Below are 55915 nucleotides of genomic sequence, written 5' to 3'. Positions count from 1 at the left end.
ACGCACGTGTGCGGGCCCCGCCGTCATCGAGGAGCAGCACCCACCCGGTCGGCACCCGGCGCACTGTGCCGAAGAGGCTCCGACGCAGTGTGTCGGGCTGGGCGTGGGCGAGGTGCGCGGCCAGGGCCACCGGGTCGGGACCGGTCCGGTCCAGTGCGGCGAGCGGAGTGGCGGCGGTGGACCACCAGACGCCGTCCGCAAGGGTCCGCCAGTACACCGGGTGCTGTCCGGAGAGGTCGCCGACTACGGCGGTGAGCGAACCGCGGGCGGCGACGGTCAGGTACGAGCCGGGCCACCGGGTCAGCGCGTGCCACCGGTGTTCCCGTACATGCCTCAGCGCGTCCTTCAGCTCACCGACGGCGGCGCCGCACTCGCCGATGACGGTGAGGGTCAGTCCCTCGTCGGAGACCGACCGGATCCGGTCGGAGGGCCAGCCGACCGTCCACACACCGACCGTGCCCGGCACGGCCCGGCCCCCTCTGGGCCGCTGGACAACAGCGCCCGACGTACTCCGCCACCCGGCACTCCACCGCATCCGTTCCTCTTCTCTGGGCTGTCGGACGAAGACGGGCTCCGGTTCGTCGGCACGGGCCGACGAACCGGAGCCCGGGACCGTGGCCGGGCCCGTGCTCACCCGACCCGGAGCTGGATCACTTGTCCTTGTACTGGGAGTTGTCCACGCGGTCGAACGTGTTCTTGCCCAGCGTCACGCCGACGACGGTGCCGGCGTCCAGCACGGCCGGCGGCTGGTAGCCCGGCGGCGGAGTGACAGGGGCGGACGTGGTGTCCTCGGGTTCGTGCTTGCCTTCCATACCGGCCTCCTGGTGGAAAAGGAGCCGCGCCGCGAGCGGTACGACCCTGGTGGTGCACCCCCGACCGGGGTGCCCCTTCAACATCCCCTTGCCGGCATGGCGAGGCGAAGCCCCCGCAAGGGCGTCGCCGGTCGTTGTCAAGCCCTCGGTTCTCCTCTTCCGAGGCACGCCGGGCTTCCGGCCTTACGCTCTTTCCAGGCCCGTGGCAGGGCTTCTACACTCCGCGGCATTCCGTACTCCGCAGCAGTCCGTTTGTCCCGGCCCAGGAGGTCTCGGTGTCCCGTCGCGCGGACAACGACCACCCACTCGTCCATGCCCGAGCGCTGTTCGGCCTGTCCCAGCAGGCCCTCGCGGAGCGGATCCGGGGAGCCGGCCGGAGAGTGCGGATCAATGTGGCGACGACGAAGAAGACCGTCTCCTGCTGGGAGCACGGCCGGACCCCGGACGAGGCCACGCAGCGCCTGATCGCGATCGCCTTCGACGTGGACGAGCGGACCAGGCGGGCGATGCCGTGGCCCCACTGGCTCCCCGGCCCCGACCTTCCGGAGCTGTATCAGCCCTGGACGGCCGCCGGTACCGTGGCTGTACTCGACGACGTGCTGAGGAGCGGCCGAATGGACCGTCGCAAGTTCATCCTCGTCTCCGGTGTCACCCTGACCACTCTTCTGCACGACTGGCTCACCGCCCACCCCGACATCGCTCACGCCATGGCCCAGGAGGGGCGCCGTGTCAGCACCTCGATGATCGACCGCCTGGCGGACCGCATCACCGACCTTCAGCGCGACGACGACACCTACGGCGGCGGGGACCTGATCACCGAGGCGGAAGCCCACCTCTCCCTCGCCCACCGGCTTCTCGCGTACGGCTCCTACACCGGTGATCAGGGCTGCCGCCTCCATGCGCAGGCCGCCGACCTGGCCCGGATGTGCGGCTGGATGACCTTCGACACGGGTCGCCACGCCACCGCTCAGAGATACTTCAACGCCGCGATGCGGGCCGCCCGCACGAGCGGGGATGTCCTGCTCGGCGCCAACGTCGCCGGGTTCGCCGCCATCCAGCACTACTCGGTCGGCAACCCCCGCGATGCCGACGCCATGATCCGTACCGCCCAGGCGGCCGTCCGCGGGCACAGCACTCCCGTGGTGGACGCCATGCTGTCCGCCCGCCAGGCCCGAGCCCTGGCCAAGGCGGGCGACGCCCGCGCGTGCTACCGCGCGCTGAACGATGCCCTGGACCACCTCGGCGCCGGGCGCCGTGACAACGACCCCGCCTGGGCCTACTGGGTGGAGAAGTCCGAGATCGACATGCTCACCGGGTCGTGCCTGCTCGATCTCGGCCGTCCCGCCGAAGCACAGACCAAGTTCACCGAGGCCGACGCCGCCTACGGCCCCGGCTACGTTCGCACGCACGCCCTCTATCTCTCTCGCATGGCCTCCGCCCAGTACCAGCAGGGAGCCGTCGACGCGGCCTGCGACACCGGTATGCAGGCCCTCAGCCTTCTCGAAATGCTCAACTCGGCCCGCAGCACCGACCATGTCCGCGACCTCGCGGCATCCATGACCGGACACCTCCGCGTTCCAGCCGTACGGGACTTCCGGGAACGCGTCGCCGTGGTGATGGCCGCCTGACTTCCTCGCCCCGCCGGTCTCCTGCGGTGTGGGCAGCGGATCGCCGTCGCCCGCGTCCACCGCGACGCTCCTGTCTCACGGGCGGCGAGCGCGCGGCGAGGTTGTCTCCAGCCGCCCAGCGGTGGCGGGGATCAGCCTCGCTGGGCTGCGGCCCCATGCGTTGCCCGAGCGGGGCGACCACCGCCCCGGGCACTCCCTCGGCCCAGCCTCACAGGCGGTCGAAGTCACCTACGACGGGGGCGAGTCGGTACGACATCTGGGCAGATTGGGCGATCGTTAGGATCCCTCATCATGGACGTGATGACGGGGAACGAGATGATCGCCATCCTGCCGGGTCAGGTGACGCTGTCGGACCGGCGGACCCAGCGCAGTTGGTCGGTCGAACTCGCGCCCTACCGGCTCGCGGCATCCCCGGTCACCCAGGCGCTGTACACACAGATCACCGGCCGGCGGCCCAGTGCCACCCCTGGGGACCGGTTGCCCGTCGAGTGCGTCTCCTGGTGGGACGCGGCGCGGTTCTGCAACGACCTGTCCCGGTCCGCCGGCCTCACCCCCGCGTACCACTTCCGTGTCGACGCCGAGGACATCGAGTGGGACACCTCCGCCGACGGGTACCGGCTGCCGACCGAAGCCGAGTGGGAGCACGCCTGCCGCGCCGGGACGACCGGGCCGCGGTACGGGGAACTGGACGAGATCGGCTGGTACCGCGGCAACTCCCACGAGCGCCTCCGCGAGGTGGGCGGCAAACGCCCCAACCCGTGGGGGCTCCACGACATGCTCGGCAACGTCTGGGACTGGTGTTGGGACGTGTACGACGCCGAGGTCTACGGCGCCTACCGGGTGCTCCGTGGCGGCGGCTGGTTCGATGAGCACTGGAGCTGCCGGGCCTCCGCGCGGCGCCGCAGCCATCCGACCTTCCAGGTCGACGATGTGGGGTTCCGCGTGGCGCGTTCGGTCGTGCGCTGATCCATGTCGTGGGCGACGCCCGTCCGCTCGGGTAGCTCGTTCGGACGGTTCGCGTCCGGTTCGGGGACTTCCGCGGGCCCATGGGCGTAGGACGTGGTGACATGGCACTCGGAGACCGGCATCAGAAGAAGGACGTCGAGGCGGCGTTGAGGCGTGCGGAGGCGGCGGGCCTCAAGGTGACCCACGCGAAGAACCGGCACAACTGGGGCTTCGTCATCTGTTGTCCGTGCACCAGGCGCTACACCGTTCATTGCACTCCCCAGAGCCCAGGAGACGAGGCGAACAAGATCGATGCATTCACCCGGCAGCACCGCACCTGTGCGTAAGTGGTACTTCACCCTGCATCTGAAGGACGCGCTCACCGAGGAGCAGTCCGACACCCTGGCGGGTCTCGACCGGTTCAACGATGGACGGATCGGTCTGGTCGAGGGGCCGGACACGGCGGAGTTCTGGTGCTCCTTCGAGGCCGGGACGCTGACGGAGGCCATCGCGGAAGCGCTGGGCTTCTTCGAGGAGTTCCCGGGTGTCCTGATCCGCGGTGTCGAGCTGGATGCCCTCGCACTGGACGAGAACGGTATGTCCACCCCGGCGGTGGTCCCCGCGCCGCCGCCCCTGTCTGTCTGAAGCGGCGGACGGCCCCGCTCCCTCTCGGGGGCGGGGCCGTTTTTGTGCTTTACAGCTGGGCGCCGGTACGGGCGAGGGCGACCAGGCCGGCGAAGGCGGTCGCGGTGACCATCAGGACGGGGCCGTCGGGGCGCTTGCTGTCCCGGACCGGAACGATGCCATGCGAGAGGGCAAGATCGGCGGTGATCTCGACGCACTGTCCGCCCTGACCGCTGTAACTCGACTTGAACCAGTGGAGAGAAGGGGATTCGCTCGTCACGGAGTGCCCTTTCGTAGCTTTTGGATCATGGCGACAGAAGCGTCGTGCGACAGTGCTCCCACCTGCAACTGATGGTAAGCGGCGAGCATCGGAAGCACCGCATCACCATCGCGCTCAAGGTGCCCACGCTGCGATGACTGCGAGTAGGCCATGAGCGAGCGGTCCGGAAGCGTCAGGATGGTGATGGGCAGGCTGTACGGTCTGCGCTCCGCCATCGTGAAAGGGGCCACCTGCATCGAGGTGTTCGGTAGTTCGGCGAACTCAAGCAACCGAGTGAGCTGGGGCCTCATGACCGTGAGGCCGCCGACAGGGCGACGGAGACAGCTCTCATCCAGAACCACCAGGATCAGCGGTGGTGGCGTCCGCATCAGCGTGGCTTGCCGTTTCTCAATGAGAGCGACCCGTTCGTCGGCCTGCTCGGGCGTGGCCGCCCCGCGCCTGACCTCTTGGTCTTCAATGGCTGCCGCGTATGCCGATGTCTGAAGCAGCCCAGGTATCACGCCGACCTCATAGAGCCTGATCTCTGCGGCCCGCGCTTCCTGTCTCAGATACTCCGGGAGCCCTTCCAACAGGGCTGTGTACCGCGCGGCCTGACTCTGGCGTTCGAGCCGCCCATCTGTCCCGAACACTCTGTCGGCACGCTTAGCAAATTGGTGAGTTGCCGGGCGTCGACCATTTTCAACGGCGGAGATGTGCGCCCCGGTGCACCCGAGCCGATCTCCCAACTGCTCCTGTGTCCAGCCGTGCTCATCCCTCAAGCTGCGTAAGACTTGTCCGAAGGCAGCCTCAGGTGATTTCTCGGGGTCGAGTTCCTTTCGATTCACCATCCACAAACCTGCCTTATCAAGCAGCGTCGACAAGTTGATAGCAAGCAGACTCTAGAGCACGCTGAACTCACTTGGTAGCGGAACGGCTACGGAGAGGAGTTCTCGTGGTGAGTCAGCCGCCCCCGCGCCCGATTGAGCCCGTCGGGGACAGTCCTCTGCTTCTGGCCCTCCGCCTGCGAATACGCCGTGATCACGAACTCCGTGCGCGGTTCGGTCCGTTCCACGACACGGTCAGAAAGGCACATGCGTGCGAGAGCGACGAGGCAGGTCGATAGCCGGGACCGTGGCGATGCTCGCGGCGTGGTCGTTCTCGGTCGGTCTGCACACCTTGGGCTTGGCCGACAGGCTCTAAAGCCCCGTCCTCCGTGGCCCGCTGGTTCAGCGGTGATCCTCTCCGGGCCACGGAGGGCGGCTTCAAGCGGGTCCGCCCTCACCCCTGCTCTGGGCGGGCCCTCCGGGCCCCGGCCGTTCACCCCCGCACGGACGGCCGGGGCCCACTCGTAGAACCCACCCCCACCTCACCCTCAGGGAGACACCCATGTCCCTCAACGCGACACCAGCACCCGACGGACCGTACGGCCTCCGCATGATCCGGCTGCGGGACTGCGACAGCCCCCAGCCCGCGCTGATCGTGTCCCGGGTCGCCCTCACCGTCTTCATCACCGACGCCCGAGCCGGAAAGCTGGACCACCTCCTGGCCACCGACGCCGAGATGGCCGAGGCGCGGAAGACCGCCCGCTGGTCCCACGAGCACGAGACGCCCGAGCCGGACCTTCTCTGACCCCTCCCGTCGCGGTCTGCCCGCGCCCCAGGCGCCCTTGGCCTCGTGCAACGAGGTCGGGGGGTGCAGGGTCGCCCCCGCAGGGGACCGGCGGACGACCCCCGAGCTAGACCTTCTCCTCAGTCTGCCGGCCCCGAGGAGGTGAGCCCGGAGGCCACCGCCCCCGCGCTTGCGAGTCACCTCGCCCCAAGCCCCCTAGGTAAGGGCTGCCCGCACAAACTCAGCCGGATGGGGGTCCCCCCGGACGAAGTCTGGGGGAGTTTGAGGACGGACCTTGGCCCCGAGCAGCCTCGGGTGGACGGTCGGGCAAATTCAGCCCGTCCGGCGATTGAGGACGGACCCGAGGCCCGAGTCGGCTCGGGCACACGTCGGGGCCAGCCCCGAACCCCGCTCCTCAAACGCCGGAGGGGCTGATTCTTGAGGCCCCCGCGCCTCAAACTCCCCCAGACTCCGTCCGGGGGGACCCCCACGAGGCTGGATTTTGAGGCCCTCGTCCGGGGGCCCCAGAGGCTGGCTCTGACCACGGGCCTACCGTGCCACTCGCGCCACAAACCCCCGCACCTCACGCGGGCTCCGCAGGACATACCACCCCTCCCGCGCCGGCCAAGCGTTCCGCCTCCGGTACGCCCACACCCACTCCCAGAAGTCCGCCCGCTCCGGCGCCCTCCCCAGCGCCCGCCAGGCGCACCGCCAGAAGGGGAAGTCCAGCAGGACGACGGTGTCCGCCGCCGCCAGCCGGATGCCGGGCCGGTCGTACGGGCCGAGATCCCCGTCCAGGATCCAGCGGGGCTCCCCGACGAGGTCCCGCTGGGCGGCGGCCCACTCCCCGGGCGGCAGCCCCGAAGCGCCCCGCGCCCAGAAGATCCGGTCCAGCTCGACCACCGGCAGCCCGGTCACCTCCCCCAGCCGCCGCGCGAGCGTCGACTTGCCCGCACCGCCCCGGCCGAGGATCACGATCCGCTCCATCTAAGCCGCTCCCGTCTCACCAGTGCGGAGTGAAGAACTGCCCGGTGGGCGGCTCGTTCCGGCGCCAGTAGGCGGGCCTCCACGTTGCACACCGCGCAGATCTCGTACTCCCCGAGCCCGCCGAACATCTGGTGCCCGCAGCAGGGGCAGGGGAACCAGCCCTCGGGCGGCGGCGGCAGGGTGTTCACCGGGAGAGGCACGTACTCCCCGCGCGCGCACGCCGCGCCCAGCGCATCGAGTTCGGCAAGTTCGGCCAGTTCGGTAAGTTCGGCCAGGATCTGCTGGTCGATCTCATCCACGCCCCCGAGACTATGTCCGCATGTCGGAGTGATCGAACCGATTTCCCGCAGGGCCTCCTGAATCCATGGGGGCGATCATGGAACGGGAATGACCCGGAACCCCTCCTTCCTCCTGGCGGGCCCATGACATGGGCCCGCTGAAGCGGGTTCCGACAGCGGGCCCGGGTCCACGGGAGGCCCACCAGGCTCCCCAGGCAGGAGAGGCATCATGCAGCGACGTACCTTCCTCACCGGCACCCTGCTCGGCGCGGCCTTCGCCGCCGCGCCGGTCACCGCCCTCACCACGACCGGCGCCCACGCCGCCACCGTGACCGTCAGCTCCATCGCCGACCTCCAGCGGGAGATCGACCGTGCCGCGCCCGGCGACCGGATCGTGCTGGCCAACGGCACGTACACCGTACCCACCAACGGCATCCGGATCTCGGGCAAGAACGCCACCGGCAACCACATCACCATCGTCTCCCAGAACCGGGGCGGCGCCGTGCTCCAGGGCGAGCGGGGCTTTGTCCTCAGCAACTCCCACGGCATCACCATCAGCGGGTTCGCCTTCCGCCAGAACCAGACCCTGGTGATCCCGGCGGACTGCTCCGACATCCGGCTCACCCGCAACGACATCCAGCACGCCGATGTCGCCGGCCGCGACTGGGTCGTGGTGAAGGCGGACAACGTCAAGATCGACCGCAGCTTCTTCCACGACCGCACCACCGAGGGGTGTTTCCTCGTCGCCGACGGCCCCGACGCCCCGGTCGACCCCGACAGGAAGACGATGGTCAAGGGCCTCCACATCTTCCGCAACCACTTCGCCCGCCACAGCTACGGCGGCACCAGCGGCGGCGAGGCCATCCGCCTGGGCGCCAGCCACCGGGCGCTCGACAACGCCGGGGCCATCGTGGAGTACAACCTCTTCGAGGAGTGCAATGGCGACAACGAGGCCGTCTCGGTGAAGTCGTGCGGCAACTTCATCCGCTACAACACCCTCCGCACCTGCAAGGGCGGCATCGTGCTGCGCCACGGCAACGGCTCGCTCGTGCACGGCAACCACCTCATCGGCGGCGTCGAGGGCATCCGCCTCTACGGCAACGACCACAAGGTCTTCAACAACCATCTGACCGGACTGACCAAGCGTGCCCTGGTGATCGGCAGCGGTTCGGCCCGTGACCACCTCCCGGGCGACTCGGAGCAGGAGCAGCAGGCCAACGACGCCGTCGACCGGGCTCTGATCACCCACAACACCCTGGTCAACAACTGGCGTTGTGTCGCGGGCGAGAACCACCCCGAGCGCCCCCATGAGCCCCGGAACGTGGTCCTCAGCAACAACATCCTGGTCGGCGGCTCGGGCGGCCTGGTCGAGATGGGACACAACACCGGCTTCACCTGGCAGGGCAACCTGCTCTGGGGCAGCGCGACCAACGGCAACATCCCCGCGGGCGGCTTCGTCCGTACCGACCCCCGTCTTCAGCAGGGGACCGACGGGGTGTTCCGTCTCGCGTCGAACAGCCCGGCCATCGGCGCGGCCGTGGCCACGTCCCACGCGGTGACCGACGACCTCGACGGCCATCTGCGGGGCAGCAGCCGTGACATCGGCTCGGACCAGTACTCGACGGCGGTACCGGTCCGCTCCCCGCTGACCGCCACCGACGTCGGCCCGAACGCGGCGTGACGACGGAATGAGCGCCGCTCCGGTACGGGTGGCCACGCGGCGACCCGTACCGGAGCGGTGTCAGTTGCTCAGGTACTCGTAACTTCAGATGCTCGGAACTTCAGGCGCTCAGAAGTTCAGGTGCTCAGAACTTCACATCGGAGCAGGCGTAGAACGCGTTCTGCGTGTCCGCGACCGTCCAGACACCGAGGATCAGATGCCGCCCCGTCTTGCGCGGCAGCGTTCCGGTGTGCGTGACCTTGGTCGCCGGGCGCGCCCCGCCGAACGGGACGGTGAGGAAGGGCTGCGGCTCCAGGTCGGCCCTGGTCAGCGGCTTGGTGGGGTCGTACCCGTCCTTGGTGATGTAGTACCGGAAGTCGCTGGTGGCATGCCGGACCTTGATCCACCAGCTGAAGGTGTGGCTCTGGCCGGAGCCCAGCTGGGTGGTGGGCCAGGCGCCGTTGCGCGGCGCGTCCAGCTCGGAGAAGCGGCCATTGCCTCCGGCACAGATCTTGCCGTCGGCGGGGCCGGCGCTGGGGAAGCCCTTGTACCCCTCGACGCTCTCCGGCTCCCATTGGATCTGCCCGCAGTTCTGCACCACTCCGGTGGCGCAGAGCTGCTGCCGGCTGACGACGTTATCGGCGTAACCGTGTCCCTGCGCGCTGCCGGAACCGGCGACCAGGGTGCCGCCGAGGACACCGAGGCCGATCAGAACGGATGTGATCCTGTTGCGCATGCTCGCTCCTGGGGAGGTGTGGGGGTCGCCAGGGTGGGGGGATGGCGACAAGCAGTGCGGTCTAGACCAAGGCCGAGCGTAGCCGCCGGTCGACGTCAGGTCTAGACCAAGTCCCCTGCGGCGGGCCGTGGTTGGACCAGGGGCCGCCGTGCATGCGTGGTGTTCCGGCCGTCCGGGGGCCGGGAAAGGGGGATCAGGCTCAGTAGACGGAGAGCCCGAACCCATTGACGATGGCGAGAATCGGCCAATAGGTGCTGGTCCCGGTGGGGCAGGTGCCGTTGTTCGTGGCGATCAGCCCGATCGCGGTGGTCCCGGAGAAGGCCGGCCCACCCGCGTCCCCCGGCGCCGAGCAGGCGGTCGGGGCGGGTCCCAGGGTGCCGCAGCGCGTTCCGGAGACCTGGCCGACATGGCAGTACGGCTGACCCGCCGTCCCGCTCGCCGCCGCCGTGATGTCCACGATCGTCCCGTTGAGCAGATTCACCTCACCCGGGTGGGACACGGCGGGGTTGGTGTACTGGATGATCCCGGCCTGGGTCGTCACGGCGACCCGGTGGCCGAGCGGAATGGTCCGGGCCGCATCCGCGTACCAGATCACGCCGATGTTCGCGCAGTGCGGCGCGACGAGGGCGTAGTACACATTGTTCCGGCGGACGTTGAAGCCCACCGTGCAGGCCACGCCCGAGGAGTAGATGGTGTCGCCGCCGCGCACCACCGCGGCTCTCGGCGTCTGTTCGGCGGATGGAGCGGATGGAGCGGCCGACGCGGGTACGGAGACGGCGGCGCACACGGCGGTGGCGGCGGCGCATAAAACGGTACGGAAAGTACGGCGCATCGATGGGATCCCCTCGTGAACGGCATGGCCCCCCGAGGGGCGAGACCGCCCCGGCCAGGGCTCATTGTGGGAGCCGCCCTGCCCCCGGCACAGATGACTACCGGCCACACGGCCGAGGGAGGGGCAGGAGGGGGGCGGAGGGGACCGACGGGGTCAGTACGGCCCGAAGACGTTGTCGATCGAGCCGTAGCGGTCGGCGGCGTAGTTGGCCGCGGCGACGATATTGGCCACCGGGTCGAACGGGTCGTTCGCGGTCCCGGTCACCCAATAGGCGTTGAAGGTCGGGTCGATGACCTGGAGCAGGCCCTTCGACGGGGTGCCGTTGACGGCGTTGATGTCCCAGTTGTTGATGGCCAGCGGGTTGCCGCTGGACTCCCGCAGGATGTTGCGGTGGATCCCCTCGTACGTACCGGGGATGCCGTTGAGCCGCATGACATCGAGCGCCTCCAGGATCCACCCGTCCAGATTGTCGGGGTACGTAACGGCGGTCGCGGAGGCGGGGACGGAGACGGGGACGGAGACGGCGGAGGCGGCCGAGACAGGAGTGGCGGCCGAGGCGGTGCCCGGCACCAGGGCGAGAACACCGGCCAGGGCGGCGGAGGCCACCAGACCACGGGTGAGAACTCGGCGGGCCGAGGCCGGGCGGTGCGTACGTATGCGGAGAACGGACATACCGGAAACCCTTCGGGTGGGGAGAGCCGCGCACGGGAGGAAGCCCACAAAGGGGCGGGGGAGTGCAGGAGGCAGCAGCGGTGAGCAGGGGGAAATCGAGGTGCTGTCCCATGGCGACGGGGTGCGCAGATTCTTAGCCGTGCCGGGAATCGCTGACAATGCCCGGAATGCTATGCGGGGTAGTGGACGGACCTCGCCGGCCCCCGCCGGCCCCCGTCGGTCCCGGGTGCTCGTCCCCGCAGGTCCCGGGCACCCCCAGGTGCCCGGGACCTCGCGACGGCCACTAGGGTCCGTCGTATGTGATCTGCGCCCCACAAAAAATAAATCGGGCGTAAAGGGAATAATCCGACAGTGCTCCGCGCGGGTTCGCACGAGGTCCGCACGAGGTTCCGCGCGTGGTCCGCCCGGAAAGGCCCCCCTCGGGACACCGTCACTGAGCGAACGCGCCGCCCAGATCGCTCCTCGGCGCCGCGACCGCCCCCATCGCACCGTTCCCGAAGGTCACCGAACCGTTCGCGGTGATCCCCGACTTCGTCGCCCGGAACACCCACACCGCGCCCGCGCGCCCGTTCTCCCCGCCCGCCGCGACGGCCAGCTCCGCCCGGCGGTCACCGTTCAGATCGGCCAGCTTGGTGTTCGAGCCGAAGAAGTCCCAGGGCTCGGAGACGCCCGGCACCCCCGCCGTGCTCTGGGTGAAGCTCCTGGCACCGGTGCTCCGCAGGCCCTTGGCGGAGCCGTGCAGGGTCACCACCGCCCCCGCGTCCCGTACCCCGCCCACCTCCTTGGCCCGGACCCCGGCGGCGACATCCTCGTACCCGTCGCCGTCGATGTCGGCGACCGAGACCCCGGAACCGAAGTGGTCATCGGGGGTCGCCGTGCCCGGGACACCGGGGCTGTCCTGGTTGATGTGGACCGCCCGCTCGCCGATCGCGCCCCGCTTCGAGCCGGGCACAAAGGTGACCACACCGCCCTTCGCCCTCGGCACCGTGGGATCGTTGTCATAGCCGTCGGAGCGGCCCATGACGATGTCCTCGTACCCGTCCCGATCGATGTCCCCGACATCGAGCTGGTCACCGCCCGCCAGGGTCCACCCGGCGGTACCGGGGACGACCTGCGGCCGGCCGGCGGGCCCCTGCCGGGTGCCCCGCCAGACCGCCAGATGCCGGGAGTCGCCCTCCTCGAAGAAGTGGCGTACGGCGGCGAGGTCCGTCCGCCCGTCGCCGTCTATGTCCCCGGCGGCCAGGTCCAGGATGAAATGGTCGGTCTCGGTACGCACCGAGACCCCGGCCGCCGAGCCGTCGCGGCCGAAGGGCCCCGAGAGCACCCGCAGCGAGCCGGTGCCTTCCACGGTGGCCACATCCTGGTCGCCGTCGCCGTCGAGATCGGCGGCGACGACATGCTTGCCGAGACTGGTCTCCGCGTCTGCGCCGTCCGGCAGGTGAGCGGCGCCGGAGAGCCCCTTCGGTCCGCCCCACAGGACGGTGAGCGGACTCGCCGGCCGGCCCGGGCCATTCCGCTCGATGGGGGCACCCACCACCAGATCGGTGAAGCCGTCCCTGTCGAGATCGCCCGTGGCGAGCCCGGCGCCGAAGGCGTTACCGGACTCGGCCGTCCCCGGGATCCCTGGCTGGTCCTGGTGGATCAGCTGTCGCCGTCCGGGCAGCGTCGGCGACGCGGAGCCGTAGAGCACCGAGACATGGCCGACCCTCTCCTTGCCGTTCACGGTCCCGCCGGGCGCGCCGACGGCGAGGTCGCGGTAGCCGTCCCCGTCGAAGTCCTCCGGCCCGGCCTTCCCGGGTGCCTTCGGCTGCGCCTTGGGCGCGAGGTCGATGGGGTCGACGGGGGTGGCGAGCGCCGGCGGCACCGTCAGCGAGAGAGCCGTCGTCACGGCGGCGGCGAGCAGCGGAGCGCGGTGAGCACGGAGGGCACGGTGGATACGGTTCGGGCGGCGAGAGGTCATGGACGGTCGGACCCTCCGGGAGCCGGAACGGTTCCGTCAGCACGCCGTGATCGGTACGCGCGCTGCCGGCAGGCGGCCGAGCAGTACCTACGGCGCCGCCCACGGGAGGACGGCACCACCGGCCCCCGGCAGCCGGAACAGCGCACCGGCCCCCTGCCATCCGGCGTTTCGTCACCCGGCGGAGACGCGACCGGATTCCCGGCCGGGATTTCGTCACGGACCGCCACCCCCTCCCGCCGCGCTCCGCCACCCCGGGCGGCACGGGCCGCGGTGACGAGATCGGCACCGGGCACCCGCCCGCGCGGGGTGTGCGCGGACAGCTCGGACTCCAGGACGGGGCAGTCCCGCACGATGTCGTCGTCCTCGCAGAGCCGCAGATGACGGAGGTACTCCAAGGCGGCCTCCAGCTGCCCGATCCGCCCCTCCAGCAGCTCCATCTGCTCGTCGATGGTGTGCTGCCAGGTACTGAGCGCGGCCCTTCCCGAGGTGACGACGGCGGCCTGGTCCAGCGACATCCGCCCCACCACACAGCACAGATAGGCGAGGCCGAGACGGCGCAGGTCGTCCTCGCCGTAGAGCCGCTTGCCACCGCCCCGGGCGGGTGGGTCGAGCACGCCCTGCCGCTCCCACCACCGCACCGTGGACGGCGCGATGCCGTAGAGCGCCGCTGCTTCGCCGATGGAGACACCCTGTTGCTTCACGCGCCCAGTTGACATCAAGTCAACTTCACATCGCAAGATCCGAACGCATATCCATTTCGGCAGCAAGGGGCGATCGTGTCAGAGGTCGAATACTCGGAGACCGTCATCATCGGCGCCGGCCAGCAGGGGTGCGGGGTGGCCGCTTCCCTCCAGGAGGTGGGCCGTGCGTCCGTCGTTCTGGAACGGGGCGAGATCGGCCAGGCCTGGGGGCGCGAGCGCTGGGACAGCCTGCTCGTGGGGAGCGGAAACCGCTCGGTCCGGTTCCCCGGCTGGGAGTACGACGGCGACGATCCCGACGGTTTCATGCCGGGCCGTGAACTCGCCCGCCATTTGCGCCGCTACGCGGAGGGGCGCAATCTTCGGGTACGGCAGCACACGGCCGTCCGGGAGGTCGAGTGCCCGCCGGGCGCCTCCGACCGCGACGCGGTGCGGTTCAGGACCCATCTGTCCGACGGCGGTTCCATCGAGTCCCGCAACCTCGTCGTGGCGGTGGGCGGTTACGCCGCCCCCCGCGTCCCCGCCCTCGCGGCCGATATCGACCCGGCCGTCACACAGCTGCATTCCCACCACTACCGCAATCCCGAGTCCCTGCCGGACGGCGCCGTGCTGGTGGTGGGCGCGGGAATCAGCGGACAGCAGATCGCCGACGAACTGATCGACGCCGGGCGCGAGGTATTCCTGTCCGTCGGTCGGCACGGTGCGTGGCCACGCCATTATCGGGGCCGCAGCCTCCATGAATGGATGTTCGTGTTCTCCCTGGACGAGGAGTACGTCCGGGCGGGCATCGACGACGGCGATCGTGCGGATGTACTGCCCGGTCTGCCGGTGGCGGCCGTGAAGGACGGCACCGGCGATCTCAATCTCGGCACCCTGGCCGGGAAGGGAGTCGTTCTCGTCGGTTCCACGCGTGCGGCGGAAGGCCCGACCCTGCTCCTGGAGGACAATGTCGTCGCCATCGCCGAGGCGTCCGCCCGTTCGTTCCGGCAGGTGATCGACACCATCGACACCGGTATACGGGAACGGGGCTACCCGGTCCCGGAACAGCACCCGGCGCCTTGCGTGGACATGGATCGCATTTCTTCCTACGGGGACCGCCTCGACCTGGCCGGCCGGGGCATCACCTCGATCATCTGGTGCACCGGATTCGGGCCGGACTACCGGATTCTTCCGACGCGACTGCTCGATGACCATGGCGCGCCCCTTCAGCGAAAGGGCATCCTCGGGGTGATCCCCGGCCTGTACTACGCCGGACTCCCGGACGGGAACTCCCTCGCCCCGGTGGGCATCGGCGCCAATGTCGAGAACGGGCGCTTCATCGCACGCCGTATCCACGTCGACCACATCATGCGATCCGGATCCCCGGCCTCGGTGATCACACCGTAGGACCCTCGGGCCGACCGGCCCGGCGCACCGCATAGGCTCTGTGCGCCGGTACGAGGTGCGCGAGGAGTCAGGTTGTCGTCGAGTCGGAACATTCCGGGAACGATCGAGGAAGGGAAGGTGAAAGAGGAAGGGAAGGTGAAAGAGGAAGGGAAGGTGAAAGAGGAAGGGAAGGTGAAAGAGGAAGGGAAGGTGAAAGAGGAAGGGAAGGTGAAAGAGGGAGGAAAGGGGGCCGAGGCCCCCCGGGGACGCTTCATCAAAAGGGCCGAAACGGTCGCCCCGGCGCTCCTTCTGTACGCCGCGATAAAAATCATCGGCATAGCCGTGCTGGCGGTCTGGTCGACGGCCAACGGAAAGGATTTCCATGAACTGCTGAGCGGTCGGTGGGATTCCCTCTGGTACGCACGGATAGCCGAGTACGGATATGGCTTCACCCTGGACGCGCCGGACGGCCGGTCCCTCTCCAGCATGGCCTTCTTCCCCCTCCTCCCCTGGCTGGAGGAGCTGGGCGGGCTCGTGGGCCTCGCCCCCGGCGACGCCGGTCTCCTCGTCAGCGCGGTCTCCTCGATCGTCGCGGCGGCGGGCCTCTTCCACCTGGGCGGACTGGCCCACAGCCCCCGGGCCGGCACCCTGCTGGTCTGCCTCTGGGCCGCCCTGCCCGTCGCCATAGTCCAGTCCATGGCCTACAGCGAGTCCCTCTTCGTCGCGCTGGCCTCCTGGTCCCTGTACGCGCTGCTGAAGGACCGGTGGACGGTCGCGGGCATCCTCTCCTGCCTCGCCGGACTGACCCGGCCGGTGGGCATGGCCGTCGCCGCCGCGATCCTCGTCGCCGCGCTGCCGGTCCTGCTCACGGCCTGGCGGGAACGGCGGCAGCGCGGGCCGCGCCGGGCGACCGGGCCCCGGCAGAAGGCCGGGCTGCGGCAGGAGGCCGGGCCCCGGCAGGAGGGCCGGCTGCGCCGGACGGCCGGGCCGCGACGGGAGTACGGGCCAGGCGGCGCACCGGGACCATGGGCCGGAGGCGCCCGGCTCGCCGATGTCCTCACCGGCACCCTCCTGGCCCCGCTCGGCGCCACCGCGTACATCCTCTGGGTCGGCTCCCGGCAGGGGGAATTCCTGGGATATCTCGATGTCCAGAAGGAATGGGGCAATGGATTCGACGGCGGGAAAGCCTTCGCCGAATTCATCACGGCCCCGGTGGGCGCCCCCGTCGTCCTCACCGCACTGGTCGTCCTGGGCCTGCTCGCCCTCTCCCTCTGGACCAACTGGATCTCCTGGCGGCAGAACCGACTGCTCCCGCTCGCCGTCTACTCCCTCATCGTGACCCTGCTCGCCGTCGGCGCCTCCGGATACTTCGGCTCCAAGCCGAGGCTGCTCCTCCCCGCCTTCCCGCTCCTGATCCCGCTCGCCGTCGCCCTCGCCACCCGCGCGGGACGTACCACCCGGTATCTCACGGTCTCCGCCCTCGTCGTGATCAGCGCGGTGTACGGCGCGTTCTGGCTCAACGGCTCCGGCCCCCCGTAGGCCCCCGCCTCCCCCCGTAAGCCCCCGCCTCCCCCCGTGGCCCCGCCCCCCGGCCGGGCGCCCCCGGCCGGGCCGCCCGGTGCGATGACGGATCACGCCAGGCACGGCGGCGTCGGCGCGGCCCCCGCACGGACCCGGCCCGCGCCGCCCGCGCCCCCTGTACCGCCCGTGCCGCCCCCGCCGACCTCCCGGCCCCGGCGCGCCCCGGCCGCCCCCGCCGCCGTACCCCCGGGTCCGGGCCAAGCCGCCCCCGACCCGTACGCCCGCCCCCGCCGCAACAGAAAACCGTCCAGCACCAGGGCGAGCTGCCACACCACCGCGTCCCACCCCCGCCGCTCCGCCACCCGCCGGGCCGCCGGCAGACAGGCCCGCTCGGCACGGAACCACGCCCCCGCCGCCCGCCGGTCCGCCGGCCGCTGCGGAGTCACCCCCGGCAGCGGCGGCCCCAGCCACACCGGCGGATACCGGTACGGATCCAACAGCCGATCGGCCGCCCACGCCGTGTGCAGATAGTGGTCGAGGACCCGCCGCAGCGCCCGCTCGAACGGCTCCGCCTCCCGCAGCTCGGCCGAGTACAGCCGGACCAGCCCGTTCACCCGATACCGGCCCGGCCAGTGCTGCTCCACCAGATGGACCGCCTCCAGCTCCCGCAGCAGCGCCCGCGCCGACCCCGGGGAACACCCCAGCAGACTCCCCGCCGCGCCCAGCCCGATGTCCGGCCCCGGCACCGCCGACAGCAGCCGGAACGCCCCGGCGGCGGGACCGCTCAGCGCCCGGTACGACAGGCGCAGCGCCGTCCGTACATCCGCCGACGGATCACCCGTGCCCAGCGCGGTCAGCCGCCCCGCGCCGTCCCGCAGCTCCTCGGCGAGGGCCGCCAGCGGAAAGCCGGGCCGGGCCGCCGCCCGCGCCGCGACCACCCCGAGCGCCAGCGGCAGACCCGCGCAGTGCTCCAGGACGGTCGCCGTCGCCTCCGGCTCGGCCACCAGCCGCGCCGCACCCAGCCGGTGCCCCAGCAGCTCCCGGGAGTCCGCCCCGGACAGCGTGGACAGCGGCACCGTGGACGCCCCCTGGGTGACGGCGAGCCCGGTCAGCCGGCGGCGGCTGGTGACCAGCACGGCGGCCCCCGCCCCGGCGCTCCCCGGCAGCAGCGCCGCCACCTGCTCGGCGTCGGCGGCGTCGTCCAGCACGATCAGCACCCGCCGGTCCGCGACCAGGCTCCGGTACAGCCCGGCGAGCCCCTCCCGACCGTCCGGGACCACCCTCGGGTCGACGCCGAGACCGCACAGCAGCAGCCGGAGCGCCGAGGCGGGCTCCAGTGGACCGCCCGAGCGGGCGAAGCCGCGCAGATCCACGTACAGCTGCCCGTCGGGGAAACGGCCGGCGTTCCGGTACGCCCAGTGCAGCGCCAGCGAGGTCTTTCCGACCCCCGCGCCGCCGCTGATGACACACACGGCCCCCGCGCCGGGAGCACCGCCCGCCGCCCCGTCCCGCAGGTGGTCATCCCGCGCCCGGTCCCGTGCACAGTCTTCCTGTACGGGGCCCAGCGCTTGGTCCAGCAGGGCGAGTTCGGCCGTACGCCCGGTGAAGCACCGTGTCGCCGAGGGCAGCTGGTGCGGCACCGCACCGGCCCGCAGCCCGTCCGGGGCCGTGAAGGAGCCCGCGGCCCCGGCGAAGGAGCCGGGCACCAGGAGGGAACCGGCCCCGGCGAAGGAGCCCCCCGAGCCCGAGCCCGCACCGGCCCCCACCGCGCCCGGCCGCCCCGCCGGCCCGAGCGCCGGATCACCCGCCAGCACCCGCTGATGCAGCCGCCGCAGCTCCGGCCCCGGATCGCTCCCCAGCTCCTCCGCCAGCGCGCACCGCACCCGCTCGAAGCAGCGCAGCGCGTCCGCCGTCCGCCCGTTCCGGCACAGCGCGATCATGAACTGTGCGGCCAGCCGCTCGTCCCAGGGATGCTCGTCATGACAGGCACCCAGCTCCGGCAGGAGCGCGCTGTGACACCCCAGCCGCAGCGCCAGGTCGTTGCGGTCCAGCCGGCAGGCGTGCCGCTGCTCCGTCAGCGAGGCCCGCACCGCGTTGAACCACGGGGTGTCCACCCCCGCGAACGGCTCGCCCCGCCACAGCGCGAGCGCCCGGTCGTACAACCCCAGCGCCCCCTCGCCGTCGGCGGCGGCCCGCGCCCGCGCGACCAGATCGTGGAAGAGATGCACATCCACGGTGCCCGGCCCGGCCAGCACGGTGTACCCGCCGGGCCGCCGTACGATGGCGGGCAGACACGCCCCGGCACCTCCCGGCCCGCCCGGAACCCCGGCACCTCCCGACTCACCCGGCCCGCCCGCAACCCCGGCGGCATCCTGCGGGGGCCGCTCCAGCACCCGCCGCAGCCGTGAGAGATAGGTGTGCACCGCGGCGGCGACCCGGCGCGGCGGCCGCGCACCCCACACCCGCTCCGCCAGCCCCTCCACCGGCACCACACGGTCGACATCCATCAGCAGCGCCGCCAGTACGGTCCGCTGCCGGGCCGGACCCAGGTCCACACGGCATCCGTCCCGCCGTGCCTCGATCTCCCCGAGTACTCCGTACCCGATCGTCAACGTGCCCCGCCCGTCTGCCGGAGGTCGCCCACCGGCGCCGCCGATTTTAGATTCGATCAAGATTCGTGCAAGAGCACCTCCGGAAGCTGGCGACGCCCGAAGCCGCTCCCGCCGGAACCCCGGGGAGTGGCTGAGCCCCATGGGCGCATCACCCCCCGGACGAGGAGATGTTTCATGCGCAAGAGGTTCCAGAAACTGTCCGATTCGCTGGTGGAACGGCTGGTTCCGAAGGCCGACGCGTCGGCCGCCGTCCAGTGCTGGATCGAGGAGACCTGCCGCCAGGGCCCGCTCCAGATCTGCGGCTCCACCAGCCGCTGGGGCTACTGGACGTACGAGGTCTGCGCCGACGGCACCCGTACCTGGAAGGGCGTCCGCTGCGCCTACTGCAACGGCTGACCTGCCCTCAGCACCACGCCACACCCACCGAGACGAAGGGTTGTTCCATGCGTAAGTGGTTCCAGAGCCTGTCCGATTCGATGGTCGACCGCTTGGTTCCGAAGGCGGATGCGTCTGCCGCCGTCCAGTGCTGGACCGAGGAGATCTGTCAGCAGGTGGCGGGAATCGCGCTCTGCACCTCCACGGACAAGTGGCTGACGGCGACCTATCTGGTCTGCTCCGACGGCACCCGCACGTACCAGGGCTGGCGCTGCGGCCGCTGCTGACCACACCGCGAGCCCCTCGCACCCCCCGTACAACCGCAAAAGAAGGACGCTCCATGCGTAAGTGGTTCCAGAACCTGTCCGACGCGATGGTCGACCGGCTCGTCCCGAAGGCCGAGGCGGCGGCCGCCGTCCAGTGCTGGACCGAGCAGGTCTGCTCCCGGACGATGATCCCGATGTGCCACCAGACCGGCTTCCGGTCGCTCGCGACCCGGCGGGTCTGTTCCGACGGGACCAGCACCTGGCTCGGCTCGCAGTGCGCCAACTGCACCCTCTGACCGCTCCCTCCGGCCTCTCGGCCCCCTCCGGTGTGGACACCGCTCGTCGCACCGCAGCACCCCCGTACCCCGTACGACCGCGAAGAAGGATGTCCCATGCGTAAGTGGTTCCAGAACCTGTCCGACACGATGGTCGACCGCCTCGTCCCGAAGACCGAGGCGGCCGCCGCCGTCCAGTGCTGGACCGAGGAGACCTGCGAGAGGCTCCCCGGCACCGTTCCCCTCTGCCGCCCCGACGGCTGGATGACCACGATCTGGTCCGTCTGTTCCGACGGCACCCGCACCCGGACCGGCTGGCGCTGCGGCCGCTGCTGACCGTAACGGTCGCCCGTCAGGGGTGACCTTGGTGCCGCTCCCGTGCCACCGACCCGGGAGCGGTGCCGCACCACAGACCCCATGCTCCGTACGACCGCGAGGAAAGGATGCTCCATGCGTAAGTGGTTCCAGAACCTGTCCGACACGATGGTCGACCGCCTGGTCCCGAAGGCGGAGGCGTCGGCCGCCGTCACGTGCCGGATCGAGGAGGAGTGCATCTACCACCCGGTCTGCAGCCGCGGCCAAATGGCATGGCGCCGGGTGATGCAGTTCTGCTCCGACGGCACCCACCAGATGCTCAGCGCGGGCTGCGGAAACTGTTCCTACTGACCGGCCCCCTACCGGCCCCCGGCGCCGCGCCCCTCCCGTGCGCCCGCCGGGGGCCACCCCGTGAAGGCCCTTGAAGGCCCTTGAAGCCCTTGAAGGAAGGACACCGTCGTGGAACTCGCCCTCTGGGCGGCCCGGGGCTGTCTGCTGCTGGTGTTCACGCACTCGGTCATCGGCAAGGCACGGAGCCGCCGCGCCTTCGCCGAGTTCACGGACTCCGTGAGCGCGCTCGTCCCCGCCCGGCGGCTCCCCGCCCGCCCGCTCGCGGTACTCGTGGTGACCGCCGAGGCCGCCCTCGTCCCCGCCCTCGCCCTCCCGGGCCTCGCCGCCCCGACCGGTGTGCTCGTCGCCGGTCTCGCCCTCGCCGCCGTGCTGCTCGCCGCCTTCACCGCACTCGCCGTCTCCGCCGCCCGTGGCGGGAACCAGGCGCCCTGCCGCTGCTTCGGCCGGACGACGACCCCGCTCGGCGCCGTCCACGCCGTACGCAACGCGCTGCTGCTCGCGGTGGCGGTCACCGGCCTCCTGGCCACACTCTCCCCCGAAGGGCCGGCCGACCCCGTGGCGGTGGCCACCGCACTCCTCGCGGGCGCCGTCCTCGGTCTGCTCACCACCGCTCTCGACGACCTCGCCGCGCTCTTCCGTCCCCTGCCCCGAAAGGAAACCGCCCCGTGAACCCGCTCGCCGTCGCCGTCCTCGCCGTCGGAGCCCTGGCCATGGTCAATCTCGTTCTCACCGTCGGTGTCGTCCGACGGCTGCGGGAACACACCGAACTGCTGGAGCGCACCCCCGCCCAGGCCGCGGGGGCACCCGGCGGCATGGCCGGGATCGCGTCCGTCGGCACCGCGATACCCGCCTTCACCGCCGGTCCGCCCGACAGCCCGATCACCGACCGGGACCTCCTGGACGGGACCCTGGTCGCCTTCTTCTCGCCCACCTGCGCGCCCTGTCGCGACAAGCTGCCCGGCTTTGTCGCCCGGTACGAGGGACAGCCCGAGGAGGCCCGGAAGGTGCTGGCCGTCGTCGTCGGCGACCCGGTTCCCTCCGGCTCGGGCGACGCCCACGAAGGGCACGACGCACACGAAGACCACGAAGGGCACGACCACGGTGCGTCCGGCGCGGACGGCGGTGCGATGGCCGCCGCCCTCGCCGCCGTGGTGCCCACCGTCCAGGAGGGCTACGACGGACCGGTGACCAAGGCGTTCGACGCCAAGGCGTTCCCCAGTTGTGTACGGGTGGGACACGGCCCCGAAGGCGGCCTCATGGTCACCGAGGTCGGCGTGTGGCCCCGTACCCCCGTCGCCGCCGCCCGGTGACCGGGCCCGCACCCGCCGCCCCGTCCGGCAGCGAGACCCGCCCCGAGCGCGCCCCCGGTCAGGGCGCGGCCCGCCCCGGCGACGAGCACGACAACTCCCCCCTCCCCACCGTCCTCGCCGCCGCGATCCGCCTCGCCCGCCGCGCCGCCCCCGGCACCCTGGCCGGCTGGCTGCTGCTCACGGTGGCCGCCTCCGCCGCCCCGGTCGCCGCCGCCTGGATCCTCAAGACGGTGATCGACCGCCTGGTCGCCGGCTCCGCCTCCGGCTCGGTCACCGGCCCGGTCCTGCTGCTCGTCGGCTGCGGTGTCGCGGTGGCCGTCGTACCGCAGTTCCTCCAGTATCTGCGGGCCCAGCTCGGCCGGGCGGTGGGACTGCGCTCCCAGATCGAACTGCACGCCGCCGTGGACCGGTTCACCGGGATCGGCCCGTACGAGAACCCGCGCTTCCTCGACCGGCTGCGGATGGCCCGCCAGTACGGCGGCTCCGCCCCGGTCGACGCGGTCGGCAGCGTCATCGGCACCCTCGGCGCGGTGGTGACCCTCACCGGCTTCCTCGGCGCGCTGCTCCTGCTCGGCCCCTGGATGGCGGCGGCCGTCCTGGCCTCCGGCGCCCTCGTCCTCGGCGCCGAGATCGCGCTCAGCCGACGGCGGGCCGCCCTGGTCTGGAACGTCGGCCCGGTGGAACGCCGGGAGCTGTTCTACAGCGCCCTGCTCACCGATCTGCGGGCCGCGAAGGAGATCCGGCTCTTCGGACTGGGCCGCTTCCTCGGCGACCGGATGGTCGCGGAACGCCTGGTCTCGGACGCCGCCAAGCGGCGGATGGACCGTCAGGAGCTGGCCGTCCAGGCCGGGCTCGCCCTGCTCTCGGCCGTGGTCGCCGGGGCCGGCCTGCTCTGGGCGGTCTCGGCCGCCCGCTCCGGTGAGATCACCGTCGGCTCGGTCACCGTCCTGGTCACCGCCCTGCCCGCGGTCCAGGGCGCCCTCGCCGGAATCGCCGTCGAACTCGCCTCGGGCCACCACGCCCTGCTGATGTTCCGCCACTTCCTCGCCGTCACCGGCGCCGCGCCCGACCTCCCCGTACCCGCCCGCCCCCGCTCCGTGGCGCCGCTGCGCCACTCGGTGGAGTTCCGCGATGTGTGGTTCCGCTACGGCGACGACCAGCCGTGGGTGCTCCAGGGCGTCGACCTGGTCCTGCCCGCCGGGCAGGCCATGGGGCTCGTCGGCCTCAACGGCGCCGGGAAGTCGACCCTGGTGAAGCTGGTGTGCCGGTTCTACGATCCCACCCGGGGGCAGATCCTCTGGGACGGTGTCGATCTGCGCGAACTGTGCCCGCGTGAGCTGCGCCGCCGGATGGGGGCGACGTTCCAGGACTTCATGGAGTACGACCTGACGGCCCGCGAGAACATCGCCCTCGGTGACCTCACCGCGCTCCAGGACGACCAGAGCCACCAGGACCGCCAGGACCACCCGGACGACCAGGGTCACCAGGACCGCCAGGGCCCCGGCCGTGTGGAGCAGGCGGCCCGTATCGCCGGGATCCACGACCGGCTGACCGGCCTGGCCCATGGCTATGACACCCTGCTGAGCCGGATCTTCTTCAGCGAGCGGGACAAGGACGACGCCACGACCGGTATCGTCCTCTCCGGCGGCCAGTGGCAGCGGCTCGCCCTCGCCCGCTCCCTGATCCGTGACGACGCCGATCTGCTCGTCCTGGACGAGCCCGGTTCCGGCCTCGACCCCGAGGCGGAGTACGAGATCCACCGCCGGCTGCGGCGCCATCGCGCGGGCCGGACGGGGCTGCTCATCTCGCACCGCCTCAACACCCTGCGGGACGCGGACACGATCGTGGTCCTGGAGGGCGGCCGGATCGTCGAGCGGGGACCGCACGCCGAACTCATGCGCCGCGACGGGGTGTACGCCCGGCTGTTCACCCTCCAGGCCAGCGGGTACGCGCCCGACGGCGACGGCGACGGCGACAGCGACGCTCACGGTGACGCCGTCGGTGAGGTCGCCGGTGCGGGCGTCGGCGCGGCCGCCGGTGCGGTCGCCGGTGGTGCTTCGTGATCGCCCGCCTGGCCCGCCGTCTGCTGCGGACCCGTCTGCTGGCCGTCACCGTCAACGGCCCCAGCATGGAGCCGGCCCTCCGCGACGGCGACCGCGTCCTGGTCCGCCGCCGCCCCCGCCGGGTGACCCGGGGCGATGTCGTCGTCCTCGAACCACCCCCCGGCGCCCGCGAGGAGGGCCTGATGCACGAGGGCCTGATCATCAAACGGGTCGCCGCCGCCCCCGGCGACCCGGTCCCCGCCCTCTTCGCCGAACGCCTGGGCGTCCCCGTCGGCACGCCCGTGCCACGGGACCACTTCCTGGTCCTGGGCGACAACGGCCCCGTGAGCATCGACTCCCGCCGCTTGGGCTATGTCACCCGCACCCTCCTGACCGGCGTGGTGATCCGCCCCCTTCCCCGCCTCGCTCCCGGCACCCCGCCGGAGCCGGATTCGGCGGCGGGTACGGATGACCCCGCCCCGGCAGCCGCCCCCGTCGCCCCGGTGGAAGCTTCCGCCCGGTGGAGTGCCCGGCGGCCCCTGGTCCCCCTGCGCCGGAGCTGGTGACGGGCGGGCGCCCCCGGCCGGGAAGCCCTGCGCCGCATTTTTAGGTCACCTGACCTATAGTGGGGTCCATGAACGATGACCGGCTCGTCCACGACCCCCACGCCCCCGTCCTCCTGGTCGGCGGCTACGGCACGGTCGGCGCCGAACTCGCCCGGAGCGCCGCCGGCCGGTGGCCCCTGCTGCTCGCCGGACGTACCCCCGCCCGCGCCGCCGCGCTCTGCGAGGAGACCGGCGCCGAGGCCCTGCGATGGGACCTCTCCGGCCCCGAGCCCTTCCACGCCTCCGTACGCGCCGTGGTCAGCCTCGTGAACGACCCCGGCGACCGGGTGCTCCGCGCCGCCCTGCGCGGCGGGGTCCCGTACACCGATGTCACCCGCTGGACCGCCCGGATGCAGCGCGCCGTCGCCCTCGCCTCCCTGGAGCGGCCCGCCGCCCCCGTACTGCTGTCCTCCGGGTGGATGGGCGGAGTGGTGCCCCTGGTCGCCGCCGCCCTCGCCGACCGGCTCGGCGGCGCCGACAGCGTGGACACCGCGATCCGCTACGACCTCGCCGACCGCTCCGGCGCCGACTCGGTGGAGTTCATGGACCGGCTCGGCGTCGACTTCGAGGTACTGGAGGACGGCCGGGACACCGTGGTGAGCCCGCTCACCGCCACCCGTACCCTCACCATCGGCACCGACCGCACCAAGGTCGCCCGGATCGACACCCCCGAGCAGTTCACCCTGCCCCTGACCCTCGGGGCCCGAACCGTCACCACCCGCATCGGCTTCAGCAGCACCTCCTCCACCGCCGCGCTGATCGCGCTCGGCCGGGCCGGGTTCTTCCGCCACGCGCGCGGCGAACGGTGGCGCCCGCTGCGCCACCGCCTTCTCCACTCACCCGGCGAGGGCGGCACCGCGGCCCTGCGGATCGAGGTACGCGGACCCGGCGACGACTCCCTCACCGCGACCATCACCGACCCGCGCGGCCAGGCCCATCTCACCGCCGTCGGAGCCCTGCTGGGCCTGCGGCGGATCCTCGGCGACGACGGCGCGCCCGCACCCCGCCCCGGACTCCTCTTCCCCGAGTCGCACCCCCTGCCGGAGACGGTCCTCGCGGCGCTGTCCGCCGAGGGCGTCCGGACCGACGTGAGCCGCCCGTCCTCCCGGCTCTCCCCATCCTCCTTGTCCGTGCGCCCGGAGCGTGCCGCGTGACCACGGCGAAGGGCGCCGCCCGCCGGACCGCACTCCTGGACGCCGCCGAGTCGGTGCTGCTCACCGGCGGCCACACCGCCCTCTCGCTGCGCGCCGTCGCGGACTCGGCGGGCGTCCGCCTGGGCCATCTCCAGTACTACTTCCCCTCCCGGGACAGCCTGGTCGCCGAGGTCCTCGCCCGGATCCTGCAACGCTCCCTCGACCGCTTCACCGAGGCCGCCCCCGCCGGCGGGCCCGGCGATCTGGTGACGCTGGTGCTGGACCAGCACACCGATGCCGAGCTGGTCCGGGTCTTCACCGAGCTGTGGGCGCTGGCCGCGCGTGACGAGTCGGTGGCCACGGCCGTACGGGGCTTCTACGACCGGTACGCCGAGCTGCTCACCGAGCGGATCCGCGGCCACGCCCCCACCCTGTCCGCCGATGAACAGCGGGCCCGCGCCGAGACGTTCATCGCGCTGGTCGAGGGCGCCTCGCTGCTCCGCTCGGGGGTGGCGGGGAATCCGTCCCCCGCCACGGACGAGGTGATCGCCCGTACCGCACTCGCCCTTCTCACGGGTGCCTGACTCATGGGCGCACGACCCGGCCCGCCGCTGTCGGTGGCGGCGGGCATGATGGCCGCCACCGGCCGCGTCCGTGCGGCCGTCACCGAGGAAGGCACCATGGCCCACGCCCCGACCCCCGACTCCGGAACGGCTGTCCCGGACGATCCCGCCTTCACCGCCCTGGACCGGATCGCGGGGGAGCGGTATGTGACCGTCCGGGTCGCCGGACAGGAGCTTGCGGTGACCTTCGACTCCCTGGGCGGCGGGCACCCGGACGCCGGGACGATCGCCGGGCTGCTGCCGCGTGCCCGCGCCCTGCTCGCGGATTTCGCCGCGGTACGTGAGCGGGCGACGGCGTATCTGTGGGAGTGGGGCGCGCACGGCGAGGAGCCCGCCGACAACCCCGGCGACAACCCCGGCGAGGAGCCCGGCGGCGAGGAACGGGCGGCGTTCCTGCGGAAGATGGTCCCCACCACCCTCGCGGTGACCTCCGCGACCACGGCGGAGCTCCATTACGAGGACGTCGGCGAGGAGTACATGCTCGACGGCTACTGGCCGGTGGTCCACCATGACGCGGCCATGACCCCCGTGGAGGTCACGGTCGAGGCCTGAGCCCCGCGCGCGGCGCCCTGGTCAGCCCTGGTGACCCCAGTCCAGGCGGTCGGCGAGCCCGGCCGCCGTGAAGGCCGCCGTGAGGTCGTCGCGGCCCTCGGTGAAGTGGGTCCAGCTGTCGTAGTGGACGGGCACCACACGGCGCGCGCCCAGGATCCGCGCGGCTTCGGCGGCCCGGGCGCTGTCGAGGACGAGGCACTCCCCGCCGAAGAGGACGGGGAAGCGGGGCGCGCCGGCGAAGAGGAGGGCGGTGTCGACGGGGCCGAACCGCTCGGCGATCCGCCGGACGGGGTCGAGCGAGGCGTTGTCCCCGCTGACGTAGACGGTGGGGAGGCCGGTACCGGTCAGGACAAAGCCGACGACCTGGCCGGTGAGGGGTTCGGTTTCCTCGCGGGTGCCGGGCCCGTGGACGGCGGGCACTCCGGTCACGGTGACCGTGCCGCCGCCGGGGCGGTCCAGTTCGACGGAGTCCCAGTCGGCCAGGCCCTTGACCCGGTCCACGAGGCGCTTCTCGCCTCCGGGGGTGGTGAGGGTGAGGGGCACCTCGGCGAGCAGGGCGCGTCCGGATTCGTCGAGGTTGTCGGGGTGTTCGTCGTGGGAGAGCAGGACGACGTCGACCCGGCCGAGGTCGGCGGGGCTGCCCGCCGGGGGCGCGGTCTTGGTCAGGACCGGCCCGCCCGGTGTCCGGTACTCGCCGGGGCCGTCGAAGGTCGGGTCGGTGAGGAAGCGCAGACCGCCGTAGTCGAAGAGGGCGGTCGGGCCGCCGAAGACCCGGACGGGGAACGGCTCGGGCGCCGCGATGGAGGCGGGCACGGGGGCGGGCACGGAGGAGGACTTGGGGGAGGAAGCGGGGGAGGACATGGAGACGCACCTCACGGATAGTCGTTGCTGAACCGTGAGAGAACCTTAGCCGGGTCTCACGGATGAACTCAATGCCAAGCGTGAGGTTCATGGATGGTGAGGGCTTGTACCATGAGGGCCATGGAAGAGACCGTGACCCCCGAGCCCGGCCTGGCGCCCGCGCCGGGCGCGGAGCGGTACCCCGCTCTCGCCCTCGCCAACAGCGCCCTCGCCCTGCCCGGCGGACACCGTGTCGACCAACTCGGTACCCCTGAGGGGGCGAACGAATGGCTGACCGAACGCGGTCTCGCCCCGGTCGGGATCGGGATGCGGGAGATGTGCGCGGCGCAGCTGCGTTCCCTGCGCGAGCAGGTCAGGGCGCTGTTCGCGTCCCGTGTCGAGGGGCTGCCCGCCCTGCCCGCCGCCCTGGACGCCGTCAATGACGCACTGGTGAGGGTTTCCTCCGCGCCGCTGCTGCGGTGGGACGACAGGACCGGCCCCTACCGCGCCGCGCCGCACCCCACCACGCAGATCGTCGACCACGCGCTCGCCACCCTCGCCGCCGACGCCGCCGATCTGCTCACCTCCCCCGATGCCGAGCGCCTCACCGCCTGCGGCTCCCCGCCCTGCAACCGCTATCTGCTCCGGCACGGCCGCCGCCACTGGTGCTCCACCCGCTGCGGCGACCGCGCCCGCGCCGCCCGCGCCTACGCCCGTCGCGGCGGCACCTCCGGGTGACCGGCCGTATTGGTTGATCTTTATGCCGGTCCGGTGCCCGGACCGCCCGGCGCGAGGATCATGTCGACCAGGTGGTCGAGGGCCGCGGCCGAGCCGGGGTCCTGGAGCTGTGCTTCGGGGGCCGAGTCGGGTGCCGTCCGGCGCAGATCGAGCCAGCCCAGGTAGGCGGCGTACGCGGCGAGGGCCCGATGGCGGGCGTCCCGCGGCCCGAAGCCGACGTCGGTGTACACCTCTTCGAGGAAGGCGAGTCGGGCCCGGGTGACGCGCGCGACGACCTCGGCGACGGCGGGATGGCCGGTATGCGCGGCGAGGGCCGGCTCCAGCCCGGCGATCTTCTCGTCCCCCAGCGCCTCGGCGAGCAGGCTCCGCGCCCGCGCCAGGGGGTCGGCCTCCTCCCGGACGGCCGCGATGACCTCTGTCGTACCGTGCCGCTCCCAGGTTTCCAGGGCGGCCACGAGGAGGGCCTCCCGGTTCTCGAAGTGCCAGTAGAAGCTGCCGCGCGTGACACCGAGTTCCCTGGCGAGTACGTCCACCGCCACCGCGGCGACCCCGCCGTGGGCAAATGCCCGCAGTGCCGCCATCGTCCAGTCGTCCTTGCTGACCTTGCCCTTAGCCATGTTCCATACAGTACTGTACGGAACATCCATACAGTGATGCATGGATCTGCCCCGGTGCCGGTGGCGGACCTGTGGAGTGGGGAAGGGCGGCAGCATGAAGGCCATGGAATGGCTGCTCGGTTCGGCGGGCGGTACGGGAAACCACTCGGGAAGCGGTACGAAAAGCGGTACGAAAAGCGGTAGGGGAAGCGGTACGGAAAGCGGCGCGGGAGGTGGCGCCCGCGCCGCAGCCGGTGTCGCAGCCGTCGGCCTGGCGGCGGCGGGCGCCCTGCACGCGGTGTGGACGGTCTCACCTTGGCCGCTGGCCACCCGTGCCGAGTTCGCGGCCGTCGTGGTCGGCGTCGAGGAGAGCCGACTGCCCTCGGCCCCCGTGACATTGGCGGTCGCCGGACTGCTCGGCGCGGGCGCGTGGCTCACGGTCACGGCCGCCCGGCCGGCGCACCGGCTCGCCTCCTCGCGGCTGGTGCGGACGGGCCTGTGGACGCTCTCCGGTGTGCTGGCCGTCCGTGGACTGGGCGGCCTGCTGGTGTCCGGCCTCGACCTGGGGGAAGTTCCCGCCGAGTTCCGGCACTGGGACCTCGCGCTGTACTCGCCGCTGTGCCTCGCGCTGGGTGGCCTGACCGGTTACCTGGCGGTCCGAACCCACCCCGGGCAACGTCCTGACCTGCGGAGCGGCAAAGCCGGTTGAGACGCCGAGGCCCCCTCGTCCCCGTTGAACGAAACCGACCCGGACCATGGAAGACAAGCTCAGAGCGGGTGTACGGCGGTGAGGTGCGGGCGCTTGGCGGTGCGGTTGTCGCCGGAGGAGCGCCCGCGCAGCCGTCTGCCGGCCCAGGGACCGAGGTGCCGGGCCGCCCAGCGCGCCTCGGCCGCGGCGGTGTGCCACCCCGGCGACGGGCCCGCCGCACCCGGGCCCGGGGCGGTCAGCGGGAGGGTCCAGGTGTCGTCGCTGCCGGGCAGGCCAAGGGCGTGGGCCATGGCCGCGGCGATACGTTCATGGCCGAGGGGGCCCGCGTGCAGGCGGTCGGCGCTCCAGAGCCGGGGGTCGGTGACGGCGGCGTGGCCGGAGGTCTCGGCGACGGTGACCCCATGGCGGTACGCGGCGTCGCGGATGCGCTGGTTGAGCGCTTCGATCCGGGGGCGGGCGGGCCGTGCGAGCGGGATGACACGGGTGATGTCGGGGAAGGTGAGCGTGGCGACCTGGGCCCCGGCGGCGGTGAGCGCGGCGAACATCGCCTCCAGATGACCGGCGGTCCCGTCCGGGTCGAAGCGGGGGCGCAGCAGGTCGTTGACACCCGCGACCACGGTGGCCAGGTCGGGGCGCAGGGCGAGGGCGGGTGCCAGCTGCCCGGTGTGCACCTGGGCGGCGCGCCGGCCCCGGACGGCGAGATTGGCGTACCGCACGCCGGGTGAGGCCAGGGCGAGATGCTCGGCGAGCCGGTCGGCCCAGCCCCGCAGACCGGTGCTGTCGTCCCCGTCGCCGACGCCTTCGGTCTGGCTGTCGCCGAGGGCGACGTACCGCAGATACCGGGTCACGACGGCTCCCGCCGGTCCCGCTGCCCGCTTTCGGCCGATGCGGTGCGGTGTTCCAGGATCTCCAGGGCGCGCCGGCCCCAGCGCAGGTTCTCCTCCTCGAAGGCGATGCCGCGCAGCAGGGTGAGGTACGGGCCGACGCGGTCGCCGTCGCGCAGGAACTCGTCCTCCCCGAGCCCGCCGAGGAGGTGCCGGCGTACGCGTTCGTACCGGGCGAGTCTGCCCTGCGCCCACACCATCCGTTCCTCGATGTGCGCCCGTACGGCACCGGGGTCACCCGCTTCGAGGGCCTGGACCTTCACCATGAGTTCGTCCCGGGTGGCGGTGGGCTTCGGCTGCCGCGCGGTGAAGCCGGCCAGGTCCTGACGGCCGGTGTCGGAGAGGGTGAACATCCGCTTGTTCGGCCGCCGTTCCTGCGGGACGACCCGTGCGTGGACGAGTCCGGCCTCCGCCAGGCGTTCCAGCTCGCGGTAGAGCTGCTGGGGCGTGGCCGCCCAGAAGTTCGACACCGACACATCGAAGATCTTGGCCAGGTCGTAGCCGGAGGACTCGCCTTCGAGGAGAGCGGCGAGGACCGCGTACTTCAGTGACATGGAGACACCGTACAACGATGCGACTAGTATCACCCGCACCTATTCAACGAGTTGAATAAGAGGTGTTGGGGATGCATCCGTTCCGCAGCGCGGTGGAAGCGGGCGACCACGAGGCCATGGAGGCCCTCCTCGCCGACGATGTCGTGTTCACCAGCCCGGTGACCTTCCGCCCCTACCCGGGCAAGGCCCTGACCGCCGCGATCCTGCGCGGTGTCTCCCGGGTGTTCGAGGACTTCCGCTACATCCGCGAGATCACCGGCGCCGACGGCCGTGACCACGCCCTGGTCTTCACGGCCCGGGTCGGCGACCGCGAGATCACCGGCTGCGATTTCCTCCACACCGACGACCAGGGCCTGATCGACGACTTCATGGTCATGGTCCGCCCCCTGTCCGGGGCCGAGGCGCTGGCCGCCGCGATGGGCGCCCAGTTCCCCCGTATCCGCGCCGAAGCGTCCGAAGCGTCCGAAGCGTCCGGGACGGCCTGACCGCCGGGACCACGGGTCGGGACCACGGGCCGGGACACGGGTCGGGACACGGGTCGGGCCCGCTGGAGGGCAAGTGCCCCGCCCCAGCGGGCCCGTGGGTGGTCCTCAGGACTCAGGACTCAGGACCGGTCAGCGGTCCCGGGAACCTCTAGTACGCGGCGAAGGACGAGGTCCGGTCCATCCACCCGTAGGCGCCGAGATCGCGTATCCAGGCACGGCTGGAGATCCAGAGCGCGGATCCGCCCCAGTGGATGTGCTCCCAGAGCATCTGCCCCTGCGGTGTGTCGGCGACGGCGGATGACGCCCTGTCGTTCCAGTCGGTGCAGAAGGGCCAGTAGTAGCAGAGACTGACCCGGGTCAGATCCGAGTACCCGTACCCCGTCGACACCGAGAGCCGGCCGTCCCCGTAGTCGATGTTGTCGAAGATGAACGCGTTGTAGCCGGGCGGGCCCGCCTTCGGCGCGTTCGGCTTGCCCGGAGTCGCGGCCCTGCCGGTCACAGCCTGCTCCGGATTCATCTCCCGGGGCTTGGCCAGTGCCCGCGCCGGCCCGTCGTTCTCTCTCACGAAGCGCTCAAAGGCATCGCGCTCGGTGAAGGTGGCCAGGCGCACCTTCCGGCCCCCGTCCGGAACCGCCGCCATGTAGAGAGGGCGGCCGTTGTACTGGGTGATGCTCTGCGGATCCACCGACCTGCCGTCGACCGTGAGCGGCACATTCGGTACCTGATGCACGATCGACGGGTTGGCGGCGGACGGGGCGCTGTCCGCCACGCCCGGCTGAGTACCGAAGATCACGGCGAACAGCGCGATGGCGCCGACGGCCGAGGTCCGGAAGGTTCGAAGACGCATGGGCTCTCCTCGGTGAGGCAAGGGCGGGAACCGGCCGTCCGGAGGTCCCCGCGAGGTTCGGCGGCTCCGGGAGACCGGGCCGCCACCGCTGGGCCACGGCGCGCGGAGAGCGGTTCCCCCGGCTGCCGCCGCCTGACGATCCGCAGCGAACCCGGATCGAAACCAGTACGGGATGTTTCTCGCGATCAAGCGCCAACGGTCGCTTCGATCGGCCGTGCGACCCAGGGGGTGTCACCGTTGACCGCTGTGGACCCGGCCCCCGCCGGAGCGGCCCCGTGTCCGCCCGGTGAGCCGCCCGTGCCCGCCGCAGCGCCCCGGCACCGTCAGCCGGAGCGCTCCCGCGCCGTCAGCCGCAGCGCCGGAACGCGTCCGTGGTCCCGGCCGTGGTGACCAGCCCCGAACTCTGATCGAGGACCACGATCGTCGCCGGCCCCGTCTGCCCGCCCCGGCAGCGCACATCCGCCACGTACTGCCACCCCGGCAGCGTCCCGGACGGAGTGGCCGTCAGCACCCCGAGCGAATACGGCCCGACGGTGTTGATACCGACCGCGGAGAACCGCACCGCCCCATAGGGACTGACCCCGCCGCCCGTGGCGTACAACCAGCCGCCGAGCTGGTGCGGTGTGGTGGTCACGGAGACCCCGCCCCGGGGCGTCGCTCCGGGGTCGACCAGCCGCCAGGGGGCGTTCGCATTGTCGGTACGGGCCTGGTCACGGCTGGCCGGCGGGACACAGACACGGTCCGACGGGCGGGCCTCCCGCCAGACGAACCCCTGCTTGCAGGTGTCCGGCCCGTACGGACCACCGTTCGGCTCCCGGCGCGACGGCCCCAGCGCGTTCTCCGACCAGCCCTGACCACGGACCGCCGGTGTCACACAGACCTGGTCGCCCGGGAACGCCTCCCGCCACACAAAGCCGTTCACGCAGGTGTACGGGCCGTACGGCAGATCGGCCGCCGCTGCGGGCGGCCCCGTGACCAGGGTTCCGGCCAGGACCCCGGCCAGTACGGTGACCGCCGATATCAGCCGGGCCGGGACGGACCCGAGCACGGCGGACCCGGCCGCCCGGCCCCTTCTTCGCCTGCTGCGCACAGTGCCTCCTCCGTTCTCCTCCGGTGGGCCGGAGGTGGCTCCGGCACCGATGAGAACGTATGCCTGACGCAGCGTCATGTCGTGAGTAATCTGGTACTCAGACCCACGGCGGCTCCCTCGCGCCGCCGTTCAGGGAAGGGGCCGCCATGCGGAACCGCACAGGAGACTCCGTCGCACCGGACGGCAGTCGGCGGCCCCTCACCGGAAGGCCCACCTCCGCCCACGCCTGGCCCTTCACCGGCCGGGAGGAGACCCTCACCGGGCTGGCGTCGTTGCTGACCGGCCCGGGGCCCCGCGTCCTGCTGCTGACCGGACCGGCAGGGGTCGGCAAGACACGGCTCGTCCGGGAACTCCTCGCGGGACCCGCCCGCCCCACCGCACGGGTGCTGACCGCCCCGGCCACCGAGAGCACCCGGCGCATCCCCTTCGGCGCCCTGGCTCATCTGCTGCCGGCCACTCTCCCGCCCTCCGGCGGGCGCTCCAATCTGCTCCGAGTCCTCGCCGACGGACTCCTCACAGCCGCGTCCACCCCGGACCCGAACGACCCGGACCGTAACGCCCCGGACCCGAAGGTTCCGGCCCCGGACCTCGACCCGGACGCCCCGGACCCGGATCCGTACCCCCCGTACGCCCCGGACCATGGCGCCATGGCTCCGGCCGCCACGATTCCCGTACTCCAGGTGGACGACGCCCAACTCCTCGACGAGGGATCCGCCGCCCTCCTCCTCCACCTGGCCGTCCGCCGGACCCTGCGCATCGTGCTCACCGCCCGCTCGGGCGCCCCGCTGCCCGACGCCGTCGACACGATGACCCGCAGCGGCTACGCCCGCCGATGGGAACTGCCACCCCTCACCGCCGGCTCGATCGGCCTGCTGCTCGAACGGGCCCTGGGCGGCCCGGTGGAAACCTCCACCACCCATCTGCTGTGGCAGCACAGCGGGGGCAACGTCCTCTGGCTCCAGCAGCTCGTGGAGGCGGGCACCGCCGCCGGAACCCTCACCGACACCGCCGGAGTCTGGCAGTGCACCGGCCCCCTCGACCCCGGCACCGAGCTGACCGCCCTCGTCGAACGGCGCATCGGCCGCCTCCGTCCCGCCGTCCGGCGCGCCGCCGAGCTTCTGGCACTCGGCGAACCCCTCGGCTCCACCGAACTCGAACACCTCGTCGGCCCCGCCGTCCTGGACGAACTCCACCACCACTCCCTCGCCACCGGCGAGAACAACGGCCGCCGCGCCCGGATCCGCCTCGCCCACCCCCTCTACGGCGAAGTGCTCCGCCGCCGGATGCCCGCCCACCGACGCCGCCGCCACTGCCGCGAACTCGCCGACGCCCTCCAGCGCACCGGCATGCGCCGCCGGGCCGACCCCGCCCGGATCGGCGGCTGGCGACTCGCGTCCGGCGACCACTCCGACCCCGCCCTGCTGCTCTCCGCCGCCGACCACGCCGTCCTGACGATGGACTTCACCCTCGCCGCCGAGCTGGCCCAGGCCGCGTGCGCGGCCGGCGGCGGCACCCCGGCCCGCCGCGTCCTCGCCGTCGCCCTCGGCCACGGCGGCCACGGCGTCGAGGCCGAACAGATCCACCGCGGCCTGCCGCAAAGCGTCCTCCCCGAACGGGAGCAGTTGCGTTCGGTTCAGTTACGGGCAGCCAATATGTATCTGACCCTCGACCGCCCCACCGACGCCGTGGACCTGCTGCGCCGGGGCGAGGAGGCGCTGCACGACGAGGAGGCCCGCGCGGAGCTGGCCGCGCTCCAGGCCCTTCTGCTCGCCGTGCAGGCCGACTGGCCCGGGTACACCGCCGCCGTCGAACGGGCCGGCCGCCGACCCCGGCCCGGCCCGGGCACCCGGGTCCGGCTCCAGTACGCGGCCTGGGTCCACGCGTTCTGCCACGGCAGGACGACGTCCGCCCTCACCCTCCTCAAATCGGCGCTCCGGCTGCCCGGCGAGGACGACATCCCGATGCTGGGCGCCGGACTGATGAGCTGGCTGGTCACCGTCCAGGCCTACGCGGGACAGCTGGACGAAGCGGGCACCACGGCGGCCACCGAGTACCGGCGGGCCCGCGAGTCCGGCTGGGTCGCCACCCAGGGCGCCTGGCAGTTCTACCTCGGCAGGGTCGCCGCCCGCCGGGGCGCCCTGCACACCGCCCGGAAACACATGCGGGACGCCTGCGCCGTCCTGCGGGACGACAGCACCTGGGGACAGCTGGGGCTCATGCTCGGCGAATGGGCCGTGGTCGAGGCACAGCTGGGTGACACCGCGGGCGCCGAATCGCTGCTCGACCGGGCGCACCTCGCCCGGGTGGAGTCCTACCGCTGCTTCCACACCCCGTCGCTGCGCATGGCCCGGCCCTGGATCCTGGCCGCCCGGGGCCGCCCGGCCGACGCCGCCCGCCAGGCCCTGCTCGCCGCCCAGGGCGCACGGGAACAGGCGACTCCGCTCTGGGAGGCGGAGCTGCTGCACCTCCCGGTCCGCCTCGGCCGGCCCGCGGGGACCGCCACCCGCCTCGCCGCTCTCGCCGCCGGCGGCGAGGCACCGCATCTGGCCCTGTACGCCGAGCACGCCGCCGCGCTGGCAGCACAGGACGCACCCGCCCTGGAGCGGGCCGCCGCCGGATTCGACGCCACCGGGATGCGCCTGCACGCGGCCGAGGCCACCGCACAGGCGGCCGGGCTGTGGTCCCGCCGGGGAGCGGACACCCGCGCCCAGCGGGCCGCAGACCTCTGCCACCGCCTCACCCTGGCCTGCGAAGGGACGATGACCCCCGCGGTCCTCGCCTGCTGGACACCGGGACTGACCGAACGCGAACGCGATGTGGCCCGCCTCGCCGCCGCCGGCCACACCAGCAGACAGATCGCGGCCTGGCTCGGCGTCACGGTCCGCACCGTCGACAACCACCTCCACCGGGTCTACCGCAAGACGGGGGTGACGGGCCGCTCCCAGCTGGCGACGGTGCTGACGGCCCCGCCCACCGGGGGAGCACCCGATGGCTGACAACATCCGGCAGCGGGTTCCTACCCCCGAACGGGCCACACGGAAGGGCACCCGGTGAGGAGTCCCCCCGGCCGGGAAGTGATCAGCGCATGGAATCGACCGTACGGAACCCGTCCCCGGACTCCCCGCACCCCCTGCCCGACCTCCGGCCCCCCGCCGCCGCCGTGGCCCGCCTGCTCGACGGTGTGGCGGACGGGCAGCTCGGGGAGCCGACACCCTGCCCGGACTACACGGTACGGGGGCTGCTCGGCCATCTGACCGGACTGTCGGCGGCCTTCCGGGACGCCGCGCTGAAGAATCTGGGCTCCACCACGGACACCCCGCCCGCCTCCGCCCTGCCGGTACTGGACGACGACTGGCGCACGGTGCTCCCGGAGCACCTCGGGGAACTGGCGACCGCCTGGGCCGCTCCGGAGGCCTGGGAGGGCACCACCCGCGCCGGGGGCATCACCCTGCCCGCCCAGGTCGCGGGCCAGATCGCCCTGAACGAACTGGTCGTCCACGGCTGGGACCTCGCCCGCGCCACCGGGCAGCCCTACAGCCTGCCGGAGGCGAGCCTGCGGGTGGCGTACGAACTCCTGGCCTCGGCCGGCCCCGACGACCCGCTGCGCGGCACCAACTTCGGCCCACCCGTCCCGGTCGCCCCGGACGCCCCGCTGCTCGACCGCGTGGTCGCCGTGAGCGGCCGCGCCCCCGACTGGACCGCGCACTGACCCCGCGCCATTGACCCCTGCCCGGGCGAGGTCTTGACAGCCCATCCCTCCGGAATGAATATTCATTCCGTGCCCCAAGCCTCCGCCGATCTCGCTTCCCGGCTCCTCGACTCCGCCCTGTCCCTCTTCGCCGAACGCACCTACGAGGGAACGCAGATGCCCGCCGTGGCGCACCACGCGCAGGTCGGGGTGGGCAGCATCTACCGCTACTACGCCAGCAAGGAGATCCTCGGCAACGCCGCCTTCCGGCACGCCAAGGGCGGCCTGCTCGCCGGGCTGACCGCGGCCACCGCGCAGCCCACCACCTCCTCCCGGGAGGAGTTCGCACAGATCTGGCAGGGCTTCACCCGCTTCGCCGGGGCCCATCCGGCCGCCTTCGCCTTCCTGGAACACCAGCAGCACGACACCTTCCTCGACACCGAGAGCCGCGCCCTGGCCGCCGAGATCGACACCTTCGCAGCGGACTTCATCGAACGCGGCCAGCGCGCGGGCGAGATCCGTGAGGGCGACGCCCCCGTCCTGGTCGCGCTCGCCCTCGGCGCCTTCGGCGGACTGCTCAAGAGCATCCGCCCCCAGCTCGTCACCGACCTGTCACCCCAGGCCCTGGCGGGCGCCGAGTCGGCCGTCTGGGACCTCCTCCACCGGAAGACGTGAACCATGACCACTCGCGCAGCGGGCAAACGGCATGAAACGCGTTCCAGCGCACCCTCGTCCAGCCCCGTTCTCATCACCGGCTGCTCCTCCGGCATGGGACGCCAGACCGCCCTGGCCCTGCACCGGCTCGGCCACCCCGTCTACGCCACCGCCCGCCGCCCCGGCGATCTCGCGGAACTGGCCGCCGAGGGCATGACCACCCTGGCCCTGGACGTCACCGACGAGGAGTCGATGACAGCCGCGGTGACCCGGGTCGAGCAGGACCACGGCGCGGTCGGCATCCTGGTCAACAACGCCGCCTACGGCCTCCACCTGCCCGTCGAAATCGCCGGCCCCCAGGAGATGAGGGCCCAGTTCGAGACCAATGTCTTCGGCCCGGTCCGTCTCACCCAACTCGTCCTGCCCGCCATGCGCGCCGCCCGCACCGGACGGATCGTCAACATCTCCTCCATGGGCGGACGGTTCTCCCCACCGGGCGGCGGCTTCTACCACTCCACCAAACACGCACTGGAGGCGATCAGCGACTCGCTGCGCCTGGAGGTCGCCCCCTTCGGCGTCAAGGTCGTGGTGGTCCAGCCGGGCCCCACCATCACGGACTTCGCCGGCACCGCCGTCGGCACCATGCACGCCTCCACCACCGGCGACCACCCGTACGACACCTTCCGCGACGAACTGGCCGACCTGTACGCCAACAAGACCTTCACCCGCCGGGGCGGCGCCGTACCCGCCGAAGCCGCGACCAAGGTCATCGTCCGGGCCGCCACCACCCCCCGCCCCCGCGCCCGCTACGCGATCGGAGCCATGGCCCGCACCGTGATGACCGCCCGCCGCCTCCTCCCCGACGCCGCCTTCGACGCCCTGCTGCGCCGCAGCTTCCCCCTCCCGGCCGCACCCCGCTAGCCCACGCGGCGCGCCCGCCCGCCCAGGACCGGCACCGGCACAGACACAGACACAGCGACGGCGACGGCGATGACACGGATCGGTGAAACACTCCGGGCCCGTCCGTACACATTCCTGAGCAAGCATCAGAGAATTCTTGTCGGCATTGCGTACGGCGCCCTAGCCTCGAATCGTCTCGACCGCGAGACGACACTCCAACGGGCCGGAATGGCACACACCCGAACGGATTCCATGGGAATTCACCGGCCACCCCGCCCGGAGCATTCGTGAGCGAGATCCGGAAGGCCGAAACGGCCACCACGTCGGACGAATTCGGCATCGAGGTCGGCGACGAGGATCCGAAGGCCGTCCCCCGGCGGCCTCGAACGCATCTGACGTCCGTCCGGGCCGGGTGCCGGCGCACACACCGCCGGCACCCGGCCCACGTCCGCAAGGAGGACCTGTGCCGAACCCGCCGAGCGATCTGGCGCACGCATTCCATGAGCTGCGCGAGCGCACCACCCGCAAGGCGTCGTCCGCCTGGTTCCGGGAGAAGCGCCAGGAGATCGAGAACCTGACCCCGTACTCCCCCGACCGGGGGCGCGAGCGCCTCGACCACCTGCTGACCACAGCCGTGCGGCGGGTCCCGTACTACCGCGCGCTGCACGGCCGCGAACGGCTGGGCCTGGGCGACTTCCCCCTGACCCGCAAGGAGGATCTGAGCGCGCACGGCCTCGACTTCATCAGCCGCGACGCGACGGGCCTGATGGAGCCCGGCCGCTTCTTCCTCGCCCGGACCAGCGGCAGCACCGGCCAGCCCGTCACCCTGCTGTCCACCGCGGGGACCGGCAGCCTCTCGAACCAGGTGATCCGCGAGCGCTTCAGCGCTCACCTCGGCCTCCCGGACACCGGGACCGTGCTCAACCTGGGGCTGCTCTTCCCCGGCACCCAACTCCTTGAGCCGATGATGCTGCCCCGCCCGTACATCAAGTGCAACCTGCGCGGCTACGACCCCGACGCGCCCGACATCGTCGCCGACTACGAGGCCGTGGTCGGGCGTTTCCCGGTCGACGCGATCACCGGCTCCTCCAGCCGCGTCATCGCCCTGGCCCGGTTCTGCCTGAGCCGGGGCATCACCCTGCGCCCGCACGGCGTCGTCGCCGGCCACGAACACATGCCCGACAGCGGCCGCCGCATCATCGAGGAGGCGTTCGGCACTCCCGTGACCATGCTGTACGCGACGTCGGAGACCGGATACGCCGCCTACGAATGCGGGCGGCGGCGGATGCACTTCCAGGACGACCTCGTCCTGCCCGAGATCGCGCCGGCCGGAGACGGGGCGACCGGAGCCGAGGCGACCGGCGACGAACCGGCCCGCGACCGAGCCACCGGCGACGAACCGACCGGCGACGACGCGGTGGGCGCCGTCGTCCTGACATCCCTGCTCTCCACCCCCATGCCGATCATCCGCTACCTCACGGGCGACCTCGCGCCCCGGCCCACCACCTGCGACTGCGGACTCCCGGGAACGGTGACGGACGCCCTCCAGGGCCGGGCCCGCAGCAGCCTGGTCGGCCTCGACGGAACGCTCTACTCGCCCTACGCGCTGCTCGCCGCGCTGGCCGAGGCCGGCCTGCCGGACTTCCAGGTCGTCCAGCACGAACCGGGCACGCTCGATCTCGTGACCGTCGGACCGGCGGAAGCCGCCGAGGCCTGCGTACGCGATGTGAACAGAAGGCTCGACGCGCACTTCGGCGCCAGGCAGGGCTTCCGCCTGTGCCACCGGCCGCGGCACCCCTTCCGGTTCACCGCGAGCGGCAAGCGCAACCCCGTGGTGCAGCACTTGCCGCTGCCGGACTCTCCCGAACGTTCGGCCTACCTGTAGTGGCCCCCGGTGACACCCTGGTCCTGCGGGCCGAGCCGGTCGGGGAGTCGGTTCCCTTCGCTCACGAGGGGCCGACCAACGGCGGCGGCGTCGTCCTTCCCGGGCAGACCGACATCGTCTCCCGATGGGTGACGAGAGAACAGATGCGGTGCGCCGTGGAACGCGGCGACCCCACGGCCCTGTGGTACTACAGCGGTACCCACCGGGGGAAATCGGTCGAAGCGGCGGCGAAGGCCACGGCCGAGAAGTACGGCGGGCGGACGATGATGATGCTCATCGAAGAGCTGGGCCTGCCCACCCCGTACTACCACGACTACTCCGAAAGGGCCGCCGCCTTCTGGCGCCGCGCCTCCGTGGGATTCTCCGAGGCCGCGCGGGGCGAGGTCCGGATCGTCTTCGGTGACGCCGTCCGGAGGGGAAACACCTGGCAGCGGGTGGAATGCCCGGTCCTCATGGCGAACCCGCACGTCACCGCCGTTCAGTGGGCGCAACCCGGCGGCCTCTTCCGCACGTTCCTGCTCACGGGGCAGACCGATCCCCGTGACCACCTCCCCGACGGAGTCGCCGTACACGAGCCGTCGGCCGCCCATCGCCCGGCCGCCACGGTCGCGTCACCGGGCGGCGACGCCGGCCTCCGTGGACGAGCCACCGACCCCCGTCAGGCCTGACGGCCGGCCGGCTGCGCCAAGGCCGACTGCGCCAAGGCCGGCGGCGACACGGCGGACGGCCCGCCCGAGGCGGCCCCGGCCGCGATCCGGGGCACCCCCACCGTGACCCCGCCCCGCGCCGGCGGACGCTCCGCCCCCCGGATGGCCGACAGGACACCGCCGGACCGATGCCCGGCGGGCGCCGGGAGCCCGAAGTGCCCCCGCAGGGTACGGCTGGAGTACTCGGTACGCAGAACACCGCGGTCCTGAAGCTCGGGCACCACCCGGTCGACGAACTCGTCCAGCCCGCCGGGGGCGTACCGGGGCACCAGGACGAACCCGTCGGCGCCGTCCGACTGGACGTAGTCGTTCATCTGCTCGGCCACCCGGGCGGGCGTGCCGATGAAGGGCCGGCCCGCGGTCAGCTTCATCACCAGCTCCCGGATGCTCAGCTTCCGCTCGGTGGCGAGGGCCCGCCACTTCTCCGCCCGGCGCGAGCGCACCGCGGCGTCGGCCAGCCCCGGCCACCCGGGCGCCGCAGCGTCGGGGTCGGGGTCGATGCCCGGCAGCGGCCCCTCGGGGTCGTACGCCGACAGATCGCGTCCCCAGACCCGCTCCAGATACCAGATGGCGAGCTGAGGGCTCACCGCCCGGCGCTGCGCGAGCACGGCGTTCGCCCTGGCCTCCTCGTCGCAGCCGCCGAGGACGAACGACACCCCGGGCATGATCTTCACATGCCCGGGGTCACGACCGTGGCGCGCCACACGCCGCTTGATGTCCGCGTGGAAGGCCCGGCCGGCCGCCCCCAGATGACGGCTGTAGATCATCTCGGCCGTCGCGGCCGCGAACTCCCGGCCCTGCTCGGAATCCCCCGCCTGGATGGTGAGGGGATGGACCTGCGGGCTGGTCGGGACGGTGAACCGTCCGCCGATGCGGAAATGCGGCCCCTCGTGGCGGAACCGGGCCGCACCGCGCGGCCCCCATCCGCCCCAGAGGGTCCTGGCGACATCGACGAACTCCGCCGCCCTCAGATAGCGGTCCGGGTACGGGAGGTAGCCGCCGCGGCGGAAGTTCTCGCCCGTCCAGGGATCCGGCGTGGTCACGACGTTCCAGCCGCACCGGCCACCGGAGAGGTGATCCAGGGTGGCCAGCTTGCGGGCCACGTCGAAGGGTTCGTTGAAGGTGGTGTTCACGGTGGCGGCCAGCCCTATCCGGTCCGTCACCGACGCCAGCGCCGACAGTACGGTGATCTGGTCCAGCTGACCGGCGACCCCGATGTCGGAGATCCGGCCGCGATGCTCCACCAGGCGCGGGAAGTCGGCGAGGAGGAAGGCGTCGAACCTGCCCCGCTCCGCGGTACGGGCCAGATGGGAGTACGAGGCGAAGTCGACCTGGCTCCCGGCGCGCGCGTCGCGCCAGGCCGTCATCTGGTTGACGGGGAAGAGCGCGGCGAGGTGCACCTGCTTGACGGGTCTGGTCATCGAGGGGGCCGCCTTTCAGGCCGAGAGGACGTTCGGGGCGCTGGCGGGCAGGCCGAGCCGCGCGCGCAGGGTCGTTTCCGCGGACGGGTGCGGGGTCGTCTCCGGGTACGGGCCGAGGGCCGTTTCCGGGTACGGGTACGGGTACGAGTACGGGTACGGGCGGAGCCGGGACCGCTGACGCAGGACCGGGACGACCTCCGCGGTGAACCGGGACAGTGTGGTGGGCAGGAACGCGGGACGCAGATGGAATCCGTCGACGTCCCCGGATTCCCACAGATCACCGAGGAGCCGGGCGAGTTCGCCCGGCGTTCCGGCGAACCCGGCGCGGCGCCGCCCGGCACCCTCGGCGGGACCGCTCCAGTCGGACACGCCGTGGTCGCCGGAGAACAGCACCTCCAGCTCGCCGATGACCCGGGTGTGCGCTCCGACCCGCGCTCGGGCCTCCCGGGCATCCGCCACCTCGACGAGGACCAGGTCGGCCTCGGGCGCGGGGGCCCGGTGCGCGCGCGGGTCGAAGCCGACCGCGAGGACGGGATGGCCCTGCGGCGGCCGCGGTACGTTCGCCGGGCCCTGGACACGGAAATGCTCTCCGGCGTGTTCGACGCGGCGCAGCCTGGACCGGTCCAGGAAGCGCCCGGTGGCCACATCCCTGATCTCCGCACCGTCCTCCCAGCTGTCCCAGAGCTTGATGACCACCTCGGTGAACTCGTCCTGCTCGGCGTGGAGTTCGTCCGCCCCGGCCAGGGGTTCGGGCCCGAAGTGCGCGGCCTCCGCCGCCGTGGCGGCGACACGCGGGCGCCAGCCGGCCCGACCCCGGCTGATGTGGTCGAGCGTGGCCAGTGCCCTGGAGACATGGAAGGGTTCGCAGTAGGTCGTCGTCACCGTGGCCAGCAGGCCGATGGTGCTGGTCAGCGGAGCGATTCCGGCGAGCACGGTCAGCGCGTCCGGGCGCCCCAGGGCGGCGGGGGACCCCTCCGGCAGTGCCATGGAGTCGTCCAGCGTCACGAAATCGAGACCACCGCGTTCGGCCTCCCGCGCGAGCCGTCGCGGGTGCTCGGGATCCAGCGGGTCGCCGGGGAAATGCCGCCGGGAGTCCGGATGGCAGCCGGTCGCGTCGATGGCCATGCCGAGGAACACGCGGGGAACTCCTCTCGAAGAGGGAATCAGGGGGTGGTGGTTGATGGACGGGCGCCCCGTCGGCCGGGGCATGCCACCGGCTCCGCAGCCTAGGCCGGGTGCGCCGGCCGACCGGGCATTCCGGAAGAAGGGCAGCGCATCCGTCCGGGGTGACCCGGGTCATGACACGGATCGGTGAAACGGTCGGGACATGGCCGTGCAGGCAATGGAGCAACCCGCGGAAAGGGCTTGTCGGCCACTTCGGGACACCCCTAGATTCGAATCGTCCCCAACCACCCGAGTGCTGATTCACCGGAATTCCAGCATGCTCGTTCCTCGACAGGGAGAAAGATATGAGCGACATCCAGAAGAACACGCCGGAGACCGCGTCCCAGGAGATCGCCACGGAGGTCGAGGACGAGGACCTGGAGGCGATTTCGGGCGGCCTGGAAATCTTCTGACCGTAATACTCCCCTTGGTCGTGCACCGACGGCACCCGCCGCCGGTGCACGACCATTTCCGTTTCGGGCCTCGGGTACGAGGAACGGCCGTGCCGCCTGGCGGCACGGCCGTTCTGTCGTTCGCGGTCCCCGGGCCCCGAGTGGTGCGGCGCCTACTCGCCGGACGTGGCGGACAGGCCCCTGAGCCCCGCCACGAGTGCCTGGAGGTCGTCGTCCGAGAGATCGGCGGCGTAGGTCTCGTCTTCCTCGTTCATGGTCCTTCTCCTCTGGTGCGCCGGCCTGCCGCGGTTGCGGACGGCCGGGGTACGACGGTGTTCAGCGGTGTTCAGCGCGGTACGGCGGCGTTCAGCGGGGAACGTCCCGCAGGAAGGGGTGGCCGACGCCGGCCACCAGGGAGTCCAGCTCCTCCTCGGTGAGGTCGGCCGCCTCGAACGGCTCCGGGTGGGGCGCCAGAAGCCTGAGGGCGCCGCCCCCGGCGACCGCCTCCCAGGCCCGGAGCTGGGAGTCCAGGGTCGCGGAGGTCACCGGCCGGTCGCGGACCACCTCGATGACGGTGCCCGCCGGCACCTCGATACCGTGTTCGGCGAGCAGGGACCCGGGATCGCGGAGCAGCATCCGCTCCTTGCCGGGATCCGACCAGGTGGCCGCGATCAGCGCGTGGTAGCGCGCCGCGAAATCCCTGCGCTCTGCTTCATCCATCATGCGGACCTTCGCTTTCGGTCAGGGAACGGGGGAGGGGACGGGGGAGGGGGCGACACCGCTCGGAGACGCGGGCTGCGCCCACAGCTGGCGCCGGGCGAGCCGGTGGAACAGCCCACCGGTGTCCGCGAGCAACTCGTCATAGGTGCCGCTCTGGACGATCCGGCCCTGGTCCATGACCAGGATGACGTCCGCGTTGATCACGGTGGAGAGCCGGTGCGCGATGACGATCCGCGTCGCGGCGAGCTGCCGGGTGCTCGCGGTGACGATCTCCTGGGTGTGGTTGTCGAGCGCGCTGGTCGCCTCGTCGAAGAAGAGGACGCGCGGTTTGGAGATCAACGCCCGTGCGATGAGGACGCGCTGCCGCTGGCCGACGGAGAGCGCGCCGCCGCCGAAGGACAGCAGGCTGTTGAGCGCCATGGGCATCCTGCGGATGTCCTCGTCGAGCCCCGCCATGGCGGCCGCCGCCCACACCTGCTCGATGGAGTAGGGCCGGGCACCGCAGATGTTCTCCCGGATGGTGCCGCTGAAGAGCCGCCCGTCCTGGAGGACCACACCGCACTGGCGGCGCAGGGCCCGTACATCGAGCCCGGCGAGGTCCTGCCCGTCGTAGAGCACGGAGCCGCTGCGCGGGCGCTCGAAGCCGAGCAGCAGCCGCAGCAGGGTGGACTTGCCGGAGCCGCTGGGGCCGACGATCGCCACGAACTGGCCGGGCCGGGCGTGCAGCGTCACCTTGTCGAGCACCGGGGTGTCCGTCCCCGGATAGCCGAAGGTCGCGTTGACGATCTCGATCTCGCCGCGCAGCTCCAGCGGCTGGACCTGACCGGGCTCGCGCTCGGTCCGCGCGGTCAGCACCTCGGCGAGGCCGTGCAGACGGGGCAGTACGGCGACGAACTCGGCCCCGCTGGTCACCAGGAGGATCATGGACTGGAGCTGGAGGGCGAAGGCCGCGTTGAGCAGGAAGAAACCGCTCACCGGTACCTGCCCCCGCAAGGGGCCGGCCAGCAGGGCGAAGAGCAACAGCTGTCCGGCGACGGGGACCGTGACGGCGACCGCGGTCAGGGTGCCCTGTACCCGGTGCACCCGTTGCAGCCGGTCCCGGGCCACGACGGTGGCCTGCGCCCAGCGGCTGAACATGGCGTTCTCGGCGGCGGCCAGCCTGATCTTCATGATGCCGCCGAAGATCTCGTTGGTCACCGCGGCGGCGTGATGCTCGGCGGGCAGGGCCTGGCGCTGACGGCGGATCACCACCACACCGAACAGGACCCCCAGGCCGCTGGTCGCCGCCAGCAGGAGCAGGGTGTACAGACCGAGGACGGGGTTGATCGCCAGCGTCAGGCCCAGCCCGGCCACCGCGGTCAGCAGGGCGAGGAAGGTCCTGGTCACCAGGCCGTTCAGGGCCTGGCGGGCGTGGGCGGTGCCCAGCATCTTGCTGGCCAGGACACCACTGGTGGTCTGGGTGAAGAAGTCGGACGGCAGCCGCATCAGCCGGTCCCACAGCGCGAGCTGGATCCCCGACTCCAGCCGGTCCTCCAGCCGCAGCGCGTGCAGATTGAGGAGCGCGGTGAACAGCGCCGCCGCGACGGCGCTCACCAGATACAGCCCGGTGACCCAGGGCAGGTCCCTGGGGCCTTCGGAGGTCAGGGAGCCGAGCACCCGGCCGATGAGGAGCGGGGTGGCCAGGCTCAGCAACGCCACGGCGACTCCCGTGACCAGCATGGAACGCAGCTCCGCCGCGGTGCCGAAGGCGCCCCGGCGCAGCAGTTGCCACAGGCCGGTGCCGGCGGGCAGCGGCAGCTGGGCCAGGGTGGCGTTCCGGCCGAGGGCGCCCGCGCGCCTGCGGTCCACCGGTGCGCGCGCCCGGGTGTGCGGGTCGACCATCCAGTACCGGCCGCGGGCGAACAGCAGCGGCACCGGGATCGCGCCGGCCTCCCCGGCCTCCCCGGCGGCCGCGTCGCCGCCGGCGTCCGGACCCACCGACGGGTCCGGACGCCAGCCGATCAGCGGCCCGGCATTGTTGCGCCACCACTTCGCGGACAGCCGGACCTGACGCAGATGGAGCCCCGAACTCTGGGCGACCGCCCGCAGCTCGTCACCATGACCGCCGGTCACCGGCGCATGAGTGGGCGGCTCGGCCACAGCGACACCCGCGCCCTCGGTCACCACCCGCAAGGTCTCCACCGCCCAGGCCCGCGCGTCCTGGGCGCCGTCGGCCCCGAGCCGCCCGCCGCGGTCGCTGTTCGAGCCGAGCACGCCCAGGGCCCGCCGCGCGCTCGTCGCCACCATCTGTTCGGCGGCGCGCTTGCGGATGTCCAGGGCGCGCAGAAACGCGCTGTCGGCCGCCAGAGCGCGGGCGCCGAGCGACCGCACCAGATGGGCCATCTGCTGGTCGACCGCTTCGAAGAGGGCCCCGGAGCGCAGCAGGTCCGGAGTGTTCAGCAGCTCGATCACACAGTCCGACTCCGCACGCGTCCAGTCCTGGAGACCGAGGAAGAGCGCCTCGCGCCCGGCGCTCACCAGGTGGCCGTCCAGACCGTTCTTGCTCATGCGGCCGTCCGCCAACCGGATCCAGCACGGCCGCCCGCCGCCGACGACCGTACGGCCGCGAGCGAGCGGGACGATCCGCCGGGAACGCAGGACCTCGGCGTCGCGCGGGGCGGCGGTGGTGCGTACGGCGTCCGATACGGCCTGGAGCGCCCGGTCGAGGGCGTCGCTGATCACATCGGCGATCCGGTCGTCACGACCGGCCGGCCCACCGCCGTCCGGCTCCCCGGGCCTGCCCCCGTCCGGCTCCCCGGGCCGGACCCGGCGCACCAGCCGGGAGAGCCGGTCGTGGTCGATGTCCCGCAGACGCCCGCCGGGCAGCGGCACCACGGTGAGCTGCCACTCGCCGGTCGCCGTCGAGGACGGAATCGCACTGTGGACGGGGCACCGCGCGACGAAGTGCTGCCGGGAGGCGTCGCCGTCCGCCACGAGACGGCTCGCGAAGATGTCCGCCGGCGCGCCCTCGACCAGGTGGACGGTGTGCCGCCCGTCGATGCGACGGGTCGCGGTGGAGGCGGGGGCCGCCAGCCCGGCGAGCAGCTCCCACTCCTCGGACACGACCGTGGTGCCGCTCATGTGTTCTCCCCCGCGGCCTTCGCCTGGTGCCGGATGAGTGCCGCGTACGAACCGTCGCGTTCCATCAGTACGTCGTGCGTCCCGCGTTCGACCTCCCGCCCGTGCCGCAGTACGACGATCTGGTCGCAGTCGCGGATGGTGGACAGCCGGTGGGCCACGATGAGACAGGTGGCGCCGCGCCGGCGCAGGTTGGAGTCGATCAGCCGCTCCGTCTCGGTGTCCAGGGCACTGGTCGCCTCGTCCAGGATGAGCAGCCGGGGGTTACGGACCAGGGCGCGGGCGATCTCCAGACGCTGGCGCTGGCCGCCGGAGAAGTTCCGTCCGCCCTCGTGCACCGGGCTGGCCAGACCACCGGGCCGGGCGGCCACCTCCTGATGGATACAGGCGTCCTTGAGCGCCTGCACGACATCCTCGTCGGGGACCGTCGGATCCCACAGGGTGATGTTGTCCCGGACCGTACCCTCGAACATGATTCTGTCCTGGTCGACCATCGCCATGGTCGCGGCCCACAGCCCGGGGTCGAGCGTGTGCGACTCGCGCCCGTCGACGGTGATCCGCCCGCTCCAGGGCTGGTGCAGCCCGGCGAGGAGCCGGCCCACGGTGGACTTCCCGCTGCCGGAGCCGCCGACGAGCGCGATCCGCGCCCCGGGGGGCAGCTCCAGCGAGAAGTCCTGCAGGAGAGGAGGAACCAGCGGGTTGTGGCCGAAGGTGACCCGGTCGAGCACCACATGGCCCTCCAGCGGCGCGGGCGCGGCACAGGCGGCGGGTGCGGGCGGCAGCGGATAGCGCTCCACGTCCTGAAGACGCTGGAGATCCGCGCCGATCTCCTCCACCTGGGCACTGACCGTGGTGAGACTGGTGACGGGCCGGTTCATCGCGACGGCCAGGCCCTGCATGGCGACCAGCACTCCGACGGTCAGGGTGCCCGTCAGCACCAGATGACTGCCCACGGCGATCAGCACCGCGGTGTTCAGCGCGGCCAGCAGCGCGGGCACCGCCGCCACCACGGCGGCGGGCACGCCCGCCCGCTGCTGCCCCGTGGTCACCGCCGCCTGCCGCGCGGCGAACTGCTGGTAGCTCAACTCCTCCTGCCCACTGGCCTTCACGGTCTCGATCATCGAGATGGTGGTGTGGACCGTGGCGAAGAGCCGCCCGCGCTCGGCCTGCAGACCCGCGAACGCGGTCGCGCGGATGGCCGACAGCCAGCGCAGCACCACCACATTGAGCCCGGAGAAGAACAACGCGCACACCCCCAGCACCAGGTCGTACTGGCACAGCAGCGCGGCATAGGACAGAGCCAGCGCCATGTCCACCGCGGTGGACGCCAGACGCCGGGTGAAGAGGTCGGCCACCATGTCGTTGGTACGGACCCGCCGCGCCAGATCGGCCGCCATCCGCTGGTTGAAGAAGCCCAGCGGCAACCGGAGCATGTGCCGCACCAGACGGGCCGCGCTGCCGAGCGCCACCGCGGTCTCGGCACGCACCAGCAGCCGCTGCTGGAGCCATGCGGCCACAAAGGTGATCACCGTGGCCACGGCCATCGCCACGACCAGCGCGACAGAGGTGGCCGACTCCGAGCCGAGCAGCACACGGTCGACGAAGACCCGGGTGAGAGCGGGCACCGCGATGCCCACCAGAGCGACGAGAAGCCCGAGGATCGCGGTCTGCGGCACGACCGAACCGAGGTTGCGCCACCGCTCACGCAAGGTACGGACCAGGCTGAACGGCTGCCCCCCGCGCTCGAACCCCGGACCCGGCTCCACCGCGATCAGAATGCCCGTATACGCCTCGTCGAACTCGTCCCAGCTCACCGTACGGGGACCGGTGGCCGGATCGTTCAGCCCCACCCTGCGCCCCAGACCCTCCAGCACCAGGAAATGCTCGAAATTCCAGTACAGAATGGCCGGCAGCCGCACCGAGCCCAGGTCCGCGACCGGACTCTGCCGCCCGCGCGCACTCAGCCCGTACCGCCGCGCCGCCTTGGCGACACTCGCGGCCGTGGACCCGTCCCGGCTCACCCCGCAGGCCTGCCTCAGCTCTTCGAGCGGGACATGACGCCCGTAGTGGGCCAGAACGATCCCCAGCGAGGCCGCCCCGCACTCGGTGGCCTCCATCTGGATCACCGTGGGGGTACGCACCCGCTTGGCGGCCGGGCGGCCCGGGGCCCGCCTGCGGAAGGCCGTCCCGGGCAGGGCAGGGCTCATCGCTTCACCAACCAGTCCAGCGGGCGCTCCCGGGCCACGGTCAGGGTCGCCGTCACCGCGCTCTGCGCGTTCAGCTCGAAGGACGGCGCGGAGCGCGACCACTTCAGACCACTCGGGGACGCGGCGTCAGGGGTGAGGCGCACCGTCACGGCGACCACCGAACCGGAACTGAGGAACGGCGTCACATCGCGGTCCGCACCGAGGAGGGCATGCAGCGACTCCTCCGTCTCCGGCACCGAGCCGACGGCCGAGACCGTCCCGGACAGCGTGCCGAAGACATTCACCGGCGCCACCGCCGCCGACAGCCGTACCGGCATGCCGACACGGAGCAGCGGGGCATGCGCCACCGGGACATAGACCATCGCCTCCAACGGGTCACCGGGCGTCTCCAACCGCTCCAGCACGGCCACCTTGCTCCCGGGCAGCAGCATCTCCCCCTCGGAGATCCGCACACTGACCACATGCGCGGTCCACGGCGCCGTGACCGTCTCCGTCACACCGTTCCGGCCGACCAGCGTGTAGAGCGGCTGCTTCCGGCCGACCCGCTGGTTCGGGGCCACCAGAACCGACGCCACCTGCCCCTGCCGCGCGGCGTCCAGGGTCACGGCCCCCGCGGCATGGGTGAGCACCCCGGGGGCGTCAACGGTCTTCGGTACGGTGGCGAACGCCGACCAGACACCGAGGGAGACCACCACGACCAGCAGCGCCACCGTCGTCAGCCAGGTGTGCATGGAGGTCAGCCGGGCGACCTCGTCGAGTTGCTCGGGCGATTCGAGCTTTCGAAGGGCCTGCTTGCGGAATCTCAAGGCTGCTCCTCGCAGTCGGGCGGGCAGGAACCGAGGGTGAACTCGGCGATGGCGGGCTCGACCAGCGTGTCCAGTCCCGACAGCGCGGCGAACGACGCGACGTCCCCCGCCCCCAGCGCGCAGGGCGCCAGACCCATGTCGGTGGCGACCAGGTACATCCACGCGGTCAGGATTCCGGCGTCCTTGAGCGCCAGGGCGTACGGAATGCCTTCGTACCTCCACATCAGACGCCCGATCCGCGCGGTGATCACGAACAGCACCTGGGGCGGGGCCGGCATGGCGGCCGTGGCCCGCGCGAACGACAGCATCTTCGCGGTCTCGGGCCCCGTGGCGGCGACGGCCGCCAGCCGGTGCCGCGCCGAGTCGTAGTGGTAGAGCCCGCTCTCCAGCCCGGCACAGCGCGAGACCAGCGGATAGATCTCCAGCTCGCCGAGCCCACCCGCCCCCGGGTACGGGCGCCTGCCGCCCTCCGGGCCCGCCGCGCCACCGTCGGCGGCGGGGCCCAGCCGCTGGACCCGGTACAGGAACTCGGCCAGCCCGGCCGCCGTGATCGGCCGCTCGTCGTCATGGCGGCGGATACTGCGGCGGCGCGCCATGACACCGGCCAGCGAAGCCGGTGCCACTCCGGCCGGCTGCGGCGCGGGCCGGGGCAGCGCGACCGTCCGACGCCCGCCGGGCCACGCGGGCCCGGACTCCTCCTCCGGCCCGGGCCCCGGCTCCGGCTCCGGCTCCAGGACGCCGCGGAAGCGATGCGTGGCACCGATCGGCGCCGCGTGGTGCTGGGGCCGCGTCCGGTCGTGCAGCCACAGCTCCTCCGGGGACCACAGACCCATCGGCGCGGTCCCGACCTCCGCCTCGGCCTCCTCGGACGTCACCAGCACCCGGGCGGAGAGCAGCTCGTCGAGCACATACCCGGCGATGGACTCGTCCACCTCCAGAGCCTTGGCCACGTCCAGCCGGCCGACCCCGTCCGCGGCGGCCGCCACCAGAACGGCGCCCAGCTGAGGGTGGGTACAGCCGATGGCGACGGTGCTCAGCGGCGAATGGGCCAGCATCCGGCCCCGATCGGTGCGCAGCACCGCGAAACGGGACAGCCGGTGGACCACTCCGTCGCCGTGCGGCCGCCGGACGGGGCTGCTCCGCGCCCCGATCCCCCGGGGCACCACATCCAGCAGGGCCCGCGCCCCGGCGGAGACACGGCGCTCCAGCCAGCAGTGCGACAGCAGACGGCGTACCAGGACATGAGCCGGAAGGAGCTGGCTGTCGCCCTCCGGGCCCGCGACGAGCCGGGCCATCTGGAGGTCGCTCAGCCAGCCCTCGGCCATCCGCAGCAGAAGTGCGCGCCGGCCCGCCTCCGGGTCCGCGAGACGCAGCCGGTACCGGGACTGCTCCAGCACCAGCGACCCGCCCGGCTCCTGGGTCAACCGTGCGTCCGAGCGCAGCCGATAGCTCTCGACCTTGCCGGCGCCCGGGAACGGGGACGTGTGTGTCATCGGATTTCACGATCCTGGTACGGGGACGGGCGGGTGGGCCGATCGGGGTGTGCGGCGCGCGGCGGCAGGAGGGGCCGGCCATCGGCCCCGCGGTGTCCGTGCGGGGGCCGGCCGCCAACGACCGTAGGACGGCCGGGCCCGGTCCTCGGCGAATGGATCGATCCCGTGCCCGACACCGCGGCGACCGTGGCACGAAACCGTGTCATCGGCCTGCTCATCCGTTCTCGACGACGACGGATTCCTCGACCCAGGGCGCCCCGCAACTGCTCGCCAGCAGCTCCACGGCCAGCTCCCGCCCGTGGTTCTCGGCAGCCGCACGGAAGGCACTCGCCAGCAGCTCCACCAACCCCTGGGTGAAGGCGCCGGTGCTGTCGTCGTCGATCCCCGCGACCGCGTTCCGCTGGTGGCCGGGAAGGCCGAGCGAGAGGATGTCGGAGCCGACGACCCTGACGAGCTCGGCCGCCGTGCCGTCGATCCGGTCCAGCAGCCTCGCCAGACACTGCAACGTGACCGCTGCGGGGACCCCGGCCCGGACAAGGTCGAGAGCAGGACGCAGAACGCCCGGCCGGGCGATGCGCACGGCGCCCTCCTCGTCCCAGCCGACCACGCCGTGCCGGTTGAGCGAGTGGAAGACACCGGGCCGTTCCCGGATCATGCGCTGGAGGGCGGCCGTGAGCTTCGCCCGGTCGTCGTCACGGCCCTCCGCACCGAGGATGGCGCCGATCGACACCAGGTTGAAGCCCTGCCGCTGCAGCGAGACGATGTGTTCCAGCCGGCGCACATGTGTGTCGTCGTAGTAGCCGACCCGCCCCCTGCGGACCGGCGGCTGCAACAGCTTGCGCGACTGATGCGCCCGGACGTTCCTCGGCGACATGCCGACGATCCGCGAGAGTTCCTCCACGGTGTACCGGGCGGCCGGACGATCCGGGCTCGTCAGGGTCAGGGGGCTCGATGTCATGGTGTGTCCTTCCGAGGGCCGTCACCGGGGCCATGAGGGCGGTGCCGCCGTGCTGATCTGTTAGGAGATGGGCGCACCGCGCCGCGAAAGGGCGTGCGGTGTGTCCGGGGGAAGGGCCGTGCCGCGACACGGCACCGAAGGGTGTACGGGCCGGGCCCGCACCCGGCGGCACGGCCCGGCCCGTCCGGCCGGCGGAACCGCACCACCCTGCTTCCGCCGCGAAGATCACGGCGTCCCCGCCGCCCCCGGTCACCGTGCGTGCGATGCGGCGGTACGTCTGCTTCAGGCGCGGAGAGCCGACCGGGCACTCGCTGTGGCAGAGGAGTTCCAGCAGGAGCCGTCCGAGCGCGGCGCCGTCACGACTCCCGCGAACCCGGCAGCCGCCTTCCGTTTTCTCAATTCGCTCTCACTCTCCCGTGGTTCGACACCACGTCCACCTGCGGTCCACGCCGCCCGGAAAGAGAGAACAACCGCCCCCGGGGTTGCCTCCACTACCCCACCGACCCGCACCCACCCAGGCGCCCTCACCGCCCGGACCACGCCGTGCACGCTGGCCGGGACAGACCCCCGTCTCCCATCGGCGAACACCACCCCGAGCGGGCGCAACGCCCATGACCGCCCCGTCACCTGACGACGGCCACCACCCGCACGGTCGCGCACCCGGCTGACAACCTGACGATGCATTCGCTGCCTGGTAGGGGCCGGTGTCGGGTCGGAGGACCCGATCATGCCGCCCGCACAACGGGAGGCCTTCACCGCCGAGGTGATGGGCGATCCGGCGGCGGAAACCGAACGATTGACCAATCGGACGCGCCGAACTCGGCTTCGCGACCCCACCGAGATCGCACTCGTCGTGGACGACCTGGCCCGCGCCCGGCTGCTCACCCTCGACGACGACACCGTCGACCTCGCCCACGAGGCCCTGATCACCGCCTGGGTGAGGGCCGACCGCGCCCGGCTGAGGGCCCACCGGCTGCTCACCGAGGCCGAGGCCCGCCGGGTCGCGAAGGTCGCCGAGGGCCTGCGCCACAGCGATCCACGCCTGGCTGTACGGCTGTCCATCGCCGCCTGGCGGATCGCCGACGCCACCGAGACCCGCCCCGCGCTGCTGGGCGCCGTGACCCAGCCCGAACGGAACACCCTGGAGATACCCGGGATCGGATCCGATGCGGGCTCGCGCCATCTGACGTCCGACGGGCGGAGCCTGGTGGTCGTGGAGCCCGCCCGGATCGAACGCTGGGACCTGCGCACCTCCGGCTGCGAACGGGACAGCTCATCCCCGGGCGTACGGCTGGCCTCAGCTCAGATGCTCACGAGGGCCTGGCGATGAGCTCGCACTTGAGGTCCCTGAGGTTCCCGTCATCGAGACAGACCCTGATGTACGCGGCGCCGCCGCGTACATCCGCAGAAACAGTGAAGTCGTATGACTTGGTGTTGCCACAGGCATACGGGCGGCCGACTCCGCCGCTGAGAATGTCTTTGTTCCCCTTCAGGGTGTAGACATACGTGGTCCGGCAGGTGGCATCACTGGCCGCCGATACGGACTTGTTCTTCCCGACGACTCGGACCGAGCGGTTGTTCCACGTGACGGTTCCCTCACTCCATGTGGCCCCGTACTCGATGCGGAAAGGGCTGGTGGGATTGGCGAGTGCGGCGGCATCGGCGGTTGCCGAACTCGGAGCTAGCACAGCCGCAGCGGTCAGGGTCAGGGCCGCCAGACAGCCGTACTGTGATTTGCGCATGATTCCCCCAGTTGTCGATCCGGCGGGATGAAGAGTCCCGCCCCGCCGCAGTGCACGGCGTGCGGTGAGCCTTGTCCAGCGCCGGATAGTGCAATTCAGCTTACACAGTGTCACTCAATGCGCACGGAGAGTCCATAGTCGACCCGATCCCCGGCAGTGACACCGCCCGAGCATCGCGTTGCCGGGTGGTGGCGGGTGGGCAGTCTGTTCGGCGGTGCTGTTTCGGCTTGTGTGTGGTGTGGGGTGGTGCTTCCTGGTGGTGGCGTGTTCTGTG

Annotated in this window: 57 protein-coding genes (1 of these 57 cut by a window edge); 30 read left to right on the top strand and 27 right to left on the bottom strand. The window is 72.2% G+C overall.

Going from position 1 to position 55915, the window contains the following annotated elements; genetic code table 11:
• A protein-coding gene (locus tag ABT354_RS24260; RefSeq protein WP_351497258.1) for an albusnodin/ikarugamycin family macrolactam cyclase crosses the window boundary here: on the bottom strand, positions 1-535 show its beginning. 1295 nt of this gene lie to the left of the window's left edge; the window shows 535 of its 1830 coding nt (coding positions 1-535); its start codon is at positions 533-535; its stop codon lies off the left edge, out of view.
• Between the two features lie 115 nt (positions 536-650).
• Positions 651-812, bottom strand: coding sequence for a hypothetical protein (locus ABT354_RS24255; protein ID WP_351497256.1), 162 nt, complete (start codon positions 810-812; stop codon positions 651-653).
• A gap of 275 nt (positions 813-1087) precedes the next feature.
• Between ABT354_RS24255 and ABT354_RS24250 the strand changes: the two genes are divergently transcribed.
• The 4 genes from ABT354_RS24250 (at position 1088) to ABT354_RS24235 (ending at position 4030) form a co-directional block, all read left to right on the top strand.
• Positions 1088-2440 carry a helix-turn-helix domain-containing protein gene (locus ABT354_RS24250; RefSeq protein WP_351497254.1) on the top strand — a complete coding sequence of 451 codons (1353 nt, stop codon included), beginning with the start codon at positions 1088-1090 and terminating at the stop codon, positions 2438-2440.
• Positions 2441-2731: 291 nt separating this feature from the next.
• Positions 2732-3406, top strand: coding sequence for a formylglycine-generating enzyme family protein (locus tag ABT354_RS24245; RefSeq protein ID WP_351497252.1), 675 nt, complete (start codon positions 2732-2734; stop codon positions 3404-3406).
• Positions 3407-3507: 101 nt separating this feature from the next.
• The gene (locus tag ABT354_RS24240; RefSeq protein ID WP_351497250.1) at positions 3508-3732 is read left to right on the top strand and encodes a hypothetical protein; all 225 of its coding nucleotides are present in this window, start codon (positions 3508-3510) and stop codon (positions 3730-3732) included.
• Positions 3698-4030, top strand: coding sequence for a hypothetical protein (locus ABT354_RS24235; protein ID WP_351497248.1), 333 nt, complete (start codon positions 3698-3700; stop codon positions 4028-4030). Before ABT354_RS24240 ends, ABT354_RS24235 begins: the two co-directional genes overlap by 35 nt.
• Positions 4031-4079: 49 nt before the next feature.
• On the opposite strand, the gene ABT354_RS24230 is transcribed toward ABT354_RS24235, so the two are convergent.
• The gene (locus ABT354_RS24230) at positions 4080-4289 is read right to left on the bottom strand and encodes a DUF397 domain-containing protein (protein ID WP_351497246.1); all 210 of its coding nucleotides are present in this window, start codon (positions 4287-4289) and stop codon (positions 4080-4082) included.
• The gene (locus ABT354_RS24225; RefSeq protein WP_351497393.1) at positions 4286-5116 is read right to left on the bottom strand and encodes a helix-turn-helix domain-containing protein; all 831 of its coding nucleotides are present in this window, start codon (positions 5114-5116) and stop codon (positions 4286-4288) included. Before ABT354_RS24225 ends, ABT354_RS24230 begins: the two co-directional genes overlap by 4 nt.
• Before the next feature lie 538 nt (positions 5117-5654).
• Here ABT354_RS24225 and ABT354_RS24220 point away from each other — a divergent pair.
• Positions 5655-5897 (top strand): hypothetical protein, encoded by a 243-nt coding sequence (locus ABT354_RS24220; protein WP_351497244.1) that lies wholly within the window; start codon positions 5655-5657, stop codon positions 5895-5897.
• Positions 5898-6425: 528 nt separating this feature from the next.
• On the opposite strand, the gene ABT354_RS24215 is transcribed toward ABT354_RS24220, so the two are convergent.
• Together ABT354_RS24215 and ABT354_RS24210 are read right to left on the bottom strand one after the other, a co-directional pair.
• Positions 6426-6863: a P-loop NTPase family protein gene (locus ABT354_RS24215; protein WP_351497242.1), complete on the bottom strand. Its 438-nt coding sequence runs from the start codon at positions 6861-6863 to the stop codon at positions 6426-6428.
• Complete coding sequence (locus ABT354_RS24210; protein WP_351497240.1) at positions 6848-7162, bottom strand: CPCC family cysteine-rich protein; 315 nt, start codon at positions 7160-7162, stop codon at positions 6848-6850. The genes ABT354_RS24215 and ABT354_RS24210 overlap by 16 nt, the downstream gene beginning before the upstream one ends.
• Positions 7163-7370: 208 nt before the next feature.
• Between ABT354_RS24210 and ABT354_RS24205 the strand changes: the two genes are divergently transcribed.
• Positions 7371-8822 (top strand): polysaccharide lyase 6 family protein, encoded by a 1452-nt coding sequence (locus tag ABT354_RS24205; protein ID WP_351497238.1) that lies wholly within the window; start codon positions 7371-7373, stop codon positions 8820-8822.
• A gap of 124 nt (positions 8823-8946) precedes the next feature.
• Here ABT354_RS24205 and ABT354_RS24200 read toward each other — a convergent pair whose 3' ends face one another.
• The 5 genes from ABT354_RS24200 to ABT354_RS24180 all read right to left on the bottom strand — a co-directional run bounded on the left by ABT354_RS24200 (position 8947) and on the right by ABT354_RS24180 (position 13702).
• Entirely contained in the window at positions 8947-9537 is a 591-nt protein-coding gene (locus ABT354_RS24200; protein WP_351497236.1) for a lytic polysaccharide monooxygenase auxiliary activity family 9 protein, read from the bottom strand.
• A 199-nt stretch (positions 9538-9736) separates the two neighbouring features.
• Positions 9737-10369 carry a S1 family peptidase gene (locus ABT354_RS24195; RefSeq protein WP_351497234.1) on the bottom strand — a complete coding sequence of 211 codons (633 nt, stop codon included), beginning with the start codon at positions 10367-10369 and terminating at the stop codon, positions 9737-9739.
• Positions 10370-10522: 153 nt separating this feature from the next.
• Positions 10523-11041: a transglycosylase SLT domain-containing protein gene (locus tag ABT354_RS24190; RefSeq protein ID WP_351497232.1), complete on the bottom strand. Its 519-nt coding sequence runs from the start codon at positions 11039-11041 to the stop codon at positions 10523-10525.
• Between the two features lie 430 nt (positions 11042-11471).
• On the bottom strand, positions 11472-13001 hold the full coding sequence (locus ABT354_RS24185) for an FG-GAP-like repeat-containing protein (protein WP_351497230.1): 1530 nt from the start codon (positions 12999-13001) through the stop codon (positions 11472-11474).
• Positions 12998-13702, bottom strand: a complete 705-nt coding sequence (locus ABT354_RS24180) for a MerR family transcriptional regulator (RefSeq protein ID WP_351497228.1) — start codon at positions 13700-13702, stop codon at positions 12998-13000. The genes ABT354_RS24185 and ABT354_RS24180 overlap by 4 nt, the downstream gene beginning before the upstream one ends.
• Positions 13703-13777: 75 nt before the next feature.
• On the opposite strand from ABT354_RS24180, the gene ABT354_RS24175 reads away from it, so the two are divergent.
• Both ABT354_RS24175 and ABT354_RS24170 read left to right on the top strand, forming a co-directional pair.
• The gene (locus tag ABT354_RS24175) at positions 13778-15085 is read left to right on the top strand and encodes a flavin-containing monooxygenase (RefSeq protein WP_351497226.1); all 1308 of its coding nucleotides are present in this window, start codon (positions 13778-13780) and stop codon (positions 15083-15085) included.
• 207 nt (positions 15086-15292) lie between these two features.
• Entirely contained in the window at positions 15293-16603 is a 1311-nt protein-coding gene (locus tag ABT354_RS24170; protein WP_351497224.1) for a putative hexosyltransferase, read from the top strand.
• Between the two features lie 92 nt (positions 16604-16695).
• Here ABT354_RS24170 and ABT354_RS24165 read toward each other — a convergent pair whose 3' ends face one another.
• Positions 16696-19140: an AfsR/SARP family transcriptional regulator gene (locus ABT354_RS24165; RefSeq protein WP_351497222.1), complete on the bottom strand. Its 2445-nt coding sequence runs from the start codon at positions 19138-19140 to the stop codon at positions 16696-16698.
• Between the two features lie 231 nt (positions 19141-19371).
• Between ABT354_RS24165 and ABT354_RS24160 the strand changes: the two genes are divergently transcribed.
• The 12 genes from ABT354_RS24160 to ABT354_RS24105 all read left to right on the top strand — a co-directional run bounded on the left by ABT354_RS24160 (position 19372) and on the right by ABT354_RS24105 (position 27044).
• On the top strand, positions 19372-19593 hold the full coding sequence (locus tag ABT354_RS24160) for a hypothetical protein (protein WP_351497220.1): 222 nt from the start codon (positions 19372-19374) through the stop codon (positions 19591-19593).
• Between the two features lie 47 nt (positions 19594-19640).
• Complete coding sequence (locus tag ABT354_RS24155) at positions 19641-19859, top strand: hypothetical protein (RefSeq protein ID WP_351497218.1); 219 nt, start codon at positions 19641-19643, stop codon at positions 19857-19859.
• Between the two features lie 53 nt (positions 19860-19912).
• On the top strand, positions 19913-20134 hold the full coding sequence (locus ABT354_RS24150; RefSeq protein WP_351497216.1) for a hypothetical protein: 222 nt from the start codon (positions 19913-19915) through the stop codon (positions 20132-20134).
• A 96-nt stretch (positions 20135-20230) separates the two neighbouring features.
• Positions 20231-20449: a hypothetical protein gene (locus tag ABT354_RS24145; protein ID WP_351497214.1), complete on the top strand. Its 219-nt coding sequence runs from the start codon at positions 20231-20233 to the stop codon at positions 20447-20449.
• 114 nt (positions 20450-20563) lie between these two features.
• Positions 20564-20779 (top strand): hypothetical protein, encoded by a 216-nt coding sequence (locus ABT354_RS24140; protein ID WP_351497212.1) that lies wholly within the window; start codon positions 20564-20566, stop codon positions 20777-20779.
• 108 nt (positions 20780-20887) lie between these two features.
• On the top strand, positions 20888-21448 hold the full coding sequence (locus ABT354_RS24135) for a MauE/DoxX family redox-associated membrane protein (RefSeq protein ID WP_351497210.1): 561 nt from the start codon (positions 20888-20890) through the stop codon (positions 21446-21448).
• Complete coding sequence (locus ABT354_RS24130; protein WP_351497208.1) at positions 21445-22089, top strand: hypothetical protein; 645 nt, start codon at positions 21445-21447, stop codon at positions 22087-22089. The genes ABT354_RS24135 and ABT354_RS24130 overlap by 4 nt, the downstream gene beginning before the upstream one ends.
• Entirely contained in the window at positions 22056-24152 is a 2097-nt protein-coding gene (locus ABT354_RS24125; protein ID WP_351497206.1) for an ABC transporter ATP-binding protein, read from the top strand. Before ABT354_RS24130 ends, ABT354_RS24125 begins: the two co-directional genes overlap by 34 nt.
• On the top strand, positions 24149-24697 hold the full coding sequence (locus ABT354_RS24120; protein WP_351497204.1) for a S26 family signal peptidase: 549 nt from the start codon (positions 24149-24151) through the stop codon (positions 24695-24697). The genes ABT354_RS24125 and ABT354_RS24120 overlap by 4 nt, the downstream gene beginning before the upstream one ends.
• A gap of 68 nt (positions 24698-24765) precedes the next feature.
• Positions 24766-25890: a saccharopine dehydrogenase family protein gene (locus ABT354_RS24115; protein ID WP_351497202.1), complete on the top strand. Its 1125-nt coding sequence runs from the start codon at positions 24766-24768 to the stop codon at positions 25888-25890.
• Positions 25887-26453 carry a TetR/AcrR family transcriptional regulator gene (locus tag ABT354_RS24110; RefSeq protein ID WP_351497200.1) on the top strand — a complete coding sequence of 189 codons (567 nt, stop codon included), beginning with the start codon at positions 25887-25889 and terminating at the stop codon, positions 26451-26453. Before ABT354_RS24115 ends, ABT354_RS24110 begins: the two co-directional genes overlap by 4 nt.
• 3 nt (positions 26454-26456) lie before the next feature.
• Positions 26457-27044, top strand: a complete 588-nt coding sequence (locus ABT354_RS24105) for a hypothetical protein (protein ID WP_351497198.1) — start codon at positions 26457-26459, stop codon at positions 27042-27044.
• Between the two features lie 21 nt (positions 27045-27065).
• Here the strand turns inward: ABT354_RS24105 and ABT354_RS24100 are convergent, their stop codons facing one another.
• Positions 27066-27905 carry an MBL fold metallo-hydrolase gene (locus tag ABT354_RS24100; protein WP_351497196.1) on the bottom strand — a complete coding sequence of 280 codons (840 nt, stop codon included), beginning with the start codon at positions 27903-27905 and terminating at the stop codon, positions 27066-27068.
• A 120-nt stretch (positions 27906-28025) separates the two neighbouring features.
• Here ABT354_RS24100 and ABT354_RS24095 point away from each other — a divergent pair, with 120 nt between their 5' ends.
• Positions 28026-28622 carry a CGNR zinc finger domain-containing protein gene (locus ABT354_RS24095; RefSeq protein WP_351497194.1) on the top strand — a complete coding sequence of 199 codons (597 nt, stop codon included), beginning with the start codon at positions 28026-28028 and terminating at the stop codon, positions 28620-28622.
• A 20-nt stretch (positions 28623-28642) separates the two neighbouring features.
• Here ABT354_RS24095 and ABT354_RS24090 read toward each other — a convergent pair whose 3' ends face one another.
• Entirely contained in the window at positions 28643-29239 is a 597-nt protein-coding gene (locus ABT354_RS24090) for a TetR/AcrR family transcriptional regulator (RefSeq protein ID WP_351497192.1), read from the bottom strand.
• A gap of 94 nt (positions 29240-29333) precedes the next feature.
• On the opposite strand from ABT354_RS24090, the gene ABT354_RS24085 reads away from it, so the two are divergent.
• Complete coding sequence (locus ABT354_RS24085) at positions 29334-29927, top strand: DUF3995 domain-containing protein (protein WP_351497190.1); 594 nt, start codon at positions 29334-29336, stop codon at positions 29925-29927.
• A 59-nt stretch (positions 29928-29986) separates the two neighbouring features.
• On the opposite strand, the gene ABT354_RS24080 is transcribed toward ABT354_RS24085, so the two are convergent.
• Together ABT354_RS24080 and ABT354_RS24075 are read right to left on the bottom strand one after the other, a co-directional pair.
• Positions 29987-30775, bottom strand: coding sequence for an SGNH/GDSL hydrolase family protein (locus tag ABT354_RS24080; RefSeq protein ID WP_351497188.1), 789 nt, complete (start codon positions 30773-30775; stop codon positions 29987-29989).
• A complete protein-coding gene (locus ABT354_RS24075; RefSeq protein ID WP_351497185.1) occupies positions 30772-31365 on the bottom strand; it encodes a PadR family transcriptional regulator in 594 nt (197 codons plus the stop codon). The genes ABT354_RS24080 and ABT354_RS24075 overlap by 4 nt, the downstream gene beginning before the upstream one ends.
• Before the next feature lie 71 nt (positions 31366-31436).
• Between ABT354_RS24075 and ABT354_RS24070 the strand changes: the two genes are divergently transcribed.
• The gene (locus ABT354_RS24070; protein WP_351497183.1) at positions 31437-31850 is read left to right on the top strand and encodes a nuclear transport factor 2 family protein; all 414 of its coding nucleotides are present in this window, start codon (positions 31437-31439) and stop codon (positions 31848-31850) included.
• 148 nt (positions 31851-31998) lie between these two features.
• Here the strand turns inward: ABT354_RS24070 and ABT354_RS24065 are convergent, their stop codons facing one another.
• Positions 31999-32697: a hypothetical protein gene (locus tag ABT354_RS24065; RefSeq protein ID WP_351497181.1), complete on the bottom strand. Its 699-nt coding sequence runs from the start codon at positions 32695-32697 to the stop codon at positions 31999-32001.
• Positions 32698-33043: 346 nt separating this feature from the next.
• Positions 33044-33787: a hypothetical protein gene (locus tag ABT354_RS24060; protein WP_351497180.1), complete on the bottom strand. Its 744-nt coding sequence runs from the start codon at positions 33785-33787 to the stop codon at positions 33044-33046.
• Between the two features lie 146 nt (positions 33788-33933).
• On the opposite strand from ABT354_RS24060, the gene ABT354_RS24055 reads away from it, so the two are divergent.
• The 6 genes from ABT354_RS24055 to ABT354_RS24030 all read left to right on the top strand — a co-directional run bounded on the left by ABT354_RS24055 (position 33934) and on the right by ABT354_RS24030 (position 41582).
• Positions 33934-36783, top strand: coding sequence for an AAA family ATPase (locus ABT354_RS24055; protein ID WP_351497178.1), 2850 nt, complete (start codon positions 33934-33936; stop codon positions 36781-36783).
• Positions 36784-36872: 89 nt separating this feature from the next.
• On the top strand, positions 36873-37496 hold the full coding sequence (locus tag ABT354_RS24050) for a TIGR03086 family metal-binding protein (protein ID WP_351497176.1): 624 nt from the start codon (positions 36873-36875) through the stop codon (positions 37494-37496).
• Positions 37497-37565: 69 nt separating this feature from the next.
• Positions 37566-38150, top strand: coding sequence for a TetR/AcrR family transcriptional regulator (locus tag ABT354_RS24045; protein ID WP_351497174.1), 585 nt, complete (start codon positions 37566-37568; stop codon positions 38148-38150).
• A gap of 3 nt (positions 38151-38153) precedes the next feature.
• Positions 38154-39050, top strand: a complete 897-nt coding sequence (locus ABT354_RS24040; protein ID WP_351497172.1) for an SDR family NAD(P)-dependent oxidoreductase — start codon at positions 38154-38156, stop codon at positions 39048-39050.
• Between the two features lie 442 nt (positions 39051-39492).
• The gene (locus ABT354_RS24035) at positions 39493-40914 is read left to right on the top strand and encodes a phenylacetate--CoA ligase family protein (RefSeq protein WP_351497170.1); all 1422 of its coding nucleotides are present in this window, start codon (positions 39493-39495) and stop codon (positions 40912-40914) included.
• On the top strand, positions 40914-41582 hold the full coding sequence (locus ABT354_RS24030; RefSeq protein WP_351497168.1) for a hypothetical protein: 669 nt from the start codon (positions 40914-40916) through the stop codon (positions 41580-41582). Before ABT354_RS24035 ends, ABT354_RS24030 begins: the two co-directional genes overlap by 1 nt.
• Here ABT354_RS24030 and ABT354_RS24025 read toward each other — a convergent pair.
• The 8 genes from ABT354_RS24025 to ABT354_RS23990 all read right to left on the bottom strand — a co-directional run bounded on the left by ABT354_RS24025 (position 41573) and on the right by ABT354_RS23990 (position 53899).
• A complete protein-coding gene (locus ABT354_RS24025; protein WP_351497166.1) occupies positions 41573-43042 on the bottom strand; it encodes an NtaA/DmoA family FMN-dependent monooxygenase in 1470 nt (489 codons plus the stop codon). The genes ABT354_RS24030 and ABT354_RS24025 overlap by 10 nt on opposite strands.
• 15 nt (positions 43043-43057) lie before the next feature.
• Positions 43058-44179, bottom strand: a complete 1122-nt coding sequence (locus ABT354_RS24020; protein ID WP_351497164.1) for an LLM class flavin-dependent oxidoreductase — start codon at positions 44177-44179, stop codon at positions 43058-43060.
• A gap of 785 nt (positions 44180-44964) precedes the next feature.
• Entirely contained in the window at positions 44965-45321 is a 357-nt protein-coding gene (locus ABT354_RS24015; protein WP_351497162.1) for a hypothetical protein, read from the bottom strand.
• 18 nt (positions 45322-45339) lie between these two features.
• Entirely contained in the window at positions 45340-48438 is a 3099-nt protein-coding gene (locus ABT354_RS24010) for an ATP-binding cassette domain-containing protein (protein WP_351497160.1), read from the bottom strand.
• Positions 48435-50642, bottom strand: coding sequence for an NHLP family bacteriocin export ABC transporter peptidase/permease/ATPase subunit (locus ABT354_RS24005; protein WP_351497158.1), 2208 nt, complete (start codon positions 50640-50642; stop codon positions 48435-48437). Before ABT354_RS24005 ends, ABT354_RS24010 begins: the two co-directional genes overlap by 4 nt.
• Complete coding sequence (locus ABT354_RS24000) at positions 50639-51448, bottom strand: HlyD family efflux transporter periplasmic adaptor subunit (protein ID WP_351497156.1); 810 nt, start codon at positions 51446-51448, stop codon at positions 50639-50641. Before ABT354_RS24000 ends, ABT354_RS24005 begins: the two co-directional genes overlap by 4 nt.
• Entirely contained in the window at positions 51445-52941 is a 1497-nt protein-coding gene (locus ABT354_RS23995) for a SagB family peptide dehydrogenase (RefSeq protein ID WP_351497154.1), read from the bottom strand. The genes ABT354_RS24000 and ABT354_RS23995 overlap by 4 nt, the downstream gene beginning before the upstream one ends.
• 214 nt (positions 52942-53155) lie before the next feature.
• Positions 53156-53899, bottom strand: coding sequence for a MerR family transcriptional regulator (locus tag ABT354_RS23990; protein ID WP_351497152.1), 744 nt, complete (start codon positions 53897-53899; stop codon positions 53156-53158).
• Between the two features lie 727 nt (positions 53900-54626).
• On the opposite strand from ABT354_RS23990, the gene ABT354_RS23985 reads away from it, so the two are divergent.
• Positions 54627-55229, top strand: coding sequence for an nSTAND1 domain-containing NTPase (locus tag ABT354_RS23985; protein WP_351497150.1), 603 nt, complete (start codon positions 54627-54629; stop codon positions 55227-55229).
• On the opposite strand, the gene ABT354_RS23980 is transcribed toward ABT354_RS23985, so the two are convergent.
• The gene (locus ABT354_RS23980) at positions 55210-55641 is read right to left on the bottom strand and encodes a hypothetical protein (protein ID WP_351497148.1); all 432 of its coding nucleotides are present in this window, start codon (positions 55639-55641) and stop codon (positions 55210-55212) included. The two genes, ABT354_RS23985 and ABT354_RS23980, sit on opposite strands and share 20 nt — an antisense overlap.
• Between the last annotated feature and the right edge of the window lie 274 nt (positions 55642-55915).

This window comes from Streptomyces sp. NPDC000594 (genome assembly GCF_040299965.1).
In the GTDB taxonomy this organism is placed as follows: domain Bacteria; phylum Actinomycetota; class Actinomycetes; order Streptomycetales; family Streptomycetaceae; genus Streptomyces.
This window is presented reverse-complemented; position numbering and strand designations above follow the sequence as displayed.

Bases quoted from the DNA above. Each gene is read 5' to 3' on its own strand.
- ABT354_RS23980 (WP_351497148.1), bottom strand. From the start codon at position 55,641: ATGCGCAAATCACAGTACGGCTGTCTGGCGGCCCTGACCCTGACCGCT.
- ABT354_RS24160 (WP_351497220.1), top strand. From the start codon at position 19,372: ATGCGCAAGAGGTTCCAGAAACTGTCCGATTCGCTGGTGGAACGGCTG.
- ABT354_RS24225 (WP_351497393.1), bottom strand. From the start codon at position 5,116: ATGGTGAATCGAAAGGAACTCGACCCCGAGAAATCACCTGAGGCTGCC.
- ABT354_RS24085 (WP_351497190.1), top strand. From the start codon at position 29,334: ATGAAGGCCATGGAATGGCTGCTCGGTTCGGCGGGCGGTACGGGAAAC.
- ABT354_RS24185 (WP_351497230.1), bottom strand. From the start codon at position 13,001: ATGACCTCTCGCCGCCCGAACCGTATCCACCGTGCCCTCCGTGCTCAC.
- ABT354_RS24140 (WP_351497212.1), top strand. From the start codon at position 20,564: ATGCGTAAGTGGTTCCAGAACCTGTCCGACACGATGGTCGACCGCCTG.
- ABT354_RS24255 (WP_351497256.1), bottom strand. From the start codon at position 812: ATGGAAGGCAAGCACGAACCCGAGGACACCACGTCCGCCCCTGTCACT.
- ABT354_RS24215 (WP_351497242.1), bottom strand. From the start codon at position 6,863: ATGGAGCGGATCGTGATCCTCGGCCGGGGCGGTGCGGGCAAGTCGACG.
- ABT354_RS24245 (WP_351497252.1), top strand. From the start codon at position 2,732: ATGGACGTGATGACGGGGAACGAGATGATCGCCATCCTGCCGGGTCAG.
- ABT354_RS24100 (WP_351497196.1), bottom strand. From the start codon at position 27,905: ATGTCCTCCCCCGCTTCCTCCCCCAAGTCCTCCTCCGTGCCCGCCCCC.
- ABT354_RS24220 (WP_351497244.1), top strand. From the start codon at position 5,655: ATGTCCCTCAACGCGACACCAGCACCCGACGGACCGTACGGCCTCCGC.
- ABT354_RS24010 (WP_351497160.1), bottom strand. From the start codon at position 48,438: ATGAGCGGCACCACGGTCGTGTCCGAGGAGTGGGAGCTGCTCGCCGGG.
- ABT354_RS24090 (WP_351497192.1), bottom strand. From the start codon at position 29,239: ATGGCTAAGGGCAAGGTCAGCAAGGACGACTGGACGATGGCGGCACTG.
- ABT354_RS24200 (WP_351497236.1), bottom strand. From the start codon at position 9,537: ATGCGCAACAGGATCACATCCGTTCTGATCGGCCTCGGTGTCCTCGGC.
- ABT354_RS24145 (WP_351497214.1), top strand. From the start codon at position 20,231: ATGCGTAAGTGGTTCCAGAACCTGTCCGACACGATGGTCGACCGCCTC.
- ABT354_RS24150 (WP_351497216.1), top strand. From the start codon at position 19,913: ATGCGTAAGTGGTTCCAGAACCTGTCCGACGCGATGGTCGACCGGCTC.
- ABT354_RS24195 (WP_351497234.1), bottom strand. From the start codon at position 10,369: ATGCGCCGTACTTTCCGTACCGTTTTATGCGCCGCCGCCACCGCCGTG.
- ABT354_RS24115 (WP_351497202.1), top strand. From the start codon at position 24,766: ATGAACGATGACCGGCTCGTCCACGACCCCCACGCCCCCGTCCTCCTG.
- ABT354_RS24155 (WP_351497218.1), top strand. From the start codon at position 19,641: ATGCGTAAGTGGTTCCAGAGCCTGTCCGATTCGATGGTCGACCGCTTG.
- ABT354_RS24190 (WP_351497232.1), bottom strand. From the start codon at position 11,041: ATGTCCGTTCTCCGCATACGTACGCACCGCCCGGCCTCGGCCCGCCGA.
- ABT354_RS24095 (WP_351497194.1), top strand. From the start codon at position 28,026: ATGGAAGAGACCGTGACCCCCGAGCCCGGCCTGGCGCCCGCGCCGGGC.
- ABT354_RS24040 (WP_351497172.1), top strand. From the start codon at position 38,154: ATGACCACTCGCGCAGCGGGCAAACGGCATGAAACGCGTTCCAGCGCA.
- ABT354_RS24055 (WP_351497178.1), top strand. From the start codon at position 33,934: ATGCGGAACCGCACAGGAGACTCCGTCGCACCGGACGGCAGTCGGCGG.
- ABT354_RS24025 (WP_351497166.1), bottom strand. From the start codon at position 43,042: ATGACCAGACCCGTCAAGCAGGTGCACCTCGCCGCGCTCTTCCCCGTC.
- ABT354_RS24240 (WP_351497250.1), top strand. From the start codon at position 3,508: ATGGCACTCGGAGACCGGCATCAGAAGAAGGACGTCGAGGCGGCGTTG.
- ABT354_RS24105 (WP_351497198.1), top strand. From the start codon at position 26,457: ATGGGCGCACGACCCGGCCCGCCGCTGTCGGTGGCGGCGGGCATGATG.
- ABT354_RS24065 (WP_351497181.1), bottom strand. From the start codon at position 32,697: ATGCGTCTTCGAACCTTCCGGACCTCGGCCGTCGGCGCCATCGCGCTG.
- ABT354_RS23985 (WP_351497150.1), top strand. From the start codon at position 54,627: ATGCCGCCCGCACAACGGGAGGCCTTCACCGCCGAGGTGATGGGCGAT.
- ABT354_RS24205 (WP_351497238.1), top strand. From the start codon at position 7,371: ATGCAGCGACGTACCTTCCTCACCGGCACCCTGCTCGGCGCGGCCTTC.
- ABT354_RS24005 (WP_351497158.1), bottom strand. From the start codon at position 50,642: ATGAGCCCTGCCCTGCCCGGGACGGCCTTCCGCAGGCGGGCCCCGGGC.
- ABT354_RS24015 (WP_351497162.1), bottom strand. From the start codon at position 45,321: ATGATGGATGAAGCAGAGCGCAGGGATTTCGCGGCGCGCTACCACGCG.
- ABT354_RS24235 (WP_351497248.1), top strand. From the start codon at position 3,698: ATGCATTCACCCGGCAGCACCGCACCTGTGCGTAAGTGGTACTTCACC.
- ABT354_RS24070 (WP_351497183.1), top strand. From the start codon at position 31,437: ATGCATCCGTTCCGCAGCGCGGTGGAAGCGGGCGACCACGAGGCCATG.
- ABT354_RS24050 (WP_351497176.1), top strand. From the start codon at position 36,873: ATGGAATCGACCGTACGGAACCCGTCCCCGGACTCCCCGCACCCCCTG.
- ABT354_RS23990 (WP_351497152.1), bottom strand. From the start codon at position 53,899: ATGACATCGAGCCCCCTGACCCTGACGAGCCCGGATCGTCCGGCCGCC.
- ABT354_RS24075 (WP_351497185.1), bottom strand. From the start codon at position 31,365: ATGTCACTGAAGTACGCGGTCCTCGCCGCTCTCCTCGAAGGCGAGTCC.
- ABT354_RS23995 (WP_351497154.1), bottom strand. From the start codon at position 52,941: ATGACACACACGTCCCCGTTCCCGGGCGCCGGCAAGGTCGAGAGCTAT.